The sequence below is a fragment of the Streptomyces sp. NPDC047002 genome (assembly GCF_040704505.1).
Taxonomy (GTDB): domain Bacteria; phylum Actinomycetota; class Actinomycetes; order Streptomycetales; family Streptomycetaceae; genus Streptomyces.
On record NZ_JBEYWC010000022.1, the window covers coordinates 1 to 56,329 of the forward strand.

Here is a 56,329-nt window from a genome sequence, read left to right on the forward strand (position 1 = left end):
CGCGGGGGGGCCGGGGCGGGGGCCCGCCCGCCCGGGCGGCCGGCCCCCTTCCCGTGCTTTCTCCGCCGTGTCACGCGGCGGGCGCCGCGCTCGCCACCTCGGTGATCAGGGTCTTCAGCGGCGCGTCGGCGTCCGCGGCCGCCTCGGCCGGGATCGTGGCGCCCTGGGTGAGCGCCTTGCGCACCGCCATGTAGTCGGCGGGGCGGTTCACCGCGTCCACCGCGATCAGCCGGCCCTCGCGGTAGTACAGGACCGAGAAGTGCTCGTCGTCCACGGCGCCGCGCACCACGGACGTGTCGTGCCCGGTGGACAGGCCGGCGATCTGCAGCCGCAGGTCGCCCTGGTAGGACCAGAACCACGGCACCGCCTTCGCCGGGGCCGGGCGCCCCAGCAGGGTGGCGGCAGCGGTCTGCGCCTGGGCCACCGCGTTCTGCACGGACTCGATCCGCAGGCGGCCCTCGCCGGTCAGCGGGTGCGGCTGGACCGTGCAGTCGCCGGCCGAGACCACCGCGGGGTCGCTGGTGCGGGCGGCCGCGTCGACCACGATGCCGCCGTCGCACACGAGGCCCAGCTGCTCGGCGAGTTCGGTGCGCGGGACCGCGCCGATGCCCACGAGGACCAGGTCGGCGGCGAGGAGCGTGCCGTCGGCGAGGACCACCCCTGCGGCCCTGCGCCCCGAGGCGTCGGGCTCGATCGCCGTCACCCCGGTCGAGAGCAGCACGTCGACGCCCCTGCGCCGGTGCGCCCGCGCGTAGAAGTCGGAGACCACCGGCGCCACGGCGCGGCCGAGCAGCCGGCCCGCCGCCTCCACGACGGTCACGGAGAGCCCCGCGGCGCGCGCCACGGAGGCCGCCTCCAAGCCGATGAAGCCGCCGCCGACCACCACCACGCGGGTGGCGGAGGCCAGCCGGCCGCGCAGGCCCGCCGCGTCCGCGTGGTCGCGCAGGTAGCAGACCCCTTCGAGGCCGGCGCCCGGCACGGGCAGCCTGCGCGGCCCCGCGCCCGTGGTCAGCGCCAGCCGGTCGTAGGGCAGCTCGCGGCCGGACGCGGTGGTGGCGAGGCCGGGCCGCAGGGCGGTGATGCGCTCGCCGCAGACCAGGTCGATGCCGTTCTCCGGGTAGAAGGAGGGGGCCCGGAAGGCCAGCGACTCCAGCTCGGCCGTGCCGGCCAGGAACTCCTTGGACAGCGGGGGCCGCTGGTAGGGCGCGTGGGGCTCCTCGCCGACGAGGGTGATCGCTTGGGTGTCACCCAGCTGCCGCAGCGAGACGGCCAGTTGGAGCCCGGCCTGGCTGGCGCCGACGATCAGCGTGCCGCCGCTCGTCGTGCGGCCGTCGCCGTCCTTGCGTGGCATCGGAAACCCCTCTCAGTCGGTGCTCGATGCTCTTAATGTAATACCATTGAACCATCGCAGGGAAGGAGGCTGATGTCGTACCTGTGAGTACGCGGTTACGTCCCTGAATCGTTGACTCCCTCTCCGGCCCGTTGATATAAAGGTTAGGCCAATGAAGTCAGGCTGAATGCCCGAATCAATCCCGGCCGAGCCAGCGGTCTCCGGCCAGACGGACTTCCAACTCCCCAGCAGTGCCCGGTCGATGTGGCCTGCGCGTACAAGTCCGTCCCTCCCCGGCAGGTGCCGGGGACAAGACCGCCGCACGGACCGGTGGACGCCGGTGCGCCCCGGTCCGACATCACGAGGAGAAGTGTATGAGCGAGAAGAAGGGGCGGGTCTTCCTCCGGGGGATCACGTCGGAGACCTACGGCCTCAAGGAGTTCCGCCGCAGCCAGCTGGACGCCCCGCGGGTCCGCGACGACTCGGTCGTCGTAGACGACGCGAAGGTCGCGCACTCCGGTGACTCGGAGAAGTCCCGCACCTGGTGGCGCATCGGCCCCGGCGACGACCCGTTCCTCACCCAGAGCCTCCAGGTCCACTTCGTGGAGCTGCCCCCGCGGTCCTCGAACCACGGCCACGGCCACCAGAACGAGGCCGCCTTCTACATCCTGGAGGGCGCGGGCTACGAGATCCACGACGACCAGCGCTACGAGTGGGAGAAGGACGACCTCGTCATCGTCCACACGGACTCGGTGCACCGGCACTTCAACCCGTACGACGAGACCGCGAAGTGCATCATCTTCAAGGCCAAGTCGCTCTGGATGTACCTCGGCCTGATCCAGCAGGGCCGCAGCGGCCCGATCGACAACCCCGACAAGTTCGGCGAGCGCGTCGACTGGTCGCAGCTGTGGACGCCGAACGTCGAGAAGATGCGCAAGGTCGTCAAGTCGGCCGACACCCCCTGGGAGTCCACGCCGCTCGGCAAGGTCCGCGTCATGTCGCAGCCCGGCGACGACGTCCGCACCTTCAGCGTCGACTCGTACGTCCTGGAGATCCCCGGCGGCAGCCGCTCCGGCAAGCGCTGGACGATGGCCGACGAGGTCCTCTACGTGCGCGAGGGCTCCGGCTACAGCCTCCACTGGGAGGTCGAGGCCGAGATCGCGGAGAAGTACTACGCCCGCATCGCCAACGAGCCCACCCGGCACGACTTCAAGGCCGGCGACACGGTGTACGTGCCGCACAACACGGTCGCGCAGCACTTCGCCGCCGACGGGACGCCGGTGAAGCTGATCTCCGCGCAGAACCGCCAGTTCAAGCAGCTCGGCTACCAGAACACCGTGTTCCTGGAGAACGCCCCGGAGTACGACGGCCCCGGAGGCGCCCGTTCCTGAAGCGGGCACCGGTCCACCCGACCTCATCCGTAGCCCGGATGGCGCGGGGCCCCGGCGCCCCGCGCAGAGCCGACGAGGAGACGAGATGGCACAACAGGGGCCCACTGCGGCCCAGGTCTGGTCGGACCCGGCCTTCGCCACGGCGTGGCTGGGCGGCGACCCGGACGGAGCACGGGACCTGCTGTCCCTGCCCCGCACGATCGCCGCGCAGCTGATCGCCGAGGAGAAGCCGGAGCCCGAGCTGGTCGTGGACATCGCGAGCGGCGCGGGGAAGTTCCTCTCCGTCCTGCTCACGGCCTTCCCGAAGGCCAGGGGCGTCTGGATGGACGTCTCGGAGACCATGCTCCAGCAGGCGCGCAAGGACCTCGCGGACTTCGGCGACCGGGTCACCTTCCAGGTCGGCGACATGCAGGCCCTGCGGGCCGCGGGGCTCCCCGAGGGGGCGGACGTCGTGCTCAGCTCGCGCGCCAGCCACCACCTCGACCGGGCCCAGCTGCACGCCTTCTACCAGGAGGCCGCGGGGCTGCTCGCCCCGGACGGCTGGCTCGTCAACCTGGACCACATCGGTCCCGAGGACGTCTGGGACCGCCGCTACCGGTCGGTGCGCAAGAAGTACTGGGCGCCGCGCAATCCCGCGCCCAAGCACCACCACAACTATCCGCTGACCAGTGTGGAGGACCACATCGACGGGTACCGCGCCGCGGGCCTGACCGAAGTGGACGTCGCCTGGAAGGCTTTCTACACCTGCCTGTTCGCGGGCCGACGCCCGCAGGGCTGAGCTCCACCCGGCCCGGCGTCGCGCAACCGAACGCTGCGCGACGCACGGGCCGCGCACACCCGCCGGGGCGCCGTACGTGGTCCGCGTTCCCCGGCCGCCGCGGCACACCGCACAGACACACCGCACAGACACACCGCACAGACACACCGCACAGACACACCGCACAGACACACCGCACCGAACGACCACGGCACACACACCACACGAGCACACCGCAGCGCACCACCGCGCACCCTCCGAGCACGCGAGCCCGGTACCGCAGGGCCGCGTGCTCACTCGTACGTACATGCAAGGACGCAAGCACGTGACACCCGAGACTGAACTGAGGGCCGACTCCCCACCCCGCCGCACGACCGCACTGCGCGGCCGTCACCTCCAAAGATGGCTCCACGTCAGCCTGCCCCTGCTGATCGCCTTCTCGGTGGCCCAGCTGAGCAAGTCCTCCATCGGCGTCATCGTCACCGACCACGCCTTCAGCCACCAGTTCGGCCTGGACAAGCACCCGGGCTCGGTGGGCTGGCTGACCAGCCTCTTCCTCTACGCCTACGGCATCGCGCTGTTCGGCTGGGGATTCGTACTCAAGCGGCTCGGCCCGCGGAAGTCGATGCTCATCGGCACGGCGATCTGGGTGCTCGCCCTGGCGCTCCCGCCGTTCGTCAACACCCTGGGCGAGCTCTACGGGACGCGCATCCTGCTCGCCATCGGCGAGGCGTGCTTCTACCCGGTCGCGCACACGCTGACCGCGCGGTGGTTCCCGATGCAGGAGCGGGCGCGGGCCAACGCGTCGTGGCTCTCCGGCATCTTCGTGGGCTCCGCGATCGGCAGCTCGCTGACCACCGTCATGATCAGCGGCACCGGCTGGCGCTTCACCTTCCTCACCCAGGCCGTCGTCGCCGCGGTGTTCGCCTTCCTGATCGTGCTCGTCCTCCTCCAGGACCGCCCCGAGGACGCGGAGAGCGTCAGCGCGGAAGAGGTCGAGCACATCGAGGCGGACCGGTTCGAGAACACGACCTCGGTGCCCAAGCTCGGCCCCGAGTCGCCGTTCCGCAACTACCGCTACTGGCTGACCATGCTGATGTACGTGGGGACCAACGCGCCCTTCTACGGCCTGGTCACCTGGGTGCCGCTCTACCTCCAGCAGGCCAGGCACGTGACGCTCGGCAACATCGGCATCGTGCTGACCGTCGCCAACGTGCTGTCCATCGTGGTGATGGTGCTGGTGGGCCGGGCCTCCGACCGCAAGGTCAAACGCGCCGGCTGGGCCGCCTGGGGCTTCGCCGTGGAAGGCATCGGCATCGCGGGCACCGCGCTGTTCAGCAACGCGGGCCTCGACAGCTTCTTCATCTTCCTGGGCCTCGCGGGCAACGCGTGGTGCGTGGTGACCAACTGGACACTGCTGCACAGCCTGATGCCGACCCAGCAGACGGAGTACTCGAGCAGCCTGTTCTCCTCGCTGACCAACCTGGTCGGCGCCGTGCTGCCCGCCCTGATGGGCACCCTGCTGGCCGCCACCGGTTCGTACACGGCGGGCTTCGGAGTGCTGTTCCTCTCGGTGCTGATCTCCTTCGGCTGCTGCATGGTCCTGCGGCCGCAGGGCTACTGAGGCACCAGCGCGCGAGGCGGGGCCGCGGGGCCGGGACGTCCGGCCCGCGGCTCCGTCACGCGTTCTGGGCGGGGACCTCGTCGAGCTGGGCGGGGACCTCGTCGAGGCAGAGGCGGTCGGCGGTGCGCGACAGGTGCTCGCGCATGATCCGCTCACCGGTCGCCACGTCGCCCGTCCGCACGGCCTCGACGATGGCGCGGTGCTCGTCGAGACCGCGGCGGCCCATCTCGGGCGCCGTGCTCTTGGCCTTGGCGAGCGACATCAGCAGCGGGCCGTGGAAGGACTGGATCAGCATCTCGAACGCCGTGTTGTGCGTCGCCGCCGCCAGCCGGGTGTGAAACTCGGCCGACAGGGAGACGTGGTACTCGCCGCTGTCCAGGGCCTGCTCCTGCCGGTCGCAGATGGCGCTCAGCTCGGCGATGTCCTCCTGGTCCACGCTCTCGCACAGCAGCGGGATGATGCCGACCTCCAGCACCATGCGGACCGCGGTGACCTCGGTGGCCGTGACCGAGGAGAGGGTCAGCAGGTCGACGATGCTCGCGCCCACCCGGTCGCTGGTCGGCTTGGTGACGAAGGCGCCGCCGTGCGCCCCCACCCTGATCTCCACCAGGCCGCTGGCCTCCAGCACGCGCAGGGCCTCCCGCACGGTCACCCGGCTCACCCCGAAGCGCTCGCACATCTCGCGCTCGGGGGGCAGCCGGTCGCCCGAGCTGAGCTTGCCCTCGTGGATGAGGGTCCGCACCTGGTCCACGATCAACGCGGAGATGCGGCGGTCGTTCACGGGGGTGAGCAGCCCGGCCTGGCGGCCGTCGTCCTTGGCACTCGCTCGGCGCGCCGGCATGGAGAGTCCTTTCGTCATGTATTGACCGTCCTAGTCTACCGGATTAGGGTATGACCAATGATCCCTGTGTCCCGGGCCGCTCACCGTAACTCCTGAAGCGGTTTCGGTCGCCGTCCCGGCCGCGTTTTCCGGTCACTTCCGCCGGTGGTAGGCGCCGGTCCCTGTCTCCAGTGTCCCATGGCTCAACTCCCGCATGCCGCCTGCCCGCTGAAGCGAACGTTCCGGGTGTGATACCCCTTCTCGCGGCGGTACGGACACGATTGCGCATCTCGCAAGAAAACCCTGCACGACTATTGCAATGGTCATACCCTCAGCCCAGAATGGCATTTGTTTTTCGGCGAGGCCCCACGAAAGACACCCACCGGTCGGGTTCCACGGGGCCCTCGACTGGAGGTGGCGGAATGCGCGGACGCATCGCACCGCACGCACCACGAGCCGTGATGAAAACACTCCGTTCCCCTCTGCGGACATCGGGCGCCCTGCTCATCGCGGGCGCGCTGACCGCCTGCGGGGGAGGCGCCGGCGGCGCCGCGATCACGAAGGTCGCTCCCGCACAGCAGCCGGACCAGCTCCTCGCCCAGGCGAAGAAGGAAGGCAAGCTGCTCTGGTACACGACGTTCGCCGACGACGACGTCGACGACATGATCACCGCCTTCCAGAAGACCTACCCCGGGGTGAAGGTCGAGGCGCTGCGCCTCAGCGCGGACAAGCTGCCCTCCCGCCTCGTCACCGAGCAGCGCGGCGGCAAGTTCAACGCGGACGTCATCTCCGCCGACTCCGAGCCCGTCTACCAGCTCATCAAGGTCGGCACGCTCGCGCCCTACCGGGTGCCGGAGATCCCGCCGCTGCCCAAGCAGCTGCAGAACCTCCCCGACGGCTACCGCAACGTCGTCTACATCAACACCAGCGCCATCGCCTACAACCCGCAGGCGGTCAAGTCCCAGCACCTGCCGGTCCCCGCCGAGCTCGAAGACCTCACCAAGCCCGCGTGGAAGGGCAAGTTCTCCATCGACCCCAAGGCCATCAACTGGTACGAGGGCCTCATCTCCGCCTACGGCCACGACAAGGCGCTCGACCTGGTCAAGCGGCTCGGGGACAACGAGCCCCGCCTCGTGGAGAGCCACACCCAGTCGATCACCGAGGTCCAGGGCGGCGAGCCCGCGGCCGTCGCCAACGCCTACGGCTACAAGGCGGCGGCCCTCCAGAAGAAGACCCCGACCCGGCTGGCCTTCTCCAACCCGAACCCGCTTCCCTCGGCCGCCGTCCTCGAAGAACTGGCGAAGAACGCGCCGCACCCGGCCGCCGCCAAGCTGTTCATCGACTGGATCATGTCGAAGGAGGGCCAGAAGCAGGTCGTCTCGATCACCAACCACGTCTCGCTGAGCGACCTCGAACACGACGACCCCGCCGTGTGGAACGAGAAGAAGTGGAAGCCGGCCTGGTCCACACCGGTGATCGAGCCCGACAAGTACGACATCCTGCTGCAGGAGTACGAGAAGGCCCTGCACGCCATCTGACCCCGGACGCACACCGCACCGCACGACCCGCCGCCGCATCCGGCGGCACCCGGGACAACCGCCCACCAGGCGGCACATCCGCACCACCGCGACCCCGAGCCCGCTCCCACCGGGCGGTCCGGGGCCTCCCGTACACCCTTTTACCGGTCCCCCTTCGCCTCCCCTTCCGCCCCCTCTCCCGCTTCACCTGTTTTCTTCTCCTTGCTCCCGTGGCACGACCGCAACCGTCTGCCCCGACCCTCAACCCGGCGTGACCCCACCACTTCCGGGCCTCGCCCTTCCCACTCCGAGGACGGCCAAGCAATGAGCCTCATCGACCGGTCGCGCCCCGCGCCACCTCCGACCCGCGAAGCGCCGCAGCCCGCGGGCCGCACCACGTCCCGATTCCTGGCGTGGTTCCGCAACCCGCGCAACATCCTGCTCGCCGTCGTCGCCCTCGTCGTCGCCTACCTGGCCGTCGTCCCCGCGGGCACGATGGTGATCGCCAGCCTCCAGGGCTCCTTCCTCTCGGCCGACAAGGTCACCTGGACGCTGCGCCACTACAGCGAGACCCTCGGCACCTCCGACTTCTGGTCGCTGGTGGGCAACTCCTTCGCCTACGCCGCCGCCACCGCAGTCGTCTGCACGGTCATCGGCTTCGGCCTCGCCTACCTGGTGTCCCGCACCAACACGCCGGCCAAGTTCTTCGCCCAGATCGCCGCCCTGGTGCCGCTGATCATCCCGGGCATCCTCAACACCGTCGCCTGGGCCCTGCTGTTCGCGCCGCACACCGGCGCGCTCAACGTGCTCCTGCGCGACCTGCACCTGCCGGCCTTCAACATCTACTCCCTCGCCGGCATGGTCCTCGTCCAGTCCATGCACGTCACCCCGGTCGCCTTCCTCATGGGCACCGCCGCCTTCGGCAACATGGACTCCTCGCTCGAAGAGGCCGCCCTCAGCTCCGGCGCACCGCCGTGGCGGGTCTTCCGCACCATCACCGCCCGGCTGATCAGGCCCGCCGTGATGTCGGCGGCGCTGCTGATGTTCGTCCAGACCATCTCCACCTTCGAGGTGCCGCAGCTCATCGGCGTCCCCGGGCACAAGTTCGTCTTCGTGAGCCGCATCTACAACGCGCTCCAGCAGTTCCCCACCGACTACGGCACGGTCGGCGTCATCGGCATCTTCATCCTCGCCGTCGCCAGCGTCGGCCTGTACTTCTCCCGCAAGCTCGGCGGCTCGGGCGCCGAGGCGCAGACCATCACGGGCAAGGGCTTCAGGCCCACCTCCATCGACCTCGGCAAGTGGAAGTGGCTCGGACTCGCCGCTTTCGTGGTGTTCTTCGTCGTCGCCGTCGCGCTGCCGCTGCTGATGCTCGTGTGGTCGTCGCTGCTGCCCGGCTACGAACCCCCGTCGATCGCCGCGCTGCACCGGCTCACCCTGTCCAACTACAGCGCGGTCCTGCACACCCCCGCGCTCACCAAGTCCGTCACCAACAGCCTGATCACGGCGGTGCTCGCCGGCGCCATCGTCACCGTGCTCAGCTCCCTCGTCGCCTACATCACCGTCAAGACCAAGGCGCGCGGCCGCGGCATCCTCGACGGCCTCGCGACCGTGCCCATCGCGGTGCCCAGCGTCGTGATGGGCGTCGGCATCCTGTACTGGTACCTGACGGCGCCCCTGCCGTTCCACCTGTACGGCACCCTCGCCATCCTCGTCATCGCGTTCGTCACCATCGGCCTGCCCTACGGCATGCGCTACATCGTGCCGGGCATCGCCCAGATCAAGGACGAACTGGAGGAGGCCGCCGCGGTGAGCGGCGCGTCCTGGCTGAGGACCTTCCGCCGCATCTACGTACCGCTGCTCGCGCCCTCGCTGCTGGCCGCGTTCCTCTACACCGTCATCGTCGCGTTCCGGGAGATCTCCGCCGCGATCTTCCTGTACACGGAGAACACCCAGGTGGTCTCGGTGACCATCTACACCGAGTGGGCGAACGGCAGCTACCCGATCGTGGCCGCGCTCGGCGTCTTCATCGTCGTCTTCCTGGCCGTCATCGTCGGCCTTGTCAGCCTGGTCACCCGGAAGACCGGGCTGAACCGGAACCGCCACTGAGCGCTCGAAGGGCTCGAAGGAGAGTCTCGTGATCGAAATACGCGGACTGATCAAGCGTTTCGACGGCAAAGCCGTCACCCGCAACGCCGTCGACGGCATCGACCTGACGGTGCCCGAGGGAGAGCTCGTCACCCTGCTCGGCCCCAGCGGCTGCGGAAAGACCACCACCCTGCGGCTCATCGCCGGGCTCGAACGGCCCGACGCGGGCGAGATCCGCATCGGCGGCAAGGCCGTCTACTCGTCACAGGACAACGTGTACGTGAGCGTGCACCAGCGCCCCATCGGCGTGGTGTTCCAGTCGTACGCGGTGTGGCCGCACATGACGGCCGTGCAGAACGTGATGTTCCCGCTGCGCTCGGGCCAGAAGAAGCTGCCCGTGCCGGAGGCGCGCCGCAAGGCCATGGAGGCGCTCGACCTAGTCGGCCTCGCCGACCTCGCCGACCGCCCCGCGCCCGCGCTCTCCGGCGGCCAGCAGCAGCGGATCTCCCTCGCCCGCGCCCTGACCCGCGAGCCGGAGGTGCTGCTCCTCGACGAGCCGCTCTCCAACCTCGACAAGGGGCTGCGCGACCGGGTGCGCGACGAGATCCGCGCAGTGCAGCAGCGCCTCGGCATCACCACGGTGTTCGTCACCCACGACCAGGACGAGGCGCTGGCCGTCTCCGACGAGGTCATCCTGATGGAGTTCGGCCGGATCGTGGAGCGGGGCCCCGCCCAGCAGATCTACGCCCGCCCGCGCAGCGAGTTCACCGCGCGCTTCATGGGCATCTCCAACAGCATCCCCGGCACCGTCACCGCCTGCGACGACGACCTAGTCGACATCACCCTCCCGCACGGCTCGCTGCGCTGCGTCGCGGCCGGCGACCTGGCGGAGGGCAGCCAGGTCAACGTCTTCATCCGGCCGGAGAGCCTGTCGCTCTCCCGCAAGGACGCCACGGGCAAGGGCTGGAAGGGCACCGTGGAGTTCAGCATCTACCACGGCGACTGCTGGGACTACCACGTGCGGGTCGGCGACACCCTGCTGCGCTCGCGCATCTACAAGGAGAAGGTCGGACTCTCCCACGGCGACCCGGTGTTCGTCTCGCCCGACGAGGAGACCGCCATCGCCATCCCGGCGGACGCCGCGCCCGGCGGGGCCGGCGCGGCCCCGCTCGCCGGCACGGCCACGGCGGGCTGAGCCGGGCCCGCAAAGGACCCCCGCGTGTCCGTGGCGCCGGTCGGGGCGGCACGGGCACGCGGGGCACACACGCCGCCGCGCGCGCCGGTTCAGGCGCCGCCGAGCGCGCTGAGGAACGAGCCGAAGCCGCGCGGGGCGCGGGAGTCGGCGCGGCCCGAGGTCAGCACCGGGCAGTCGTCCGTGCGCAGGACGCGGCGGCCCGCCCGGTCGAGGGCCGCGACCAGCGCGTGGTCCTCGCTGTGCGCGAGCGGCGGGAAGCCGCCCGCCGCGGTGTAGGCCCAGGCCGCCACACCGAGGTTGGCGCCGTGCACATGGGGATGGCGCCAGGCCCCGCGGCCGGGCGGCCGCTGCGCGAAGTAGTGCGCGTCGTGGCGCGCCGCCGTCACCGCGCTCAGCGGCGGGTGCGGCGCGAGCCGCACGGTGCCCACCACGCACTCCCAGCCCTGGCGCGCGTGGCGCAGCTGGTGCGCGAGCCAGCGCGGCGGCACCACCGTGTCCGCGTCCGTGGTGGCGAGCCACAGCGTGTCGCCGTACGCGGCGAGCCGGCGCAGCGCGACCCGCGCGCCGCTCGCCCGCGCCCTGCCGACATTGCGGAACGACTCCCGTACGACGAGCGCGCCCGCGTCCTGCGCGACCGCGGCGGTGCCGTCCGTGCAGGCGTCGGCGACCACCACGAGCAGCACCGGTACGCCCGCGGCCTCCGGATGGCGGGCCGCGGCCCGCAGCGAGTGCAGCGTCGCGGGCAGCGAGGCGCCCTCCTGGTGCGCGGGCACGATCACCGCGCAGGCCGCGGGCCGCCCGCTCACAGGACCGCCCTCATCGGAAGACCACCTCGAAGCCCCGCAGGTGGTGGGCGAGTTCGGCGGGCGGCAGGATCGCCGTGTCCTGATCGCCGTCCGCGGCGGGCTCGGTCTGGCTGGCGAACCGCCGTACGGCACGCCGCTTGGCCGCCGCGCTGTCGTCGTCGAGCGGCAGCCGCGCCGCGCTGCCCCACGGCACCCGCGGGTCGCCGGGGAACGACCAGTGCCACAGCCACAGCGGATAGCACCACACCGGGACCCTGGCCTCCGTGCACGCCGCGAACGCCGCGCGGCCCGCGGCCTCGTGGTCGCCGTGCAGGTCACCGGTCCACGGCGCCACGCACAGCCGGGCACCGGTCTCCCGCAGCAGCCCGGCCACGGTCTCCCGCACCCGGTCCTCGTAGTGGTCGACGGCCGTGTCGGGCACGGCGAGCCGCGCGGGCCGCAGCCCGTGGTGGCCGAGCTCGCCGAGCGCCGAGGCCAGCTCCGTCCTGCGCAGCTCGGCCGAACGGCGGTCACCCGGCCGGCGGCCGTCCGGACGGCGTACGGCAGGGCGCGCGGGCCGCGGCCCCGACCGCTCCCCGTCGCTCACCGACAGCAGGTGCACGGGCGTGTGGGAAGCGGCGAGCGCCGCCATCGTGCCGCCGAAGCCGAGGACCGCGTCGTCGGGGTGGGCCGCCACCACGAGCACGGGCCCCGGCGGCACCAGGGCCCTGGGCAGGGCGCCCAGGCCGTCCCAGGCCGCCCACCGGGACTCCGGCGTGCCCTCGGCGTCGGCGTCGTACGCCGCCGCCCTGCGGCACGCGGTGCCCTCGGCGCCCGCCGCGACGTCCGCTGTCTCCCGCAGCCCGGTGGCCGCGGGGCCGCCCGCGGCCCGCCCGGCCGCCAGGGAGCGCGCGGTCGCGCCCACCCCGCCGGGGGGCGCCGCTCCCGCGCCCGCCGTACCCGTCGTCGAGTGCTCTGCAGCGTCGGTCATCGCTCGTCCTCTCCGCCGTCGTTGCCGTGGTCGTCCCGGGCGCCGAACAGACGCCCCAGCTCGGCCAGCCCGCGTTCCACCGGGTGCAGCCGCATCAGCACCGCGAGGTCGGCGGCGGCCCGCGCGTGCCGCGCGTCGTGGCACAGCGGCGTGCCGCCCGCGCCCCGCCCCACGTGGGCGAGCACCTCCGTGCAGACCAGCTCGGCGAGCGCCTGCACGCGCAGGCCCCGCATCCGGGCCGCGCCCCGCGTGTCCAGCGGGTCCGCGTCGATGTCGCGCGCCGCGCGTTCGAGCACCGCGACGGCCGAGGACAGCAGCGTGTCGACGGCCCCGAGGTGCGCGGCAGCGAACGCGTCCTGGGTGCGCCTGCGCGCCGACGCGTACAGCGTCTCCGCCACCGCACGCGCCCCGCCGAGCAGGCATGCGGCCACCCCGGCCGCCGCGTGCTCGGACCCCGGGCGGTCCGTGTACGCGCCCACCCCGCCGACCGGCATCCCCTCGGCCGCGGTGAACGCCACGTCGCAGGCGTCGCTGCCCGCCATCCCCACCGCGCGCCTGCTCCCGGGCACCGGCCGCACCCCCGACTGGGCCAGGCGGACCGCGAACAGCCGTCTGCCGTCCACCGCGTCGGCCGAGACCAGCGCGTGCGTGCAGCAGTGCGCGCCCGCGCAGTACGGCCGCACGCCGTCGAGGAGCCACCGCCCGTCGACGCACCGCGCCCCGGGCGCGGGTCCTGGCGGCCGCGCCGCCCAGACGGCCCACCGCTCGCCCGGCCCGACCGGCGCGCCTGCGACCTCGTCGAGGATGGCCACCGCGTCGAGGTGGCCCTCGGCGAGCCGGGCCAGGGACAGGTCCGCACGGCCCAGCTCGTACAGGGTGCGCAGCCGCGCGGCGGTACGGCCCGAGCCGGGCAGCGGCACCTCGGCGAGCGGCGGGCCGACGCCGCCCGCGGGGTCGGCCGCGCAGGTCAGCGCCGCGAAGCGGGCGGCCACGGCACGCCGTGCGGCGGCCGGTTCCTGGACGTCGCCTGTGTCGTCCGCCCCCGTCTCGGGGCGCGCGGGATACGTCGCGTCGGCGGTCACCGTGGCCTCCTCGGGTGTGGGGGACCCCCGGGTGCGCGGGGGAGGGGAGCTGCGGTTCTGCGGAGGTGCTCGGAACGTCTCACGCCCCGCCCGCCCCCACCACCGGACCCACCGCCGCACCCGCCCACGACAGGCCCCCGGGATGCGGCCGCCCCGGAAGTGGGGTACGGCGGCGGGCCTCCCGGAGGAGCGTCCTGAGCCTCGAACGGTGGGCGCTCCCGCGGCGGGCGCGGGCCCCCGGGTGCGGCGCGGCCGCCGCAGCCGGAGTCCGGAGCGCGGGGACCCGCGGGCCGGGGTACGCGTCGACCGTGTCAGGCTGGGCACGCTCTCCTCCCGGACCCGGTCCCACCGGGCCCTTCGCGTACCATCCACGCGGTCGCCACCCGGCCGCGCCACCGCCCGCAACCGACCGAACCGTCCGCAACCGCCCCGTCGATCCGCCCCGTTGAGAACCCGCAACCGACCGTCCTTCCGCAGCCCGCGCGCCGCCCACCCGGCGCGGCCGGGCGCGGACCACCGCACGAGGGGACCCGGCCCGTGCCGCCGAAGCCACCGTCACCACCGCCGCCCGCGGCACCGGACGTACCGGTCGAGCTGTCGCAGGAACACCGCCTCAAGCGCGATCTCGGCTTCTGGGGCCTGACCGCGATCGGCTTCTCCAACATCATCGGCTCCGGCTGGCTGTTCGCTGCGATGTTCGCCGCGCAGACCGCGGGCCCCGCCGCCCTGCTGTCCTGGATCGCCGCGGGGGCGCTGTGCGCGCTCGTCGCGCTGGTGATGGTCGAACTCGGCGCGACCCGCCCCGAGGGCGGCGGCACCGTGCGCTGGCCGCTCTACGCGGGCGGCCGGCTCGTCGGCACCATGGTCGGCTGGTCGGTGCTGCTCTCGGTGGGCGGCACCGCGGCCGAGATCAGCGCGATCATGCAGTACGCGGCCCACTACGTCCCCGGCATCTACCGCGGCTCCTCGCTGACCTGGCCGGGCCTCGCGCTCGCCTGCGGCCTGAGCGTGCTGCTGACCGCGCTGAACTGGTTCGCGGTACGGCTGTTCGCCCGCCTGAACAACCTCGTCTCGCTGCTGAAGGTGCTCATCCCGCTGATCACGGTGGTCGCGCTGTTCGCCTCCGGCACCCACGCGGGCCGGCTCGCGGGCGGCACGCACGGCGGCTTCGCGCCCTACGGGTACGCGGCCTGCCTGACCGCGCTCGCGGGCGGCGGCATCGTCTACTCCGTCAACGGCTTCCAGGCCCCGCTCGACTTCTCCGGCGAGGCGCGCAGGCCGCGCCGTACCGTACCGGCAGCCGTGCTCACCGGGATCGGCCTCGCCGTCGTCGTGTACCTGCTGCTCCAGCTGGCGTTCCTGATCACCGTGCCCGACTCGACGCTCGCCCACGGCTGGCAGGGCGTCAGCTTCGACTCGCCCTTCGGGCAGCTCGCCCTGCTCCTCAACCTCCAGTGGCTGGCCACGCTGTTGTACGCGGACGCGGTGATCTCGCCCGGCGGCTCCGCGTACGTCGGGGTGGCCATCGACGCCCGGCACACCTACGCCCTCGCGAAGAACGGCCTGCTGCCGCGGTTCTTCCTGCGTATCGACCCGCGCTCGGGAGCGGCCCGCCGCGCCCTCGTGCTGAACCTCGCGGTGATCGTCGTCTTCCTGCTGCCGTTCGGCGGCTGGCAGAGCATCGTCAGCGTGATGGGCGACATGTACCTGCTGATCTACGCGGCCTCGGCGGTCGCCGTCGCCTCGTTCCGCGCGCACGACAGGGAGCGCGGAGCCGGGCGCAGGGACGGGCAGTTCCCGGGGATGCGGTGGATCGCGCCCCTCAGCTTCGCGGTCGCCGGGGAGTTCGTGTACTGGTCGGGCTGGCACAGCCTGCGGCTCGCGCTGCCGCTCGTCCTGGTCGGCCTGCCGGTCTTCCTGCTGCTGCGCCGCCCGCAGGACGCGCCCCCGCTCCGCGTCGAACTGCGCCAGGGCGTCTGGCTTGTCTGCCATCTGGCCGTCCTGACCCTGCTGTCCTGGCTCGGCTCCTTCGGCGGCTCGGGCAGGCTGCCCGCCCCGTACGACTCGGTGACGGTCGCGGTGGTCGCCCTCGCCGTCTTCGCCTGGGCCGTCAGGTCGGGCGCCGCGCATCTGCGTACCGCGCCACCCCGTGTCGCTGATGGGCTGAACGGGTGAGCCGGGGGAGGATGGCCCGATGCAGAATCAGCACAGGGGAGGGGTGGCGCGGTGAACAGGTACGACGAGTACGACGTCACCGACGAGCAGTGGGAGGGCCTGGCCCAGGTCGTGCCGCTGCGCAACCGCGACATGTGGCCGTCCCGGGTCGACCACCGCACCGTCCCGCAGGAGATGACGGAGGAGCAGCGCCGCTTCGTGGTGCTGCGGGTGCAGGTCTTCGGGGACGCGCGTGAAGTCGCCGAGCACCTGCTCGCGCAGATCCCGGTGCTGCTCGACCTGACCGCCGCCGACACGGACGTGGCCAAGCGCATCCTCGACTTCAGCAGCGGCGTCGTGTTCGGCCTCGGCTGCGGGATGCACCGCGTCGACCGGAACGTCTTCCTGCTCGCACCGGCCGGCACCGAGGTCGAGGGCGCGCCCGAGGCGGCGGTGCCGGGTACGTGAGCGGGGAACGGGACGCCGGGGGCGGCGACAGGGACGGAGCCGGGAAGCGGGACGGGGAGCGCCCCGCGCCGGGCGGCAGGGAGACCGCGGCGCCCGCGCCCGGCGTCCCGGAGCTGCGGCGCAGACTCACGGCGTTCGCCGCGGCGCGCGGCTGGGAGCCGTACCACACGCCGAAGAACCTGGCCGCGGCGCTGAGCGTCGAGGCGTCTGAGCTGCTGGAGATCTTCCAGTGGCTCACGCCCGAGCAGTCCGCCGGGATCATGGCGGACCCGGAGGCCGCGTTCCGCGTCGAGGACGAGGTCGCCGACGTGCTCTCGTACCTCCTCCAGCTCTGCGAGGCGCTGGACATCGACCCGCTGGTCGCGCTCGCGGCGAAGATCGAGCGGAACGAGACGCGCTTCCCGCCGGCCGCCGGGCCACACGCGGAGAGTGCCGGCGGAACGTCATCTTCCTGAGCGCTGGTCACTCTCCGGGGTGAGGGAGTTGTCCCCATCCGGACCGATCTCGCCCTTTCTTCCGGCCTGTTGTCCACAGAAGACGGGACCCCCCTGGTTCCGGGCGCCGCTTTCCCGCACTCTGGGTGATGCGACGGCGACGGGCGGTCACCCGCCGCGCGAGGCGCACGGCGCGCAGGACGAGGGGGGACGTGCACATGGACGCGGTACGGATCGCGGAGACGGGCAGGGAAGCGCTGGCGGCCTGCCGCACCACGGCCGAGGTGGTGGCGGAGGCATGGCAGGCACAGGCGCTCGCGCGGGCGCTCGGCGACCTGCTCGCCGCGCGGTGCACCGGAGAGGCCAGGACGGCTGCGGGCGAGCTCGCCGACGCGGGAGAGCGCGGCAGGGGGCCCGTCGAGCATCCCGCGCTGCGGGCCGCAGGCGGCCTCAGAGCAGCCGCGCTGACCGGCCCGGTGGACGCGTCGGCCGCGCTGGCCGCCCTGGGCGCGCTCCTCGAAGAGGCCGGTGCGGCGCTCGTCGTGGTCGCCACGGCCGCGGACGACGCGTGCGTCTACTGGCAGTGCATGGAGGCGATCGACGCCGCGGCGGAGTCCGGCGACCGGGCGGCGGCGCTCCTGCGGCTGCCGGGGATCCGGCGGCACTGCGGGCCTGGACCGCCGGCCGGCGGCCCCTGACGGCCGGCCAATGGCCGCCGGCGCGGGCGCGAGGTGCAGGATGGGGGCATGGATCTTCGCATCTTCACCGAGCCCCAGCAGGGCGCGACCTACGACACCATCCTCCGCGTCGCCAAGGCCACCGAGGACCTGGGGTTCGACGCCTTCTTCCGCTCGGACCACTACCTGCACATGGGCGGCGTGGACGGGCTGCCGGGGCCCACCGACGCCTGGATCACCCTGGCGGGCCTCGCGCGCGAGACCCGGCGGATCCGCCTCGGGACGCTGGTGACCGCGGCGACGTTCCGGCTGCCCGGCGTGCTCGCCATCCAGGTCGCCCAGGTCGACCGGATGTCCGGCGGCCGGGTCGAGCTCGGGCTGGGTGCCGGCTGGTTCGCCGAGGAGCACGCCGCGTACGGGATCCCGTTCCCCGACGACAAGTTCAGCAGGCTGGAGGAGCAGCTCGACGTGGTCACCGGGCTGTGGGCCACGGAGGTCGGCGAGAAGTTCTCCTACGACGGCGCCCACTACCGGCTGACCGACTCGCCCGCGCTGCCCAAGCCCGCCCAGGCGAAGCCGCCGGTCATCGTCGGCGGCAAGGGGCCGAAGCGCACTCCGCGGCTCGCCGCGCGGTTCGCGGACGAGTTCAACCTGCCCTTCGGCTCGGTCGAGGAGACCGAGGCGCAGTTCGGCCGGGTGCGCGCGGCGGTCGAGGAGGCCGGGCGCCCCGCATCCGACCTGGTGTACTCCAGCGCGCTGCCGATCTGCGTGGGCCGCGACGACGCGGAGGTGGCGCGCCGGGCCGCCGTCCTCGGCCGCGAGGTGGGCGAGCTCAGGGAGAACGGCCTCGCGGGCTCGCCCGCCGAGGTCGTCGACAAGATCGGCAGGTACGCGGCGGTCGGCTCGACCCGCTTCTACCTGCAGACGATGGACATGACCGACCTGGACCACCTGGAGCTGGTCGCTTCCCAGGTCGCGCCGCAGCTCGACTAGGGCGTGTCCGCGACGTCGCGTCGTCCGCCCGGAGGGCGTCGCGCGCCAGATGCGACGTCGCGGACACGACCCAGGGCCGGACAGGTCCTGGAGGCCGGGGCCCCGCCCCGGCCGGGAGGAGGTGACCGCCGTGCGGCCCGCGAGACCGCTCGCCGAAGCCCTCGCCGAGGGGCCCGTCGTGCTGGACGGCGGGCTGTCCAACCAGCTCGCCGACCAGGGCGCCGACCTGTCGGGCGAGCTGTGGTCGGCCCGGCTGCTCGCCGACGCGCCCGAGCAGGTCGCGGCCGCCCACGCCGCCTATGTGCGGGCGGGCGCGCGGGTGCTGATCACGGCGAGCTACCAGGCCACGTTCGAGGGGTTCGCGCGGCGCGGCGCCTCGCGCGCGGAGGCCGCCGCACTGTTCGCCCGCAGCGTGCGGCTGGCGCGGGCCGCGGGCGAGGGCACCGCGGACGAGGTGTGGGTGGCCGCGTCCGCCGGGCCCTACGGGGCGATGCTCGCGGACGGCAGCGAGTACCGCGGGCGGTACGGGCTCACGGTGCGCGAGCTGACCCGCTTCCACCGGCCGAGGATCGAGGCGCTCGCCGCCGCGTCACCCGACGTCCTCGCGCTGGAGACGGTGCCCGACACCGACGAGGCGGAGGCGCTGCTCGCCGCGGCACGCGGCAGCGGGGTGCCGGTGTGGCTCTCGTACACGGCGGCGGGCGGCCGCACCCGCGCGGGGCAGCCGCTCGCGGACGCGTTCGCCCTGGCGGAGGGGGACGCCCAGGTGGTCGCGGTCGGCGTCAACTGCTGCACCCCGCAGGACGCGGAGGCGGCCGTGCCGCTCGCGGCGGCCACGGGCAAGCCGGTCGTCGTCTACCCCAACAGCGGGGAGCGCTGGGACGCCCGGGCGGGCGGCTACCGCGGCCCCGCTGCGTTCGACCCGTCGCGAGCCGCCGCGTGGCGGGACGCGGGGGCCCGGCTGGCCGGCGGCTGCTGCCGGGTCGGGCCCGGCGCGATCGCCGCGCTCGCCGCCGCGCTGCACGGCGGCGGAGCGTGACCGTCGCGCGGGAGAGCGCGCGGGCCGCCGGGCCCCGGCACGGCGCCGCGCGCCGCAAGGTGCGGGGGATCACGGCGAGGTCCGAGGGGTGAAGGGCGGGCGGCGCGGTCAGGATGGAGGCATGAGCTTCCATGTCGACTCGGAGACCGGGCGGCTGCGCCGCGTGATCCTGCACCGCCCCGGCCTCGAACTGAAGCGGCTCACCCCGCAGAACGCGGACGCGCTCCTCTTCGACGACGTGCTGTGGGTGCGGCGCGCGCAGGAGGAGCACGACGGGTTCGCGGCGGTGCTGCGGGAGCGGGGCGTCGAGGTGCATCTCTTCGGCGACCTGCTGCGGGAGGCGCTGGAGGTCCCGGCGGCCAGGGAGCTGGTCCTCGACCGGGTCTTCGACGAGAGGGAGTACGGCCCGCTCGCCACGGACCAGCTCAGGGCCGCCTTCGAGGAACTGCCGGCGGCCGGCCTCGCGGAGGCGCTCGTCGGCGGCGTCACCAAGCGGGAGTACCTGGCCGCCCACGGGGAGCCCACGTCGGTGCGCTTTCACGTCATGGAGCAGGACGACTTCCTCCTCGGCCCGCTGCCCAACCACCTGTTCACCCGGGACACCTCGGCCTGGGTGTACGACGGCGTCAGCGTCAACGCGATGAGCCGCCCCGCGCGCCGGCGCGAGTCCGTGCACTTCGAGGCGATCTACCGGCACCATCCCCTGTTCGCGGGGGACGGGGCCAATCCCTTCCACCACTGGGCGCAGGGCCAGGGCCACCCCGCGACGATCGAGGGCGGCGACGTGCTGGTGCTCGGCCGGGGCGCCGTGCTGATCGGGATGAGCGAGCGCACCACGCCGCAGGCCGTGGAGATGCTGGCGCGCGGCCTGTTCGCCGCGGGTTCCGCCGCCACGATCGTCGCGCTCGACCTGCCGAAGCGCCGGGCGTTCATGCACCTCGACACGGTGATGACGATGGTCGACCACGACACGTTCACCCAGTACGAGGGCCTCGGAATGCTCCGTTCGTACACCATCGAGCCGGGCGTCGGGGACAGGGAGCTGAAGGTCACCGACCACCCGCCGGAGCACATGCACCGGGCGATCGCCGCCGCGCTCGGCCTGGACCGGGTGCGGGTGCTCACGCCCACCCAGGACGTGCACTCGGCGGCGCGCGAGCAGTGGGACGACGGGTGCAACGTGCTGGCGGTCGAGCCGGGCGTCGTGGTCGCCTACGAGCGGAACTCCACCACCAACAGCCATCTGCGCAGGCAGGGTTTCGAGGTGATCGAGATCCGCGGCAGCGAGCTGGGGCGCGGCCGGGGCGGGCCGCGCTGCATGAGCTGCCCGGTGGAGCGGGACGGCGTCTGAGCGCGCGGGCCGCCGCGTGCGCCGGCGGGCGCCGCGCGGCAGGCGGCCGGGACGCCGTACCCCCGCGGGGTCTGTATAGCCATGCGGTATGGCGTATATAGTTACGGAGTCCGTTGTCCCTTCGTCCGCCGGGCGCCGGTCCCCGACCGCCGTACCGGGCCGCAAGACCGTCCACGCACCGGCCACCCGCCCGGCCGCGCAGCCGCAGCCGACCCCTCAGGAGCAGCACCATGGCGATACACCTCCCCGGCCGCCACTTCCTCAAGGAGCTCGACTTCACGCCGGAGGAGTTCCGCGGCCTGATCGACCTCGCCGCCGAACTCAAGGCCGCCAAGAAGGCGGGCACCGAGGTGCAGCGGCTGCGCGGCAGGAACATCGCGCTCATCTTCGAGAAGGCCTCCACGCGGACCCGCTGCGCCTTCGAGGTGGCCGCCGCGGACCAGGGCGCCGCCACCACCTGCATGGACCCGGCGGGCTCGCACATCGGCAAGAAGGAGTCGGCGAAGGACACGGCCCGGGTCCTCGGCCGGATGTTCGACGGCATCCAGTACCGGGGCGACGCCCAGGCCACCGTCGAGGAGCTGGCCGCCCACGCGGGCGTGCCCGTCTTCAACGGCCTCACCGACGACTGGCACCCCACCCAGATGCTCGCCGACGCGCTCACGATGACCGAGCACTGCGATCGCCCCCTGAGCAGGACGAGCTTCGCCTACCTCGGCGACGCGCGGTTCAACATGGGCAACTCCTACCTGGTCACGGCGGCGCTGCTCGGCATGGACGTGCGGATCGTCGCGCCGCGCGCGTTCTGGCCGGCCGAGGAGGTGCTCGCCGCCGCCCGCAAGACCGCCGAGACGACCGGCGCCCGGCTGCACCTGACCGAGAACGTCGCCGAGGGCGTCGCGGGCGTCGACTTCGTCGTCACCGACGTGTGGGTGTCGATGGGCGAGCCCAAGGAGGTCTGGGACGTGCGCATCGCCGCCCTGGCCCCGTACACGGTGACGATGGACGTGCTGCGCGCCACCGGCAACCCGGACGTGAGGTTCCTGCACTGCCTGCCCGCCTTTCACGACCTGGGCACCGAGGTCGGGCGGGAGATCCACGAGCGCTACGGCCTGCGCGAGCTCGAGGTGACGGACGAGGTCTTCGAGTCCCCGCACTCGGTCGTCTTCGACGAGGCCGAGAACCGCCTGCACACCATCAAGGCCGTCCTCGTCGCCACGCTCGGCGACGCGTAGCGCGGCAGCGGCGGCCGAGGGCCGTGCCCGCGGCCGCCATACGGTCACGCCTGCGGCCGCCGCGTCCCCTGGCGCGGTACGAGCGGAGCGTTGCCGCCGTGCCCCGGCGGGCACGGCTCGGGCAGCGTGAACCACACGGCCTTGCCGCCGTCGGTCCGCCGGTGGCCGCACTCCTCGCTGAGGGTGCGGATCAGCAGCAGCCCCCTGCCGTCCTCCTGCCACGGGTCGGGCATGGCCGCGGGGCCCGGCGCGTCGAGCGCACCAGGCGGCCGGGGGTCGGCGTCGTGCACCTCGACCCGGCAGCAGCCGGACGGAAGCAGCGCCACCACCAGCCGTATCGGCTCGTCGCCCCGCGTGTGCTCGACGGCGTTGGCCACCAGCTCCGCCGTCAGCAGCTCCGCCGTGTCCGCCTCACCGCCCCGTTCGAGGCCGGCCAGCGCGGCCCGCACCAGGGCACGCGCCATCGGCACGGCGGCCGCCGTGTGCGGGAGCGCGATGTGCCAGGGGGAGAGGCGGGGACTGTCGGGCAAGGGAGCGTTCCGTTGTCGAGGACGGTGTGCGAGCGGGTCCGGCCTTCCCGGAGAGTAGGGGCGTGGTCGAGCGGGCGACAAGCCGTCCGTGGTGGGACGTGTGCCACAACTCGGACAGTGCTTTCCGCACCACACGCCGCCACCACCGGGGCCCCGACCCCCGCACACCACCGGCCCCGCCCCGCGCAGGAGGGCGTGGTGCCGCACGCCTACAGCGGCAGCCTCCGGTTGGCGAGCACCGGGATCGAGGCGCGGACCCGGTCGGCCTCCGCGGGGTCGAGGTCGAAGGTCAGCACGTCGGGGTCGCCGCCCAGGCGGGCCCGCACGGAGCCGTCGGGGGCGACGAGGAGGCTGCGCCCGACGCCGTTCGGCGCGGCGGTCGGCTCCTCGGGGTCGGCGCCGGGGGAGGGGAGCGCCTGGTCGACAGCGGCCACCCAGACCGTCGCGTCCAGCGCCCTGGCCCGCACCAGCAGCTCCCACTGCTCCGCCTTGCCGGGGCCCGCGCCCCAGGAGGCCGGGAGCAGCGAGAGCACGGCACCGGCGTCCGCGTGGGCCCGGAACAGCTCGGGGAAGCGCACGTCGTAGCAGGTGGCGAGGCCGACGCGGACGCCGGCGACGTCCAGGGTCACCACCCGGCCGCCGGGCGCGACCGTGTCGGACTCCCGGTAGCCGAAGGCGTCGTAGAGGTGGATCTTGTCGTAACTCTCTCCGCGGCCCCCGCCGCCGGGCGCGGCGACCAGCAGGGTGTTCGCCACCCGGCCGTCCGCGGTGGGCGTGAACATGCCGGCGACCACCGTCACGCCGGTCTCCTCGGCGACCGCGCGCAGCCCGCCGGCCCAGGGGCCGGTGAGCGGCTGCGCGACCGGTCCGAGCGGTACCCCGAAGCGGGCCATCGCCGCCTCGGGCAGCACCGCGAGCACCGCGCCTTCGGCCGCCGCGCGCCGCACCGCGGCGGCCGCCGCCGCCAGGTTCTCCTCGGGGTCGGGCCCCGACCGCAGCTGGCACAGGCTGATCCGCATCCGTCCACTCCTCGTCGCTCGCCGTTGTGCACCGTCGTATGTCCACCGTCGTACGGTCCCGCCGGCCGTCGGCCGCCGTCGTGCGGTGCCGTGCGCCGTCCTGCCGCGCCGGCACCGGCACCAGAGCCGCCGCCGTCAGCGGCCCCCGCCGCCCGCCGCCTGGGGCACGCCGCCGGGGGCCGGCGCACCGGCCGCGGGCCGGTCGCCGTCGCGCCCGAGCAGCACCCCGGTGACGGTCACCACCGCGGTCACCGCCACATACCCCGCGAGCGGCAGCCAGCTGCCCGACGAGCCGAGCAGCGCGGTGAACACCAGCGGCGCCACCGCGCCGCCGATCACCCCGGCCAGCGTGTACGCGAGGGACGAGCCGGTGTAGCGCAGGCGCTCGCTGAACTGCTCGGCCACGAACGCCGCCTGCGGCCCGTACAGGAGCGAGTGCACCACGAGCCCGAGCACCACCCCGACGACCAGCAGCCCCCAGGAGCCGGTGTCGGCCATCGGGAAGAACACGAACGGCCACACGCCCGCGGCCACCGCCCCCACCAGATACATCCGCCGCCTGTGCCACCGGTCGGACAGCGCCCCGGCCAGCGGGATCAGCACCAGTTGCAGCGCCGAGCCGATCAGCACCGCCGTGAGCGCCTTGCCGCGCGCCATGCCGAGCCGGTCCGTCGCGTACGTCAGCACGAACACCGTGAACAGGGCGTACAGCACGTCCGGCGCGACCCGGCCGAGCACCGCGGCCAGCAGGCCGCGCCGCTCGGTGCGCAGCACCTCCCTGACCGGGGCCTGCGGGCGTTCGCCGCTCTCCGCGAGGCGCCGGAACACCGGAGTCTCCTCCAGCCTGCTGCGGATCCACAGCCCGAACAGCACGAGCACCGACGAGAGCAGGAAGGCGATTCGCCAGCCCCAGGTCAGGAACTGGTGGTCGGTGAGCAGCGCCCCGAGCGCCGCCAGCGCGCCGTTGGCCATCAGATTGCCCGCAGGCGGCCCGATCTGTGCGGCCGAGGCCCAGAACCCGCGGTGCTCCTCGTCCGCGTGCTCGCTGGTCAGCAGCACCGCGCCGCCCCACTCGCCGCCGACGCCGACGCCCTGCGCGAACCGCAGCAGCACCAGCAGCACCGGCGCCGCCGGACCGATCGCCGCCTGCGTGGGCAGGCAGCCGATCAGCACGGTCGCGGCGCCGATCAGCGTCAGCGTCCACACGAGCACCTTCTTGCGGCCCACCACGTCCCCGAGCCGCCCGAAGACGAAGCCGCCGAGCGGGCGTGAGACATAGCCGACGGCGTACGTCGAGAACGCGAGGAGCGTGGACGTCAGCGGGTCGGACGAGGGGAAGAACAGCTTGCCGAAGACCAGCGCCGACGCGGCCGAGTAGACGGCGAAGTCGTACCACTCCAGCGAGGTGCCCGTGAGGCCCGCCACGAAGGCCCGCAGCCTGACCCCCTGCCCGCTGCCGCCGCCCTCGCGCGGCGGCGGCTCGCTCACGTCCTCCACGGGTGATCACCTCCATGCCGGCACCGGTCCCCACCGGACCGTGCCGTACCCCGAGCTCGTCCATGGTTCTGTTCCACGGCCGTAATACTTGCTGTATACAGGAGGCATGCGCAACCCCCGCCGCCCGGACGACCCGCAAGGACCGGTGCAGGGCGGCCGATCCCGCAAGGAGACACGAGACAGGTGAACCCGCTCACGTTCGAACTCCCCGACGGCTCGCGGCGCACGGTCGAGGTGCGCAGGCTCCTCAACGCCGGGTACGCGGGCCGCGCCCAGGACCAGGTCGCGGCCCATGTCGAGGAGCTCGCCGCGCTCGGCGTGCCCGCCCCCGCCGAGGTCCCCGCGCTCTACCCGGTCGCCGGCTACCTCGCCCAGCAGACCGGCGAGGTCCCCGTCCAGCACGCCCGCACCTCGGGCGAGGCCGAGTGGGCGCTCGTGGTGGACGCCGGGGGCGAGCTGCTGCTGACCGCCGCCTGCGACCACACCGACCGCGCCCTGGAGGCCCACGGCGTCGCCTGGAGCAAGAACGCGGCACCCGACGTGCTCGCCCGCCGCGCCTGGCGGCTCGCCGACGTCGCCGACCGCGTCGACTCCCTGACCTTGCGCGCCTGGGTCGCCCCCGAGGGCGGCGGCGCCGAGCAGCTCGTCCAGGACGGCACCGCGGCCGAACTGCTTGCGCCCGCCCACTGGGTGGACGTGCTGCGCGGCCGCGGCGAACTGGAGCCCGGCACCGTGCTGCTCTCCGGCACGATCCCGATGCGCCCGGGCGTGGACCAGTTCGGCGGCCGCTGGCGCGTCGAGCTCGGCGACCCGGCGACCGGCGGCACCTGCGCGCTGGCGTACGACGTGGCGCGGCTCTCCGACCCGATCGGCTGACGGGGGAGGGCCGGCGGGCCCCGCCGCGGCGCGGGCGGCGGCCCTGCGGCCCGCGCACGACCGGCGGATACGATGAGGCGCACAGCGCGCCACACCGCGCACAACGGCGCACAGGAAGGCGGGACCGGTGACCGTGCCAGGCGCTTCGGGCCGCGAGAAGGCGTACGCCTACCTCAGGGACACGGTGATCGCCGACCCCGCGATGCTGGGGCGGTTCGTCAACGAGCAGGCGGTCGCCGACAGCATCGGCGTGTCGAGGACCCCGATCAGGGAGGCGCTGCTGCTGCTCGCCGCCGAGGACCTGGTCCGCCTCATCCCCAAGAAGGGCGCCTACGTCGCCCCACTGTCCGGCCAGGAGGTCACCGAACTGATGGACCTGCGCGCCGTGCTTGAGTCGCACGCGGCGCGCGTGGTCCTCACCCAGGGCAGGGCGCCGGTCGCCGAGATGCGGCGGCTCGCCGACGAGCAGGCCCGGGTCAGCGGCCCCGGCCAGGCCGGGGACTTCATCGCGTGGGACCACCACTTCCACATGGCCCTGGTCCGCACGGCGGGCAACACCATGCTGACGAGGACGTACGAGGGGCTGCGCGCGCGCCAGGTGCGCTGCGGCATCAGCGCGGTCTTCCGCTCGGCCGGGCGGCAGGAGTCCGTCCTGCGCGAACACCGCGCCATCGCCGACGCGTTGGAGAGCGGCGACGCACAGGCCGCGGCCGCCGCGATCCGGGCCCACCTCGACGCCACCCGGGCGGCGCTGCTCGCGGGCCCCTCGGGGCCCGGCGCCGCACCGGGTCCCGAGTACCCGGGCCTCAGCCGGCCGGGTGGCGGATCTCCAGCATGACGCAGCCCGTCGCGGTGCGGTACGGGCCGTGCGGCATGCCGGGCGGCCGGGAGGCGAAGTGGCCGGGGCCGAAGGTGCGTCGGAGCGTCAGGTCCTCCAACTCCCCCTCCAGCAGATAGACCTCCTCGACGTACGCGTGCCGGATGACCCCGGCCGCGCTGGTGTCGAGGCCCGGCGCCCAGCGGGCGAGCCGGGTCAGCTCCGCCTCCGACCCGCCGCGGGCCAGCACCCGTTCCGCGACGCCGGGTGAGCCCTGTGCCGGGGTCCACTCCTGCGTGGAGGTGTCGAAGAACTCGTGTTCCGACTTCATGCGCGGGCCGCTCCTCGATGCGTCGTCGTCCTGCGGTGCGCCGTGCGGTGCCCCGGCCCGGGGTGTCCCGGTGCATGCGGCTCCCCACGCGGCGCGGTGTGCTCGGCGGCCACTCTGCCAGGGCGGCGGGCCCGGCGCCCGGCCGCCCCCGTGCAGGGCGACGGCCGGGCACCCGCGGTGTCACTCCGTCAGGTGGATGGCGAGCGCGGGGCAGACGGTCGCTGCCTGCCGGACGTCCTCCTCGGCGCCGGCGGGCGGTTCCGCCGTGAGGAGCACGGCGATGCCGTCCTCCTCCCGCTGGTCGAAGGCGTCGGGCGCGGCGAGCACGCACTGGCCTGACGCGACGCACCTGTCCTGGTCGAGGTCGATCCTCATGGGTGTTCCTCCGGTGTGCCGGTGGGGTGGGGGCGAAACGGCACGCGGGTCACCAGGTGACGGGCAGCTCGTAGACGCCGTAGACCGAGCCGTCGTGCTTGAACGGGATGTCGGCGAGGTCCGCGGCCCGCCGCAGCGTGGGCACCCTGCGGTAGAGCGTCGAGTAGACGACCTGGAGCTCCAGCCGGGCCAGCGGCTGGCCGAGGCACTGGTGCACCCCGAAGCCGAAGGCCACGTGGTGGCGGGCGTCCCTGGAGAGGTCGAGCCGGTCGGGGTCGGGGAAGGCGCCGGAGTCGCGGTTGCCGATGTCGCCTGCGAGGATCAGCCCCTCGCCCGCGCGTACCGTGCGGCCCGCCACCTCGATGTCCTCCGTCGCGACGCGGCGCCGCCCGGTGTGGGTGATGTGCAGGTAGCGCAGCAGCTCCTCGACCGCACGCGCCACCTTCTTCGGGTCGTCGGTGGCGCGCAACGCGTCGAGCTGGTCGGGGTGTTCGAGCAGCGCGAGGGTGCCGAGCGCGATCATGTTCGCGGTCGTCTCGTGGCCGGCGATCAGCAGCAGCACGCCCATCCTCGCGGCCTCGGCGCGTTCGAGCTCCCCGCCGCGCACCCGCTCGGCCAGCCCGGAGAGCAGGTCCTCCTCGGGGTGCGCGAGCTTCTCCCCGACGAGGTCGTCCAGATATGCGGTGAGCCGGCCGAGTGCGGCGGTGCGCTCCTCGACCGAGGTGGTGCGGTTGATGATCGTCTTGCTGTTGTCCTGGAAGAAGTCGTGGTCCGTGTAGGGCACGCCGAGCAGTTCGCAGATGACCAGGGAGGGCACCGGCAGGGCGAACGCCTGGACCAGGTCGGCCGGCCGGGGGCCGGCGAGCAGCTCGTCGATGAGGCCGTCCACGATCTCCTGCACGCGCGGCCGCAGTGCCTCCACCCGTTTGATGGCGAACGGCGCGGTCACCATCCGCCGCAGCCGGGCGTGTTCGGGGTCGTCCATCAGGATGAAGCCGATGTTGTTGCCCGTGACGGGCGCCTGTGCCGGGTAGCCGGGGCGGGTGACGTCGGCGCTCACCCGGGGATCGGCGAGCAGGGCGCGCTGCTCCGTGTACCGCGTCACCAGCCAGGGGGTGCTGCCGTCCCAGAGCCTGACCCGGGTGAGCGGCGACTCCTGCTGCTGCTCCCGCAGCTGGGGAGGCGGGTCGAAGGGGCAGCCCGCCGCGCGGGCCATGGGGTATTCGGGTGTCTCGGTCCGCTCCTGCTCGACCGGGTGCGATGTGGGGGGCATGGCGTCCTTTCCGCGGTGGATGGGGGAGCCCCGCCGCCCCCGGTCTGCGCGGGGCGGCGGTCGAAAAGGGGCGGGCCGTCCGGCGGTGCGGCCCGTGCGCGGGTACGGGCGCCGCGGCGCGGTCGCGGACGGTCCGGGCCGCGCGGCCCCCTGGCGGCGGCACCGGTAGGGAAGGGCATACGGGCGGGCGCCGTGTGCGGGGCGTGTACGGTCGGCGCCGCCGCTCAGCCGTCCGACGTGACCGGCGCGAGCCAGAGGCCGGTGAGCGCGTCGATGAGCCCGGTCGCGTACGCGTGCCAGCTCGTCCGCGCGGTGTGGGAGCCCTCGGCCAGGGCGCGTTCGCGCTCCGCGAGCATGTGGACCATCAGGTTGCGCGCCATGTCGGCACGCTCGAGCCGTACCGGCAGCGGGAGTTCGGGCAGGCAGCGGTTGAGCCCGTCGAGGGTCCGCCGGATCGTGGGGCCGAAGGTCTCGTCGATCATCAGCTCCCGCAGCACGGGGTCCGTCATCAGCTGCGCGCCGAAGCGGGCGTACCAGGTGGGGCTGCCCAGCTCGGCCAGGTGCTGGGTGCCGGGGCGTACGAGGACGGCCACCCAGTCGCGTACGGAACGGGAGTCGCCCGTGCGCTCCAGCATCTCCTCGCGCAGCGCCTCGATCGGCTCCGCGCGTCTGCGGACGATCGCCCGCAGCAGGTCGGTCTTGGTGCCGAAGTGGTAGCCCACCGCCGCGTTGTTGCCCTGCCCTGCCGCCTCGCTGATCTGCCGGTTGGACACGGCGAACACGCCGTGCTCGGCGAAGAGGCGCTCGGCGACCGTGAGCAGCACCTCGCCGGTGCCCGCCGCCCGCTCCGTTCTGGCCGTCCTGCCCGCCATCCTCACCACCCCGCCTGCGGGGAGCCCGCGGTCGGCGTGCCGTGCCCGTTCCGGCGCATCCCGCTCTCCCCTCGTCCCGGCTTCCGCGATCAGTGAACGCGCGGCACTCCTACAAGTCAAGCGGGTGACTTAAAACGATCGGCGGTGCGGACCTCTCCACCGCCCGCACTCCGGGCGCGCACCGGGCCGAGAGCGCCCGGCCGAGAACGCTCGCGCACGACGCGTGCACGACCCTTGACGCGTGTGATGCGCCGATGGTCGAATCAAATCAAGGGTTAGTTGGTAAGGCCATCGGAGCGCTCCACCCCGTACCACCTCGGAGAACGCCGGCCGAGTCGTTGTGTTTCTCGGCGCCGTTCACGCAGTCGCCGCCGGCTGTGTCCGCCATCCATCGAGAACGGGACACCCGATGCGAGATCAGACGTGTGCACGTGCCCGCAAGGGCCCACAACAGGGCGGTGGTCCGCCGTCCCTTCGCCGACCGGGCCGGCACCGGCTGCAGGCAGCGCTCGCGGCCCTCCTCGTCGCGGTCCTCGCCACCGCCTGCGCGAACCTGTCGAACGCCGCCGTCCACACCGCCCCTGACGGGACGAAGGAAGTCACCATCGGCAAGGCCGTGGACACCATCGGCTTCACCACCGTGGACGTCGCCCAGGCCAAGGGCTACTTCGCCAAGGAGGGCGTCACCGCCAAACAGGAGCTGCTCGGCGGCAGCAGCACCGCCTTCGCCGCGCTCCAGAGCGGCAGCGTCCAGTTCGTCACGGCGTCCTCCACCGCGCTGCTCAGCGCCAAGACCAAACGCGTACCCCTCCAGGCCGTCACCTCGCTCGACTACGGCGTCTCCCTCCAACTCGCCGCGTCCAAGAAGTGGATCGCCGCGCACCACCTCTCCCCGAAGCAGCCCCTCACCACGGTGATGCGCGGCCTGACCGGGGCCACCCTGGGCGTCGTGTCCACCACGGACCTCACCTACTACCACTACCTGATGAAGCAGGCGGGGGTGGACCAGGACCAGTTCAAGACCATCATGATCAAGACCCAGTCCGCCGCGCTCGCCGCGGTGCAGCACGGACAGGTCGACGCCATCCTCCTCTCGCCGCCCAACAGCTACTTCGCGCAGGCGCAGAACCAGGCGCAGATCGTCGCGACCCTGCACTCGGTGCCCGAGCTGCGCAGCATGACCTACGACGTGCTGGTGGTCTCCTCCCGCTTCGCCAAGGCACACCCCGACGTGGTCAGGGCCGTCGCCACCGGCCTCGCCAGAGCCGACAACACCATGGCGAAGGATCCGCGCTCCGTGCTGGACGTGGAGCGCGAGCACTACCCGAAGATGAGCGACGACGTGCTGCTGCAGAGCCTGAGGTACGTGACCTTCGCGCCCGACGGGAAGATGACCGCCGCCGGATGGCAGGGGGTGCGCGAGGAGGCGGAGGGCAGCGACGTGCCGAACACGTCGAGCGTCAACCTCAAGGAGAACCAGGGCACCTGGACCAACGACTACATCGTGACCAGCAGACTGCACCCGGCGGCCTCGCCCACCGGCTGACCCGCCCCCGGCCCCGCCGGAGCCCGGAGCCCAGTGTGCGTGGCCCGGCCCGGACCCCCGCGCCCTCCCGTACCGGCCTCTCCGTACACCCGTACACCCGTACACCGCACGCCACGCTCCCGGGCCGCGCACCGCCCGGCACCGGCTCCCCACGGCCCCCGCGAGCCGCCGGCCCGTACCGGCGCCCGCCCAACCGGCTTGCCGCCACAGCGAACAGGTGATCAGCATGCAGAGCCACCACGAAGGGCCCGGACCCGAGGGCTCCGCCACGACGGTGGAGGACCCCGTCCCCGCGGACCACGCCGTCCGCTTCGACAAGGTCTCCCTGATGTTCCGCCGCCGCCGGGACTCCACCCCGGTGGAGGCGCTGCACGAGGTGACGTTCGACGTGCCCGAGCGCGAGTTCTGCGCCATCGTCGGGCCCAGCGGATGCGGCAAGAGCACCCTGCTCAACCTGGTCGCAGGGCTCACCCCGGCGACGGGCGGGCAGGTCACGGTGCACGGCAGGCCCGTCACGGGGCTCGTCCCCGACATCGGCTACGTGACCCAGGACTCCAACCTGCTGCCCTGGCTCACCGTGGACGAGAACATCCGGCTGCCCCTCCAGATCCGCAAGACACCGGCCGAGGAGCAGGACAGGCTCGTCGACCAGTGGATCACACTCGTCGGACTCGACCAGTTCCGCACCAGCTACCCCCACCAGCTCTCCGGCGGCATGCAGAAACGCTGCTCCATCGCCCGCACCCTGGTGTACGATCCGCCGATCCTGCTGATGGACGAGCCCTTCGGCGCACTCGACGCCATGACCAAGGCCGTCATGCAGGGCACGCTCCTCGACATCTGGGACCGCCACCAGAAGACGGTGCTGTTCGTGACCCACGACCTGTCCGAGGCCCTCACCCTGGCCGACCGGGTGATCGTCATGAGCAGGCGCCCCGGCCGGGTGAAGGCCGCGGAGCCGGTGGGGATCCCCCGCCCCAGGGACGCCTTCCACATCTCGGAGCTGCGCGAGTTCGCCGAACAGCACCGCGTCCTGTGGGACATGTTCGCCGCCGAGATCTCGATGGGAGGGCTGTCGAAGTGAACGCTCAAGCAGGTCTCGCGCCCGCAGAGGACACCGCAGCGGTCTCCGTGCCCGACGACGCGCCGGCCGGCCGGCCAGGACCCGCCTGGGGCACCTGGGCCCTGCGCGTCCTCGTCTTCCTCGTGGTGCTCGCGCTGTGGCAGCTGGCCGACGACCGGCTCGTCCCCGACTACCTCATCAGCAGCCCCGTCCATGTCGCAAGGACCCTCTGGGAGTACGCCACCGGCGTCCAGCCAGGACTGTGGACCGACATCCGCGTCACCGCCGAGGAACTCGTCCTCGGGTACGCCGTGGGCGTCGTCGGCGGGCTCGTGGTCGGGCTCGTCCTCGGCTACTGGCGCCTGGGCGCCGCCGTCCTGAGCCCGCTGATCGCGGCGGTCAACGGCATCCCGAAGATCGCACTCGCCCCGCTGTTCCTCATCTGGTTCGGCATCGGTGTGCAGTCGAAGATCGCCATCGCCGCCATGACGGTGTTCTTCGTGATGTTCTACAACACCTACATGGGCGTGCTGACCATGCCCGACAACCTGGTCAACGTGCTGCGGGTGATGGGCGCACGCCGCACCACGATCATCCGCCGGGTCACACTGCCGCAGATCAGCGTCCCCGTGCTCTCCGGCATGAAGTCCTCGGTGTCCTTCGCCATGATCGGTGTGATCGTCGGCGAGTTCATCGCCTCGCAGGACGGCGTCGGGTACCTCATCAACACCGCCACCCAGAACTTCGACTCCGCGACGGTGTTCGCTGGGATCGTCGTCCTGATGCTCATGATCGCGATCGGCATGCTGCTGGTGGGCCTGCTCGAACAGTGGGCCCTGCGCTGGCAGCGGGACTGACCGCCCAGGAAGACCGGGCGGCGAGGACCGTGCCGCCCCCGCGCCGCGGCACCGCGCGCACACCCCCGGGACCCGCCACCGCGGTCGCACCACGCGAGTCCCGTTCCGCACGAACTGAGGAGAGAGCCGGCATGGCCACAGGACAGACGACGGTAGGAGTGCTGGGAGCGGGCCGGATGGGCATGCCCATCATCGGTCACCTGGTACGCCACGGCTTCACCGTGCTCGTGCACGACGTGGACCCGGACAAGGAGCCCGCGGTCGCCGAGCGCGGGGCACGCTTCACCGGCTCTCCCGCACAGATCGCGGCCCAGTGCGACACGGTGCTGGTGTGCGTCGGCTACGAGGAGCAGCTCAGGGAGCTCATGCTCGGCGCCGACGGCATGCTCGGCGCCCTCGGCGAGGGCGCCGTCGTGGCCGTCCTCAGCACCGTGTCGCCCGAGGTCATGGGCGGCCTCGCCGAGGCGGCGCAGAAGCACGGCGTGCACGTCGTGGACGCGCCGGTGTGCCGCGGCTCGTGGGCCGCAGACGCCGGCGAGCTGCTCTCCCTGCTCGGCGGCACCGAGGAGGCGGCGGCGAAGTTCACCGAGGTCGCCCGCGCCTACTCCTCGGACATCGTCAGGATCGGCGACATCGGCGCGGGACAGGTCGCCAAGGCCGTCAACAACCTCATCCTCTGGGCCTGCCTCGTCGCCGACCACGAGGGCCTCGCCCTCGCCCACCGGCACGGCGTCGACATCGAGTCGCTGCGCGAGGCGCTGAAGATGTCGAGCGCCGCCAACCACGCCCTGGACAACTGGAACAACCAGACGATGGCCTGGGCCGAGGACGACATGAAGATCGTCTCCGAGATGGCGGCGGCCAAGGGCATCGGCCTGCCCCAGGCCGCCGTCAACCGCGAGGTCTGCCGGGTGCTCAAGCCCCGCCGCTACGACCTCGACCGGTACGGCGCGTGACGCCGGGGCGCCCGGCAGGCAGCACACCCCACCACGGAGGAGAGAACTGACATGACGTCCCAACTCGAAGGCAGGCGCGCCGTGATCACCGGCGCCGGCCGCAACGTCGGGGAGGCGGTCGCCGAGCGCTTCGCCCGCGAGGGCGCCCGGGTGGCCGTCGTCGACATCGACCCGCAGGCCGCGGCCCGCGTCGCCAAGGCGCTCAACGAGGCACACCCGGGCAGCGCGGTGCCGGTCACCGCGGACGTCTCGTCGGCCGACGACGTGGGCAGGCTCGTCGAGACGGCCTGGGCGGAGCTCGGACACGTCGACACCCTGGTCAACTGCGTCGCCATCACCGACCGCCCCGCCACCGTCCTCGACCTCGCTGACGACGTGTGGCGCAAGGTGCTCGACGTCACCCTCACATCCGCCTTCCTGACCACGAAGTACCTCGCCAAGAAGATGGTGGCCGAGGGACAGGGCGGTGTCGTCCTGCACATCGGCTCCACCTCGGGGCAGTTCGCGCGCAAGAACGCGCTCGCCTACCCCACGGCGAAGGCCGCCCTGTACGCGCTCGTCCGCTCCCTCGCCGTCCAACTCGGTCCGCACGGCATCCGGGTGAACACCGTCAGCCCCAACAAGGTGGGCTCGCCCGTCGGCAGCGACGTCGAACCGGAGAACCGCGAGCGCCGCAACCTCGTCGGCCGCGCGTGCACCCCCGAGGACATCGCGGGGGCCGTCGCGTTCATGGCGGGCGCCGAGGCCGGCTTCATCACCGGCACCGACCTCCTGGTGGACGGCGGCGCGCTGATCTCGACCGGCGACTGAGCCGCCTTCCGGGGCCGCGCGCGAGCGGCCCCGGAACCCCGCCGCCACCGCCGGGCGCCGCCGCGCGGGGCCGCGCACCCCGGTCGCGCGCCCCGCCGCGGCGGCCCCGCGCACACCGCCGGCGCCACCGGCCCCGCCCCATCACACCGTGACACGCACCGTGTGTCCCGACCTCCGAGGAAAGCAGGTCCGCGGCCATGCCAGAGCGCCCTTCGACCTACCGCGTGGCGACCGACACCGGCGGCACGTTCACGGACTTCGTCGTCTTCGACGAGTCCGCGGGCACCTACCGCATCATGAAGGTCCCCTCCAGCCCCCACCAGCCCGACCAGGCACTCCTCGCCGGGCTCGCCACCCTGGAGGAACAGGGCGTGCCGCCCGACGCCATCTCCGTCTTCACCCACGGCACCACCGTCGGCACCAACGCCCTGCTGGAGGAGCGCGGCGCCCGCGTCGGACTCGCCGTCACCCGCGGATTCCGCGGTGTCTACGAGGCGATGGAGCAGTCCCGCCCCTTCGGGCCCTCCGTCTTCGACCTCGGCTACACCAAGCCCGCGCTGCTCGCCGCGGAGAGCGACACCGTCGAGATCCCCGAACGGCTCGGCGCCGACGGCACCGTGCGGGAGCCGGTCTCCGAGGAGGCCGTCGCCGAAGCGGTGCGCCGCTTCCGCGAGAGCGGCGTCGAATCGGTCGCCGTCAGCCTGCTGTTCTCCTTCATGAACGACGAGCACGAGGAACGGCTCGCCCAGGCCCTGCGCGCCGCGGACCCCGGCCTGTGGGTGACCACGTCGAGCGAACTGCTGCCGCAGATGCGGGAGTACGTACGGCTCAGCACCACCGTCATCAACGCGTACGTCTCCCCGGTGGTGGGGCGCTACGTCGGCCGGCTCTCCGCCGCGCTCGAACGGCTCGGCGTCGCCCCCGGCCGCAGGTTCACCATGCAGAGCAACGGCGGCTCCGTACCCTTCGACCGCACGCCCGACCGGGGCGTCGCGACCATCCTCTCGGGCCCGGCCGGCGGGGTCACCGCCTCCGTGGCGATCGGCCGCGCCGTCGGCATCGAGGACCTCATCACCTTCGACATGGGCGGCACCAGCTGCGACGTCGCGCTCATCCAGGGCGGCGAGCCGACGGTCTCCGACCAGAACACACTGGAGGGCCGGCACATCGCCGTGCCGATGCTCGACATCAACACCGTCAGCGCGGGCGGCGGCACGGTGGCCGTGGTCGACCGGCACGGCTCGCTGCACGTCGGGCCGCGCAGCGCGGGCGCGGTGCCGGGCCCCGCCGCGTACGGCAAGGGCGGGCGCACCGCCACCGTCACCGACGCCAACGTGGTGCTCGGCTACCTCAACCCGGTGTCGCTCCTCGACGGCGGCCTCGCCGTCGACGCGGCCGCCGCCGAGCACGTCGTCGCCGAGGTGGCGGGCCCCCTCGGCGTCGACACCGTGCGCGCCGCCGACGGCATCGTGCGGATCGTCAACGTCAAGATGGGCCAGGCGATCCGCTCCATCTCCACCGAACGCGGCTTCGACCTGCGGGACTTCACCCTTGTCGCGTTCGGCGGCGCGGGGCCCCTGCACGCCAGCCAGATCGCCCTCGACCTCGGCATCCCCCGGGTCCTCGTACCGCCATCGCCCGGCGCGACCTCGGCGCTCGGCCTGCTGATGTCGGACGTCAAGCACGACCTGGTGCGCAGCAGGCTCACCGACATCGGGGAACTGCGTGCCGAGGACGCCAACGAACTCTTCGAGCAGATGGTGCGCACCGCGGCGAAACAGCTCTCGCAGGAGGGCTTCTCCAAGGACGCGACGGCCTTCCGCTACTTCCTCGACATGCGCTACAGCGGTCAGGGCTACGAGAACCCGGTGCCCGTCGCGTCCGTGCCGCTGACCCCGGACGACCTCGCGCGCCACCGGCGCGACTTCGACGCCATCCACGAGCAGTGCCACGGCCACGCGGCCCCCGACCAGTCGGTGGAGGTCGTCAACTACCGCGTCCAGGCCATCGGGCTCGTACCGCCCGTGTCGCTGCCCACCCTCCCGGCGGCCGAAGGGCCCGTCTCCGCCGCCGTCGTCGGCACGCGCCCCGCGTACTTCCCCGACACCGCGGGCAGCGACACCGGAGCGTACGTCGACACCCCGGTCTACGCCAGGGCCGGGCTCGGCGCGGGCCACCGCATCACCGGCCCCGCGGTCGTCGAGCAGTACGACTCCACCGTCGTCGTCTTCCCCGGGCAGCAGGCCGAGGCCGACAGCCACGGCAACCTCCTGATCACCCGGGTCCGTCCGGCAGCAGAAAGGTCAAGCAGGTGAGCGAAGAGACCGCGGCACGCCCCGCAGCCGCCACGGACGAGGGAGCGGGGCAGGACGCCTCAGGACCTGCCGACGCCATCACCGTCGAGGTGATCAGGCAGAGCCTCATCGGTGTGGTCCAGGAGATGCAGAACTCCCTCTTCTGCACCGGTTACTCGACCATCATCCGCGAGTCGAAGGACGCCAGCTGCGCCATCGCCGACCTGGCGGGCCGGGTCGTCGCGCAGTACACGGTGCTCCCGCTGCACCTCGGCGCGTTCCCCGAGACCATCGAGAACATCCTGCGCGCCTACCCGGTCGACGAGATGCGCGACGGCGACGCCTTCCTCGTCAACCACCCCTACTACGGGGGCAGTCCGCACGCCACCGACATGGCGGTCGTGGCGCCGGTCGTGGTGGACGGCGAGGTCTTCGGCTTCAGCGGCAGCATCGCCCACAAGTCCGACATCGGCGGCCTGGTGCCCGGCACCAACTCCAGCCAGGCCAGGGAGATCTACCACGAGGGCCTGATGGTGCCGCCGGTGCGCTACCACCGCGGCTTCGCCCCCTCGCCCGAGGTGGAGACACTGCTGCGGGCCAACAGCCGCACCCCCCACCTCGTCCTCGGCGACCTGCGCGGGCAGGTCGGGGCGACCCACCTCGCCGCCGACCGGGTGCGCGCGCTGTGCGCCAAGTACGGCAAGGACACCCTGCACACCGCGTCCGCGCGGCTGCTCGACCTCACCGAGCAGCGGATCAGGGCCGCTGTGGCGGAGTGGCCCGACGGCCGCTACACCGGCACCCGGCTCCTGCACTCCGAGGGCATGGCCGACGGCAGGCCGGTGGCGATCCGGGTCGCCGTCACCATCGAGGGCGACCGCATCGCCTTCGACTTCACCGGCTCCGACGACCAGATGACCGGCCCCTACAACATCCGCCCGCCGCTGGTGCGCGCGGTGTGCTCGTACGCCCTCAAGTGCCTCGTCGACCCGGAGATGCCCTCCAACTCGGGCTTCTTCCAGGCCATCACGGCGTCGTTCCGCCCCGGCTCGCTCCTCGACCCGCTGCCGCCTGCGCCGGTCAACACGTACATGCCCGTCGCGGTGGCGACGGCGGAGGCGCTTTTCGACGCGTTCGGCAAGGCGCTGGCGGCCGGGCGGATCGCGGAGAGCAGCAGCGGCACCAACGGCACCTTCTCCTACCGGCTCCCCGGCGCCTCCTCCCCGAAGGTGCAGTACGAACTGCCGGCGGGCGCCATGGGCGCGCGCTGGAACAAGGACGGCGTGTCCGCGTCCAAGGTGCACGTCGCCAACGGCAGCCTCACCCCCATCGAGGTGCTGGAGACGGAGTTCCCGGTACGCGTCGAACGCTTCGAGCTGGTCACCGACTCCGGCGGCCCCGGGCGCCACCGCGGCGGCCTCGGCTACCTTCGCGAGTACCGGGTCCTCGCGCCCGCCCGCTTCACCACCCGCAACGGCCGCGAACTCACCCCGCCCGCGGGCAAGGACGGCGGGCTGGCAGGCCGCCCCTCCGTCCTCACCGTCAACCCCGGCACCGACCGCGAGGCCGCCATCACCGTCGAGAGCGGCAGCGTGACCCTCGCGCCCGGCGACGTCGTACGCGTCTGCCAGGCGGGCGGCGGCGGTTACGGGGACCCCCGCACCCGCCCCGTGGAGCAGGTCGTCGCCGACGTCCGCGAGGGTTACGTGTCACCCGAGTCCGCCCGTACCCACTACGGCGTGGTGCTCGTACGCACCCCGGCGGGCGCCTGGGAGGCCGACCCCCGGCAGACCGCGGACCTGCGCGCCCCCGCGGCCGGCTGACCGGGCCCCCGCCCCGCCGCCCACCACCGGGCGGCGGGACCGGGGCCCGGAAAACGCGTGGCCGGTCGGCGGGCGGGGTGCTGGGTTCCGCGGCCATGGCTGCCCTCCACCCGCCGATCGGCCCCTACGACCACGGCTTCCTCGACACGGGGGACGGAAACCGCGTCTACTACGAGCAGTTGGGCAACCCGCGGGGCAAGCCGGCCCTCCACGTGCACGGCGGCCCCGGCTCAGGGCGCCGCGCCGCCCGACCCGGGCCTGGGACCCCGAGCGCTACCGCGTCATCCGCTTCGACCAGCGCAACTGCGGACGCAGCACACCGCACGCCTCCGACCCGGCGGCGGACATGAGCCTCAACACCACCCACCACCTGATCGACGACATGGAGCGCCTGCGCGTCCACCTCGGCATCGAGCGCTGGCTGCTGAACGGCGGCTCGTGGGGCTCCACCCTCATCCTGGCGTACGCCCAGCGGCACCCCGAGCGGGTCAGCGAAGTGGTCATCCAGGCGGTGACGACGACCCGCGCCGCCGAGACCGAGTGGCTCTACCGCGGCGTGGGCCGCTTCCACCCCGAGGCGTGGGACAGGTTCAGGGCGGGCGTCCCCGAGGAGGAGCGGGACGGCGACCTCGTCGCCGCCTACTCCCGGCTGATGGAGCACCCCGACCCCGCGGTCCGCGCCAGGGCCGCCGACGCGTGGCTCGCCTGGGAGGACGCCGTGGTCTCCGGCGAGCCCAACGGCGTACCCGGCATGTACGGCGACCGCGAACCCCTCGCCAGGATCGCGTTCGTCCGGATCTGCGCACACTTCTTCCGCCACGGCGCATGGCTCACGGAGGACCAACTCCTGCGTGGCGCTCCGGCCTTGGCGGGCATCCCCGCGGTCCTCGTGCACGGCAGGCACGACCTGGGCAGCCCGGTGCAGACGGCCTGGGAGCTCGCGAAGCGCTGGCCCGGCGCCCGCCTGCACATCGTCGAGGACTCCGGCCACGCGGGCAGCGAGGCGGCCCGCGCGCTGGTGCGCGCGGCCCTCGACGCGTTCAAGAACCGCTGACCGCCGGGCCCGCGGCGCCGGGGGAGCGGCGCCCGCGGGCCCGGCGGTGCGGTCAGGCCGTGCGCAGCGGATGGGCGAGGAAGAACGACCAGATGATCGGCGTGGCGTCGATGGTGGTGGGCGTCGCCGAGTCCTCGTTGGGCACGGTCGCCGGCCACACGTGGCCGCCGTCCGCGATGCGGTAGTGCTCGACCACGGCGCCGCCGGCGCAGGGCGCCCAGCGCTGCCGCACGACGTTCGGCTCGACCTGCGTGGTGCGGGGCGTGGCAGCGCAGCCGTCGCGCCCCGCCCAGCCCGCGAGCCAGTCGGGCAGCGCGGGCAGCCCCTTCGCGGAGTTCCCTCCGTAGGGGATGGTGGTGTCGGCCTGCCCGTGGAAGTCGATGACCGGCACCGGCCGCGCGGGCTCGCAGGCACCGCCCTGCGGGTAGAAGGCCCCCGACACCTCGGCCGTCGCGGCGACCCGGTCCGCGAGGCGGCAGCCGACGAGCGCGGAGAACCCCCCGCCGTTGGACTTGCCCGAGGCGAACACCTGCGGGGTGCTGACGCAGAGCCGCTGCTCGGTGCGGTCGATCAGCGCCCGGGTGAAGGCGATGTCGTCCACGTCGGCCGAGTAGGGCGCGCCCTGCCAGGCGCTCTCGCCGTCCGTGCCCGTGACGCCCTGCGGATAGACGACCAGCGCGTCAAGCTCCGACATCCCGGTGAGGCGCTCCTGATAGGCGGCGGTGCGCCCGTGCCCGTGGAAGGAGAGGACGAGGGGGAGCGCACGGCCGGGGCGGTAGGACGCGGGCACATGGATCAGGTAGTCCCGCCGCACCCCGTCGACTGTCAGGGTCTCGGCGGTGGTACGGCCCGCGGGCGGCGCGTCCGCCGTGCCGCCGCACCCGGCGGACACGGGACCGGGGCCCGGGCGGGCGGCCGGAGGGGCGGACGCGGTCGCGGGGCAGGCCAGGGCCACGACGGCGGCGGTGGCGGCGGCCGCAGCGCCGAGGACGCGGGTACGCAGACGCATGGCATTCTCCGATCGGGAGCCGGCGCGCCGCACGGCAGAGCGCCGGCGCCGCCCGGGTGGGGGTTCTCCTGTCAGCAACGGTCGGGACCCTAAGCGCATCCGGGGACCGTACGACACACCCCTGCGCGACCTTTCCCCCGCGCCGGGCACCGGCCGGCCTCGCAGGACGCGCCGGGCGCCCGGCCGGCCCGCACGGCGAACACACAGGTCAGGCGGGCGAGATGGGCCGCACCTGCCCCTCGCGCGAACCGCCTGCGCCGTGGCGTGAACACAATGAACACAACACCTCCGGGTGTCACTGGCCGCCTCAGGCCGGCCCGCCGGCGATCGCCGAGCGGGCTGCGGCCGCCCGCGCCATGACGCCCTCGGCGTCCGCGACGGCTGCCAGCGGGCGGCCGCGCGGCCGCCCGTCCGTGATACCCGCGAGGTCGCGGCGCTCGCCGAGCACCCTGGGCTGCACCTCAAGATCACGCACAGGAACCTGGAGCGCCCGCGGGACGTGGGCGACGAGGCACACGCGTATCTGGGATCCGTCGTCGAGGCGTTCGACGGCGAGCGGATCGCCTGGGGGTCGAACTGCCCCGCGGCGGAGCAGCCGCTCACCGAGCTCGACGGGCTGCGGGCGGTGCTCGAGAGGCGGCGAGCGCGGCGATGCGCCACCACGTCGCGTCGGCGCGGCGCGCGCTGCTGCTGACGTGCACCGACGGGTGAACCGCATCGGGGGTTCTGCGCCGAGCGGGGCCGCAGGCGGCCGGGTCAGTGCGCGGCGGCCGGGCCGTTGGAGGCGATGCCCACGAGCCGCGCCGCCTTGAGCTCCGTCTCCTCCCACTCGCGCTCCGGGTCCGAGCCCCAGGTGATCCCCGCGCCGGTGCCGAAGTTGAGTGTCCCCACAGCGCGGTCGATCCAGAACGTACGGATGCCGACCGCGATCTCGGCGCGCCCGTGATCGGCGTCGACCCATCCGATGCCGCCGCAGTAGGGGCCGCGGGGCACGGTCTCCAGTGCGCGGATGATGCCGAGGGCGCTCTCCTTGGGCGCGCCTGTCACCGATCCCGGCGGGAAGGCCGCCGCCAGCAGCTCGGCCCAGCCGCTGCGCGGGCCGAGGACGCCGCGGACGCTCGACACCAGGTGGACGAGCCCGGGGTGCCGCTCGACGGCGCACAGCGCGGGAACACTCACACTGCCGGTCGCGCAGACGCGGCCGAGGTCGTTGCGTACCAGGTCCACGATCATGACGTTCTCGGTGCGGTCCTTCTCCAGGAGGTCGGCCTCGGTGCGGCCGGTGCCCTTGATGGGGCCCGACTGGATCACCCGGCCGTCGCGGCGCAGGAACAGCTCGGGAGAGGCCGAGACCACCTCGACGCCGTGTCCCGGCAGCCTGACCAGCGCGGCGTACGGCGCCGGGTGGCGGGCCGAGAGGCGGTGGGCCAGGGCCTCGGCGTCCGCTTCGGGCGGCAGGGGCGCGGACAGCACACGGCAGAGATTGGCCTGGTAGACCTCGCCCGCCGCGATGTGCTCACGGATGCGGCGCACACCCGCCGTGTAGGCGGAGCGGTCCAGCGAACTCGTCCACTGCGCGGGCCCGGGGCCCCGCCAGGCCGCGCCGTCCCCCGCGCGCGGGGGACGGGGGCGGACGTCGCGGAAGCGCGCGCAGGTGAGGCGCCCCTCGAAGTCGGCCACGACGGCCCAGAAGCCCTCGGAGTCGAGGGCCTCCGGGTCGTCGGTGACGTCGAGGAGGCCGTAGGCCGCCCGGTCGCGGAAGACGGCCAGCGGAGGAACGTGCTTCATGTCCTGCCCTTTTCGAGACCCGAGGGGAGTGGCCGCGCGGGCACACCGCCCCGCCGCTGCGGTCACGCGGGCACGGCCGCGCGCTCCGCTTCCCATTCTGCGGCCTCAAGCGTATGGACGAGGAGCATGGCGATGGTCATCGGCCCCACACCACCGGGCACGGGGGTGATACGACCCGCGACGCCCTCGAGTTCGGCGGCGCGTACGTCTCCTGCCAGGCCCTGCGGGGTGCGGTGGACGCCGACGACGGTGGCGCCGGCCGGGGCGTCGCCCGCCAGGTCCGCTGATGATGCGTCCCGAACGGGGCAGCGGACGGGTGCCGGCGCGCTGAGGTCGCGACGTGGCCGGCGGTTGATGTGAACTGTCCGGAAGTCCGGGCACCGTACGCCGATGAATCGGCTCCATCCGGCTTGCACGTGCAGATCGTCGAACAATCGAGGGGACGGACTTCGCCACCATGCTCTTGCTGCGCTCGCGCGAGGTCACGTCGAGGGCCTGGGCGCGGAGTTCCACAAGGCGCAGGCGAAGGCCTCGACCCGCGGCTCGCGGTGATCCCGACACCGGAACTCGGCACGGTGGCACGGGCGCTGGGCGGCGGTGGCGCCACGGTCCGCACGACGGCCGAGCTGCGGGCCGCGCTCGCCGAGTACGTACGGGCCCCGCGGCCCACCGTGATCGACGTGCGGATCACCCGCGAGGTCCTCAGCGTGCCCTACCGGCGCATTCAGTACGGCGAGGACGTGTGAGGGGACGCGGCGGCCCCCGGCGAAGGGGACGCGGCGCGGTCGACCCTGCGCAGCGCGGGGAGCGCCAGCACGCCGAGCAGCAGGCAGGGCACGCCGCCCACGACCAGTGACCACCTGCTGCCGAACTCCTGCGCCACCCAGCCGACGAGCGGGCCCCCGACGACGGTGCTGCCGCCCCAGGCCATCGACCACAGGGCCATCACCCGGCCCCGCATCGACGGCAGCGAGGCGAGCTGCATCGCCGTCTTGGACAGGGAGTTGAAGGCGATCGTGCCCAGGCCGACGAACGGGAGCGCGACGAGCTCCCACGCCAGCGTGGGCGCGAGCGCCGCGGCCAGGATGGCGAGGCCCCAGCCGATGCCGGCGACGGCGAGCGCGCCCGCCCCGCGGGTCCTGCGGCTGCCCGCGATGTACAGCCCGCCGCCGACGGCCCCCACGGCCATCAGCGAGGCCATGGCGCCGTAGGTCCCCGGGCCGCCGTGCAGGGCACGCTGCGCCACGAGGGGCAGGGTGACGGGGAACTCGTAGGCGAGCATCCCCGTCACCGTCAGCATCACCAGCGGCAGCAGCAGGGCGGGGGTGCGCCCTACGTAGCGCAAGCCCTCGCGCACCTGCCCCTTGCGGCGCGGCGGCCGGTCCGCCGGGTACATCTCGCAGTCCCGCATCAGCACGAGCGAGAGGAGGACCGCGCCGAAGGACGCGGCGTTGAGCGCGAAGCACGCGGTGAGCCCCACGGCGGCGACCAGCGCGCCGCCGACGGCGGAGCCGAGGACGCGCGCCATGTTCACCGAGACGGAGTTCAGGGTGACCGCGTTGGCCATCCGCTCGCGGGGGACGAGCTCGGGGATCAGGCTCTGCCGTGCCGGGTTGTCGAAGACGGTCAGGATGCCGAGGGCCAGGGAGAGCACGACCACCAGCGGGATGCTGACCGCGTCGAGCGCGGTGAGCACCGCGAACAGCAGCCCGACGGCCGCCGAGGACGCCTGGGTCACGTACAGCAGGCGGCGCTTGTCGTAGCGGTCGGCCGCCAGCCCGCCGAAGGGGCCGAGCAGCAGGAAGGGCAGGTAGCGGGCGCCCGTGACGATGCCGAGGTCGGCGCCGCTGCCACTGAGCCTGAGCACCAGCAGGGCGAGCGCGAGCGTCTGCATCCAGGTGCCGACCACGGAGACCGAGTAACCCCAGAAGTAGAGCCGGTAGTTGCGCACCGAGAGCGAGGAGAAGGACTGGCGGACGCCCAGGACACCAGGGGCGCGCCGCGGGGCAGGCGGAGCCGTCACGACGCCCCGCCCGCGGGCGCGGCAGGGGCGCGGGCGTCCTCGTGCCCCGTTCTCGCGGCCGCGACCGGCGGGTGCTCCGCGCCCGGCTCGAAGGCGGCGAGCCGCTGCATCAGCGCGCCCGCGGCGAGCAGTGTCCGCTGCTCCTCCTCGCTCAGCAGGGCCTGGACGGCGCGCCCCAGCCAGGTGTCGCGCTCGCGCAGCACGTCCGACACCACCGTGCGGCCCCGCTCGGTGGCGCACACCGACACCCGCCGCGCGTCGGCCGGATCCCTTCTCCTGACGATGTACGCCGCGTCCTCCAGCTCGCGCAGGGCCGCTGCGACGTTCGAACTGGTCATCTGCAGGTCCCGGGCGAGCTGCCGGGGCCCCGGCGGATCCGCGCAGCGCACCGTCGCGGCCAGGACCTGCGAGGCCGTCCTCGACACGCCGTACACCGGGCGCGCCTCGCGGCGCAGCCGCCGCTGCAGGAGCTTGATTCCCGCGCGGAACTCGCCCACCTCGGAGTCGTCCATGGTGGATATGTTACATAGCTATTCAGCATAGTGGCAATGCGCGACGCGACATCCTCCAAGTGCTCGTCTTCTCCGTGCCGTTCGCCTGCCGACTCGCCTCACTCGGCGAGCGGGTCAAGCCGGTGCTCGACATGGTCGGAACCGTGCAGAAGACACTCTTCTGGATCATCGGCAAGGTGATGCGGATCGCGCCGATGGCCGCGTTCGGCTCCATCGCCTTCACCGTGTCCGAGTACGGCCTGGGGACCCTGACCTCGCTGGGCAAGCTGATCGGTGTGGACGAACCCGCGGTGGGGCTCGTCCTGCCCACCGCCTACAGCTTCAACCACGACGGCACGTGCCTGTACTTCGCCTCCGTCAGTGTGTTCCTCGCCCAGGCGACCGGTGCGGACCTCGGCCGGCGGTGGAGCCCCCATGAGCATCGCCGACCGGCAGCGCTGCGCCTACAGCAAGCTCGCCGCCTGCGGCGCCGACGCGCCCTTCCCGACCGAGCAGCCCCGCTGCCGCCCGCAGGACACCCTGCACGCCCGGGGCGCCGACGGGCGCTTCGCGCGGCTCCTGCTGCCGCTCGAATACACCCACGGACGGACGAGGCCACCGCCCACATCAGGTCCTGCTACCCCGGCGACTGGGACGCGGAGGTCACCGACGACGCCGAGGCCGTGTGGAGCGCCGTGCGTCACCGCGCTCCCCTGCAGGCCGGACAGGCGCCGTACGGACGTCACGCAACCGGGCGCCGGGCGGTCGCTCCGAGCACACCGTCCTGCGCGGCCGCCTGCGGGCCCGTCAGGTGTGCGCGGGCGGTCCGGCGTCCGCGCCCCGGCGCGCCGCCCGCTCGCGCAGGGCCTTCTTGTCGATCTTCCCGACACCGTTCACCGGCAGGGCTTCGAGGTACTCCACGCTCTCCGGCGCGTGGATGCGGGTGAGCCGCCGCATGACGTGCTCGCGCAGCACCTGGGCTGCGGGGGCGCCGGGTCCCGGGCAGACCACGTACGCCACCGGCACCTCGCCGAGGTCGTGGTGGGGGGCGCCGACCACGGCGGCCTCGGTGATGCCGGGATGCTCGGTGAGCGCGGTCTCGATGTCGCGGGGTGCCAGGTTCTCGCCGCCGCGGATGATGACGTCCTTCAGCCGCCCCGTCACCGTGAGGTAGCCGTCGGCGTCCAGGGTGCCGAGGTCTCCGGTGTGCAGCAGGCCGTCGCGTACGGGGCCTTCGGGCCCGGCGTCCCCCACGTAGCCCGTCATGACGGTCGGCCCGCCGATGCAGATCTCGCCCTCCGCGCCGGTGGGCACGTCGCGGCCGGTGGCGGGGGAGAGGAGCCGCACCTCCTGGCCGGGGAGCACGGTTCCGACCGTGCCGCGCCTGATCGCGTGCGGCGGGTTCATCGCCGTGGTGCACGTCGCCTCCGACAGGCCGTAGGACTGCACGAGAGGGACCCCGAAAGCGGCCTCGATCTGGTCGTGCTGGGCCTCGGTCAGCGGTGCGGAGCCGCAGCGCAGCATCCGCAGCGCGGCACGCGCGGCGCCGGGGCGCAGGTGCGGCAGCATCCGCAGGTACATGGTCGGGACACCGGTCAGCACGGACGGCTCGAACCGCCGGATCTGCTCCTCCACCTCCGCGGCACGGAACCTGGGGACGAACGCGACGCTCGCCCCGGCCAGCAGGGGCGCGAGCAGCTGGTTGTTGACTCCGTTGGTGTGGTGCATCGGCATCAGGTGCAGCAGCCGGTCGCTCGGGGTGAGGCCGGTGTGCTCCGCCACGCCCCGGGCGTTGGCGCAGAGGTTGCGCCGGGTGAGCCGGATGCCCTTGGGGGCGCCCGTGCTGCCCGAGGTGAACAACAGCAGTGCGGGCGCCTCGGGTTCGGCGGTCGGCCGCGGGGCAGGCGCCTCCCGGCCCTCGGCGAGCACGGTGTCGAGCAGGTCCCACGGCGGCCCCGCGGCGGGCGGCGCGCCGGGGAAGTGGGCCGCGTCGGCGAGCAGGCGGCCGATGCCGAACTCCGCGGCGCGCCCGGCCGCCGCCTGCGGCGAGAGCCGGGGGTCGAGCACGCACACGCAGTGCCCGGCCCGCAGCGCGCCGAGCACGGCGACGGCCAGCGGGATGCCCTTGCCGGCCAACAGGCCGAAGGTGACCGCGCCTTCGGGCGCCAGGGCGCGCAGTCCTGCCGCCGCCCGCTCGACGCGGCACCCCAGGTCGCCGTAGGTCAGGGTCTCCCCGTCGTCCAGGAGCGCGACGCGGCCGTGGCGCGCGTGCCGCTCGAACGCCGCCGCGAGCTCGCTCGCCAGGTCGTCGGCTTCGCCACCAGGAAGGGGAGGGGCGGTCGTGCTCATCGCAGCCTCACCGCCGCGTCGCTCTCGAAGACGCCGTCCGGGTCGAGTTCGCGGAGTGCGCGGGCCTCCGCGTCGCTCGGGGCGGGCGTCGGGGCGGCGCCCGGTTCGAGCAGGAGCTCGAAGCCCGTGCGCTCCCTGACCTCTTCGACGGTCACGTCGGGGTGCCAGGACGACAGGCGCAGCCGCTCCCCGTCGTGGACGAGGACGGCGATGGGGGTGACGAGTCCGTGCATGCCGCCCGCCGCCGTACGGAAGTCGAGCCGCTCGACGAGGGTGCGGCGGGAATGCTCCGTGCGCCAGGTGCACGCGCGCCGGGCGGTCGGCAGCATCACGGCGCCACCGCCGCCGCCGGGGAGGCGGACCCTGGGTTCGTGCCAGTCGCCGATGCAGGACACGTTGGTGTCGCCCCTGCCGTCGATCTGCGCGGCGCCGAGGAAGCACAGGTCCATCCCGCCGCGGGCGCACAGGTCGTAGAAGTCCTCGTTGGCGAAGAGGGCGCGACTGTGCTCGGCGAGCACCGGGTCGGAGCTGGAGAGCGGCACGGACGACGGCCGCGGGTCGACCCCGGCGGCGACGTTGAGATAGGTGAAAGGGAAGTCGTAGGCCTTCTTCGCGAGCAGGCAGGCCAGCATCGGCAGCGTCGAGTTGACGCCGCTGAAGGTGGTCTCCCGCGGCCTGACGAAGCGGGCCAGATTGGTGACGAGGTAGGAGAAGGGGGACCACGGGGTCATCGGAGCGCCTCCGGTCCGCAGGAGAGGTGGGCGTCGAGAGTGGTCCCCGACACGTCGAGGTAGGCGGACACCGCGTCGTAGTCGACGCCGTACTCCGGCCAGCACGAGCCGGGCCACGCCCCGCGCGGCACCACGGAGACGGCGTCGACGAGGAAGCCCGGCACCAGGGTCAGCTCGGGCCGCTCCTCGAACCGGGCGCCGTCGACCAGGCGTTCGGCGACCACGAGGACCTTGCGGGCCGCCCTCGTCATGATGCGGTCCCAGTGGGTCGTGCCGTAGACGCGGGCGTCGCCCTCGGCCGTGACCTCGTTGGCGTGGATCACGGCGACGTCGGGGCGGATGGCGGGGATGACGTACACCGGGTCCCCCGCGCCGTACGGATCGTCCATGCGCACCCAGCCGTTCAGCTCGGCGAGGTCGGAGCCGTGCACGCCGCCCACCGGCTGGAAGGGCACGCCGAAGGCGGCGGCGCGCAGCCCTGCCGTGAGGGTGGCGCAGGCGTGCTCCTCCAGTTCGACCTCGCCGCTCTCGATGGCGCCGCGGTACCAGGGGGCGAGCCCGAAGTTCCCTTCGAGGGCGACGATCCCGGTGCGGGCCCGCTTGACGGCGCCCGCCCGGCAGAGCAGGTCGATGTCGTACCCGGGGGACTGCTTGACGATCTCCAGGCCGGTGCGCCCCGCCCTGATCAGCTCGCGCACCAGCGCGAAAGGCCCGCGGTGCAGGAAGCTCCCGCCGAGCGCGAGCGAGTCGCCGTCGCGTACGCGGCCGGCCAGTTCCTCCAGGGGGACGACCTTGCTCTGGGCCGCGCGCTCCTGGGGTGGTGGGGTGCTCACCGCGTGCCTCCTCGCGCGTAGTGGCTGATCCGGTCGCGCAGTCCCGGTTCCGCGGCGGAGCGCACCAGGTGGGCGAGGTCCTCGTCGGGCCGGCCTGCGGACAGGGCCCGGTGGAAGGCGGCGCGCGCCGAAGCGGGTACGGCGCGGGCCTCGGCCGCCGCGGACCGCGTGATGCGGTCCCAGTCGCCGGTCTGTGCGACGCCGGTCAGCAGGCCGCAGCGCTCTGCCTCCTCGGCGTCCAGCGTCCGGCCGCCCGCCTGGATGGCCCGCGCGGTGTCGGCGCCGACGCGGGCGGCGAGGCGTCCGGTCCCCAGCACGATCCCGAAGGCGAGGCCGGGCAGCCGGAAGCGGGTGCCGGGTGCGGCGATGCGCCTGTCGCAGGCGCAGAGCAGGTCGGCCCCCGCGCCGAAGACCCGTCCGTGCGCGAGCGCCATCGTGGCGAACGGCGCGGTGTGCACGGCCTGCAGCAGCTGTTCGACGCGGACGAAGCGGTGCAGCAGGTCGCCGTCCGACTGCTGCTCCAGATTCCCGAGGTCGAAGCCGGCGCTGAAGGCGGCTCCCTCGCCGCGCAGCACGAGCAGGTCGGGCGGCTGCGCGCGGGCGGCGCCGACGTCCTCGACGAGGGCCTCGACCAGGGGAGAGTCGAGGGCGTTGCGTTTGGCGGGGCGGTCCAGGGTGAGGGTGAGCACGCCGTCGTGCCGCTCGGTGCGCAGCAGTGTCATGATGCCGCCTCGGCGTCCGCCGAGAGCCTGTCGAGCACGGCTTCGGTGTGTTCCCCGAGCGCGGGAGGGGGCCGCAGCGGTCCCTCCGCCGGGCTGCCGTCGATGCGCAGCGGTGAGACGAAGGTGCGGGTCACGTCGCCCGTGGGCAGGGTCAGTTCCCTCACCCACCCCATGTGCTCGACCTGCGGGTCGGCCAGCGCCTGCGCGTAGGTGTTGATGGGGGCGCACGGCACCCCGGCCGTCCGGAACGTCGCGAGGAGGTCCGCCACCCGCCGGTCGGCGAACACCTCCTCCAGGGCCTCGCGGAGCGCCTCCTGGTGGCGTGAGCGCAGTGCGGTCGTGGCGAACCGCTCGTCCACCGCCAGGTCCTGCCGGTCGAGCGCCGTGCACAGGGCGGCGAAGAGCGCATTGTTGCCCGCGGCGACGGCGATGTGCCCGTCGGCGGCGACGAACGCCTGGTAGGGCGCGTTGCGCGGATGCGCGGAGCCCAGCTTCACGGGGTCGGTGCCGCGGCCGAAGTACTCGCTGGTCTGGAGGGCGGCCACGGCGAGCGAGCAGCCGAACATGGAGGCGTCGACATGGGCGCCGCGGCCGGTGCGCGAGCGGTCGCGAAGGGCCGAGGCGATCGCGAAGCCCGCGTAGAGCCCGGTGGTGAAGTCCGCTATCGGCACCCCGCACTTCACGGGGGCGCCGTCCGGCTCGCCGGTGACGCTCATGATCCCGGCCATGGCCTGGAGGGTCAGGTCGAAGCCGCCCTCGGACGCGCGGGGGCCCGTCTGCCCGAACGCGGATATCGAGCAGTAGACGAGCCCCGGGTTGTCCGCGCGCACCGTGGCGTGGTCGAGACCGAGCCTGGCCATCACGCCGGGGCGGTTGTTCTCCACGACCACGTCGGCCTCGCCGATGAGCCGCAGGGCTGCGGCGTTCCCCTCGGGGCTCTTGAGGTCGAGGGCCACCGACCTCTTGTTGCGGTTGAGCGACGCGAAGTTCTCGCTGTAGCCGGAGGTCAGGGGAGGCCATGCGCGCATCGAGTCGCCGGCGGCAGGGTGCTCGACCTTGATGACATCGGCGCCCATGTCGGCGAGGAGCATCCCGCAGAACGGGCCGGCCGCCACGGTGCAGAACTCGACGACCTTCACCCCGTCGAGGAATCGCGTCATCAGCCATCACCTTCCTGTTGTGTTCCGGGGGCCGGGGACGGCCCCGAGGGGTAGGCGCGACAGCCCAGCTCGCGGGAGATGTCGCGTGCCGTGGCGAGCACGGCGTCGCGGTAGCGCGACTCCTGCGGCAGGACCCGCTCGACCGGGCCCGAGACGCCCACGGCGGCGGCCGGGCGGCTGCGCGCGTCGAAGACGACGGCCGCCACCCCGGCCACGGAGATGCGCCACTCGCCGCGGTTGACCGCGCATCCCGTCCTGCGGGCGTGTGCGAGGTCGCGGCAGAGGTCGGCGGGCACGCTCAGGGTGCGTTCCGTCCAGGCGGGCAGCCCCCCTTCGACGAAGGCCGCGAGCTCGTCCTCGGGGAGCGCGGCGAGCAGGGCCTTGCCCGAGGCGACGCAGTGTGCGGGCGCCCTGCCACCGACGGAGGAGTACGCGCGTACCGGCTGCCCGCTTTCCACCTTGTCCAGATAGACGACCTCGGCGCCGTCCAGGATCGAAAGGTGCACGGTCTCGTCCGTCTGCTCGGCCAGCCGGTGGATCCAGTGCTGTGCGACCCGGCGCACGTCGACCCGTTCCATCACGGCGCTCGACAGCTCGAACAGCTTGACCGTGCACTCGTAGCCCGAGCCGTCCGCCGCCGTGCGCAGGTAGCCGGCGGCCGCGAGGGTCTGCAGCGTGCGGTGCACGTTGCTCCTCGTCAGCTCCAGCTCCCGCGCCAACTCGCTGGCTCCGCGCGGGTGCTCGCTGCGGGCGACCGCCTCCAGCACCGTGAGCCCTTTCAGAAGCGTACTGTCCATGTGTCCCAATATATAGGACGCCTTCCTGAATAACGGAACGAACGTAACCGGCGGTTGGCTCGGTCGTCAACGCCCGGCCTGTCCGCTGCCGATGTATTGACTCCGTGAGGGGCGAATGCTGGACTGTTTCAGAAATTAGGCAGCCGTCCTAAATATTAGGACATGCGGGCTTGTGGCAGTGTCGTGGGACGGGTCGGACGAGGGCGTCCCCGCACCGCCCGGCGTCCCGGGGCCGCTACGCGGCGGCCCTCCCCGGGACGCCGGGACAAGCCGTGCCACCCGGTCGGCGGCGGCCGGTTCCATCCGAGGCAGGAGGCAACGATGCCCGATGCAGTGCCAGGCCCACCGGCCTCAGCGCGCGGCAATGTCGCGCGGGCGGCCACCGGCAACATCCTGGAGATGTACGACTTCACCGTCTACGGCTTCTACGCCTCGGCGATAGCCAGGGCGGTGTTTCCCACCGGGAACGAACTGGTCTCGCTCATCCTGTCGTTCGCGACCTTCGGAGTGGGCTTTCTGATGCGCCCTCTCGGCGCGATCGTCCTCGGCGGATACATGGACCGCCGCGGGCGCCGCGCCGGTCTGCTGCTGAGTCTCGCCATCATGTCGGTCGGGGTGGTGCTCATCGCCGTCGTGCCCACCTACGCGAGCATCGGCATCGCGGCGCCGGTCGTCGTCGTGTTCGCCCGGCTGCTCCAGGGCTTCTCGGCCGGCGCGGAATCCAGCGGCGTGTCCGTCTACCTCGCCGAGATCGCGACCCGCGGGCGGCGCGGCTTCTTCGTCAGCTGGCAGTCGGCGGGCCAGCAGATCAGCGTCTGCGCGGCCGCGCTCGTCGGCATCGTGCTGTCCCTCTCGCTCAGCCAGGACCAGATCGACGCGTGGGGCTGGCGCATCCCGTTCCTGCTGGGCAGCCTCATGCTGCCGGTGATGTTCTGGATCCGCAGGTCCCTGCCCGAGACGGAGTCCTTCGCCCGCCGGGTCGGCGCGGCCGCGCCGTCGCTGCGCACCGTGTACCGCTCGCTGCTCGCCTCCTGGCCGCTCGTGCTGACGGCCGTCTCCCTCGTGACCCTGACCAGTGTCATGTTCTATCTGATCACCGCGTACACGCCCACCTTCGGCGAGCGCGAGCTCGGGCTCAGCGCGCTCAGCTCGTTCGTCGTGGCGGGCCTCGTCGGTGTGTCGAACTTCGTGTGGATTCCGCTGGCCGGGCTGCTCTCCGACCGGATCGGCCGCACCCCGCTGCTGGTCGGCGCCGCCCTCCTCGTCGCGCTGACGGCGTACCCCCTGATGCTGTGGCTCGTCAGCGCCCCCTCGCTCACCCGCACGCTCACCGTCCTGCTGATCTTCTCCCTCTTCTACGGCGCCTACCAGGGAGCCATGGTCGTCGCCCTGACCGAGCTGATGCCGGAGAAGGTCAGGGCCACCGGGTTCGCCGTCGCCTACAGCCTCGCCCAGGCCGTCTTCGGCGGCTTCACCCCCACGATCTGCACCGCGCTCATCGACGCCACCGGCGACAACAAGGCGATGCCGGGGGCCTGGCTGACCGTGTCCGCGCTGATCTCGGTGGCAGGGGCCCTCGTGGTCGCCCGCAGGCGCCTCCTCACCTCGGCGCCCCGCCCCTTCGCCGCCCACGCCGCCGTCGTCGAGCCCCTGGGCAACCGCTGACCCACCGCGCGGGCGGCTCGGGCGAGGTCGAGCACCGAGGCCGGAAGCCCGATGCCCAAGCACTGCCCGACGAGAAGCGGGGGCCCGACGAGTTCGGCGTCGTCATAGCGCGCCCGCGCCCGTGGCCCGGCATCGTCGTGCCGGACGCCGACACCGAGGCGGCCGTCGGCCGCCGACCCGTGCGCGGTATGGGGCGGCCTCGGGGTGACGCACGTCACTTCTCGTTGTTCAACGTGGGGTGGCCGGGCTCCGTATTTCTGTGCGTCAGGTCGTGGTGGAGACGCGGGTACGGACAGCGGACGATTCTCACTTGTCCGGATGGGGAGGGGCTTGATGTCGATGCGTCGTCAGTCACGCCGGGTTCCTTGCCGGAAGTGTGGGGAGCGAGTTTCGTACGGGTGATCCGGGCGGTCGCCCTGGCGGGCGGTCTCGTGTCTTTTCCGGTTCCCCGTCTTCGTTCCTCTCCCGTGTCCCCGTCCTTGCCTTTTTCGAGTCGACGGGAGTGTGTGATGCCTCGCGGTATTCCCTTGTCCATTCCTTTCCCGAGTCGTATCAGTGCGGATGCCGGGCGTGCTGACGCCCGGCATCTGGCATGGCCGTGCGGGTTCGGTTTACTCGCGGACGAGTCTGCGCGGGAGCGGCACCGTGGGGCGCGGTTCGCGGAGCTCGCGGCGCGTTTCCATCCGTCAGCGACGGGTGCGGTGCTTGACCTGGCGGTGGATCAGATGAGCTGGTTCTTCCTGTTCGATGACTTGTTCGACGGCCCTGTGGGGTGTGATCCCTACCGCGTCCTCCGGGTCGTGCGGACGGTCGAGGATGTGCTCGACCCGTCTGCGACCGGCGGGCCGCGGACGGCCGTGGCGCGTGCTTTCGCCGATCTGTGGCAGCGCAGTTGCCAGGGCATGTCGCCGGCCTGGCGGCGCAGGGCTGCCGAGCACTGGCGCATCTATCTGCGTGGTTACGTGCATGAGGCGTGGATTCGTGCGAGTGGGGCCGAACTCGGCGTGAAGGAGTATCTCGCGCTGCGGCGGGAGACGATCGGGGTGCAGCCGACCCTGGATCTGGCGGAGCGGATCGGGGGCTTCGAGGTCGCCGAGCGCATTTTCTGCTCTGCGCATCTGACGCGCATGCGGGTGATCGCGATGGAGGTCGACAGCATCCACAACGATGTGTGCTCGCTGGAGAAGGAGCAGGCCGCCGGGGACACGTTCAATCTTCTGCTGCTGCTCATGCGCAGGCGTGGCTGGTCGACGGCGCGTGCTGTGGCCGAGGCGGTCGCCATGATCGACTCGCGTACGGACCGCTATCTGGCCCTGGAAGGCGACTTGCCGGTCCTCTACGAGCGCTGGCAGGCGTCCGCGGACGAGCGCACCGCCTGTGACCTCTATGCACGGGACGCCTTGCGTACCGTGATGCGCGGCGATTACGACTGGTCGGAGTCCTCCGGACGGTACGCCCAGGCGGATTTGCCGGGCGAGTGCAGCGGTCCGGCCCCGTCTGCCGGATCGTGTCAGGGCCGGCAGGAAGGCCTGGCGTCATGAGGCGGAACACCGACGGGATCGTCGAGGCCCCTGGCCGGCTGCCGCTGCTGGGACACGCGGTGCCGCTCGCGCGCAGGCCGGTCGACTTCCTGGTCTCCCTCGCCGGCATCGACCGCATCGTCCGCGTCCGGCTGGGTTCGGTCCCCGTCAGCTACGTGGCGGATCCCGGCCTGGTCCACGAACTCCTCACGGTCCATGCCGCCTCCCTGGAGAAGGGGCGCTTCTTCGACAAGGCCCGCCCTCTGCTCGGAGACGGCCTCGTCACCTCCTCGGGCGCGCTGCACCGGCGTCAGCGGCGCCTGTGCCAGCGGGCCTTCACGGCCACAGCCCTCAACGGCTACCTGCCCGTCATGGAAGGCAACGCGCGCCGCCTGGTCGGCACCTGGAGAGCGGGCCGCCCGCTGACCATGTCCGAGGTCCTGGACGAATTCACCCTGCGGACCGTGGTGGACACCATGTTCTCCGCAGATCTGCCCTCCGCGACACTCGATGCCGTCAGGCGCCTGTTGCCGACGGTCCTCAAGGGCACCATCCGCGCCACACTCGCTCCGGGTTTCTGGTCCCGTCTGCCGACCCCAGGCAACAGGCGCTTCCGCTCCGCCAGTGCCGGCTTGCGGGCGGTCTTCGAGCGAGCCGTGCGGGAACAGAGCCCGGCGGGCGGCGCGCAGGCCGGCGGCCTGCTGCCGCTGGTGCTCGCCGACGGCGGCCACGGTGGGGAGGAGGCCATGGACCCGGCCCAGGCCTGCGACGAACTGATCACCTTCCTGGCCGCCGGGTACGAAACCACCTCCAGCGCCCTGGGCGCGCTGTTCTACGAACTCAACCGCCACCCGGCCGTCGAGGAGCGCGTCCACGAGGAACTCGACCGGGTCCTGTCGGACGGCCCGGTCACCGAGAGCGCTCTGGCACAGCTCCACTACACCCGCCAGGTCGTCACCGAAACGCTGCGCCTGCACGCGCCGCCCTGGATTTTGATGCGCAGGAACGTGACCGCGCTGCGGTTCGGAGGACACCACTTCCCGGTCGGCACGGAATTCCTGTTCAGCCCGCAGGCCCTGCACCGCGATCCGCGCTCCTACGCGGACCCGCTCTCCTTCGATCCGGACCGCTGGCGGACAGCCGGTCCCCGGGACATGCCGCCGGGCGCCTGGCTCCCGTTCGGCGCCGGCCGGCGGTCCTGCATCGGCGCCGCGTTCGCCCAGGCTGAGATGATGGTGTTCGTCGCCACCGCGTGCCGCCGCTGGCGGCTGGTCGAGCGGCCGCCGACCGTCCACGCCCCGCTCTACCGCGCCGTGG

At 73.2% G+C, this 56,329-nt stretch carries 51 protein-coding genes and 3 pseudogenes (1 of these 54 cut by a window edge); 30 read left to right on the plus strand and 24 right to left on the minus strand.

Annotated features, from left to right (window positions below; all coding sequences use genetic code 11):
• Nucleotides 1-70: 70 nt before the first annotated feature.
• Nucleotides 71-1,351, minus strand: a complete 1,281-nt coding sequence (locus AB0910_RS20460) for an FAD-dependent oxidoreductase (protein ID WP_366746014.1) — start codon at nt 1,349-1,351, stop codon at nt 71-73.
• Between the two features lie 353 nt (nt 1,352-1,704).
• On the opposite strand from AB0910_RS20460, the gene AB0910_RS20465 reads away from it, so the two are divergent.
• The 3 genes from AB0910_RS20465 to AB0910_RS20475 all read left to right on the plus strand — a co-directional run bounded on the left by AB0910_RS20465 (nt 1,705) and on the right by AB0910_RS20475 (nt 5,102).
• Nucleotides 1,705-2,721, plus strand: a complete 1,017-nt coding sequence (locus tag AB0910_RS20465) for a cupin domain-containing protein (protein ID WP_366746015.1) — start codon at nt 1,705-1,707, stop codon at nt 2,719-2,721.
• 85 nt (nt 2,722-2,806) lie between these two features.
• On the plus strand, nt 2,807-3,499 hold the full coding sequence (locus tag AB0910_RS20470) for a class I SAM-dependent methyltransferase (protein WP_366746016.1): 693 nt from the start codon (nt 2,807-2,809) through the stop codon (nt 3,497-3,499).
• 304 nt (nt 3,500-3,803) lie between these two features.
• A complete protein-coding gene (locus AB0910_RS20475; protein WP_366746017.1) occupies nt 3,804-5,102 on the plus strand; it encodes an MFS transporter in 1,299 nt (432 codons plus the stop codon).
• A 55-nt stretch (nt 5,103-5,157) separates the two neighbouring features.
• Here AB0910_RS20475 and AB0910_RS20480 read toward each other — a convergent pair whose 3' ends face one another.
• A complete protein-coding gene (locus AB0910_RS20480) occupies nt 5,158-5,961 on the minus strand; it encodes a FadR/GntR family transcriptional regulator (RefSeq protein WP_366746018.1) in 804 nt (267 codons plus the stop codon).
• A 422-nt stretch (nt 5,962-6,383) separates the two neighbouring features.
• Here AB0910_RS20480 and AB0910_RS20485 point away from each other — a divergent pair, with 422 nt between their 5' ends.
• From AB0910_RS20485 to AB0910_RS20495, 3 genes are all read left to right on the plus strand, one after another.
• Nucleotides 6,384-7,460, plus strand: a complete 1,077-nt coding sequence (locus tag AB0910_RS20485) for an extracellular solute-binding protein (RefSeq protein ID WP_366746019.1) — start codon at nt 6,384-6,386, stop codon at nt 7,458-7,460.
• 303 nt (nt 7,461-7,763) lie between these two features.
• Nucleotides 7,764-9,548 carry an iron ABC transporter permease gene (locus AB0910_RS20490; protein WP_366746020.1) on the plus strand — a complete coding sequence of 595 codons (1,785 nt, stop codon included), beginning with the start codon at nt 7,764-7,766 and terminating at the stop codon, nt 9,546-9,548.
• A 28-nt stretch (nt 9,549-9,576) separates the two neighbouring features.
• The gene (locus AB0910_RS20495; RefSeq protein ID WP_366746021.1) at nt 9,577-10,722 is read left to right on the plus strand and encodes an ABC transporter ATP-binding protein; all 1,146 of its coding nucleotides are present in this window, start codon (nt 9,577-9,579) and stop codon (nt 10,720-10,722) included.
• Nucleotides 10,723-10,811: 89 nt separating this feature from the next.
• On the opposite strand, the gene AB0910_RS20500 is transcribed toward AB0910_RS20495, so the two are convergent.
• The 3 genes from AB0910_RS20500 to AB0910_RS20510 are packed head-to-tail and all read right to left on the minus strand — an operon-like array spanning nt 10,812 to nt 13,580.
• Nucleotides 10,812-11,528: a glycosyltransferase gene (locus AB0910_RS20500; RefSeq protein WP_366746022.1), complete on the minus strand. Its 717-nt coding sequence runs from the start codon at nt 11,526-11,528 to the stop codon at nt 10,812-10,814.
• 10 nt (nt 11,529-11,538) lie between these two features.
• Nucleotides 11,539-12,498 carry a PIG-L family deacetylase gene (locus tag AB0910_RS20505; RefSeq protein WP_366746023.1) on the minus strand — a complete coding sequence of 320 codons (960 nt, stop codon included), beginning with the start codon at nt 12,496-12,498 and terminating at the stop codon, nt 11,539-11,541.
• Nucleotides 12,495-13,580: an acyl-CoA dehydrogenase gene (locus AB0910_RS20510; protein WP_366746024.1), complete on the minus strand. Its 1,086-nt coding sequence runs from the start codon at nt 13,578-13,580 to the stop codon at nt 12,495-12,497. The genes AB0910_RS20505 and AB0910_RS20510 overlap by 4 nt, the downstream gene beginning before the upstream one ends.
• Nucleotides 13,581-14,174: 594 nt before the next feature.
• On the opposite strand from AB0910_RS20510, the gene AB0910_RS20515 reads away from it, so the two are divergent.
• The 8 genes from AB0910_RS20515 (at nt 14,175) to argF (ending at nt 21,931) form a co-directional block, all read left to right on the plus strand.
• Complete coding sequence (locus tag AB0910_RS20515) at nt 14,175-15,755, plus strand: APC family permease (RefSeq protein ID WP_366746111.1); 1,581 nt, start codon at nt 14,175-14,177, stop codon at nt 15,753-15,755.
• Nucleotides 15,756-15,806: 51 nt separating this feature from the next.
• Entirely contained in the window at nt 15,807-16,202 is a 396-nt protein-coding gene (locus AB0910_RS20520; RefSeq protein WP_366746025.1) for a cell division protein SepF, read from the plus strand.
• Between the two features lie 113 nt (nt 16,203-16,315).
• Nucleotides 16,316-16,657 carry a nucleotide pyrophosphohydrolase gene (locus AB0910_RS20525; protein WP_366746112.1) on the plus strand — a complete coding sequence of 114 codons (342 nt, stop codon included), beginning with the start codon at nt 16,316-16,318 and terminating at the stop codon, nt 16,655-16,657.
• 197 nt (nt 16,658-16,854) lie between these two features.
• Nucleotides 16,855-17,334, plus strand: coding sequence for a DUF6099 family protein (locus AB0910_RS20530; RefSeq protein ID WP_366746026.1), 480 nt, complete (start codon nt 16,855-16,857; stop codon nt 17,332-17,334).
• Between the two features lie 48 nt (nt 17,335-17,382).
• On the plus strand, nt 17,383-18,306 hold the full coding sequence (locus tag AB0910_RS20535; protein WP_366746027.1) for an LLM class F420-dependent oxidoreductase: 924 nt from the start codon (nt 17,383-17,385) through the stop codon (nt 18,304-18,306).
• Between the two features lie 130 nt (nt 18,307-18,436).
• On the plus strand, nt 18,437-19,345 hold the full coding sequence (mmuM, locus tag AB0910_RS20540) for a homocysteine S-methyltransferase (RefSeq protein ID WP_366746028.1): 909 nt from the start codon (nt 18,437-18,439) through the stop codon (nt 19,343-19,345).
• Nucleotides 19,346-19,466: 121 nt separating this feature from the next.
• A complete protein-coding gene (locus tag AB0910_RS20545; protein WP_366746029.1) occupies nt 19,467-20,696 on the plus strand; it encodes an arginine deiminase in 1,230 nt (409 codons plus the stop codon).
• Nucleotides 20,697-20,926: 230 nt separating this feature from the next.
• Nucleotides 20,927-21,931: an ornithine carbamoyltransferase gene (argF, locus tag AB0910_RS20550; protein ID WP_366746030.1), complete on the plus strand. Its 1,005-nt coding sequence runs from the start codon at nt 20,927-20,929 to the stop codon at nt 21,929-21,931.
• Nucleotides 21,932-21,975: 44 nt separating this feature from the next.
• Here argF and AB0910_RS20555 read toward each other — a convergent pair whose 3' ends face one another.
• The 3 genes from AB0910_RS20555 to AB0910_RS20565 all read right to left on the minus strand — a co-directional run bounded on the left by AB0910_RS20555 (nt 21,976) and on the right by AB0910_RS20565 (nt 24,917).
• On the minus strand, nt 21,976-22,461 hold the full coding sequence (locus tag AB0910_RS20555; protein ID WP_366746031.1) for an ATP-binding protein: 486 nt from the start codon (nt 22,459-22,461) through the stop codon (nt 21,976-21,978).
• A gap of 209 nt (nt 22,462-22,670) precedes the next feature.
• Nucleotides 22,671-23,480, minus strand: a complete 810-nt coding sequence (locus tag AB0910_RS20560) for a carbon-nitrogen hydrolase family protein (RefSeq protein ID WP_366746032.1) — start codon at nt 23,478-23,480, stop codon at nt 22,671-22,673.
• Nucleotides 23,481-23,615: 135 nt separating this feature from the next.
• A complete protein-coding gene (locus AB0910_RS20565; RefSeq protein ID WP_366746113.1) occupies nt 23,616-24,917 on the minus strand; it encodes an MFS transporter in 1,302 nt (433 codons plus the stop codon).
• A gap of 243 nt (nt 24,918-25,160) precedes the next feature.
• Between AB0910_RS20565 and AB0910_RS20570 the strand changes: the two genes are divergently transcribed.
• Nucleotides 25,161-25,853 carry a DUF2848 domain-containing protein gene (locus AB0910_RS20570; RefSeq protein ID WP_366746033.1) on the plus strand — a complete coding sequence of 231 codons (693 nt, stop codon included), beginning with the start codon at nt 25,161-25,163 and terminating at the stop codon, nt 25,851-25,853.
• A gap of 133 nt (nt 25,854-25,986) precedes the next feature.
• Nucleotides 25,987-26,691 carry a GntR family transcriptional regulator gene (locus AB0910_RS20575; RefSeq protein ID WP_366746114.1) on the plus strand — a complete coding sequence of 235 codons (705 nt, stop codon included), beginning with the start codon at nt 25,987-25,989 and terminating at the stop codon, nt 26,689-26,691.
• Here the strand turns inward: AB0910_RS20575 and AB0910_RS20580 are convergent.
• The 4 genes from AB0910_RS20580 to AB0910_RS20595 all read right to left on the minus strand — a co-directional run bounded on the left by AB0910_RS20580 (nt 26,660) and on the right by AB0910_RS20595 (nt 29,521).
• Nucleotides 26,660-27,001: a cupin domain-containing protein gene (locus AB0910_RS20580; RefSeq protein ID WP_366746034.1), complete on the minus strand. Its 342-nt coding sequence runs from the start codon at nt 26,999-27,001 to the stop codon at nt 26,660-26,662. The two genes, AB0910_RS20575 and AB0910_RS20580, sit on opposite strands and share 32 nt — an antisense overlap.
• A gap of 180 nt (nt 27,002-27,181) precedes the next feature.
• A complete protein-coding gene (locus AB0910_RS20585; RefSeq protein ID WP_366746035.1) occupies nt 27,182-27,376 on the minus strand; it encodes a ferredoxin in 195 nt (64 codons plus the stop codon).
• 49 nt (nt 27,377-27,425) lie between these two features.
• Entirely contained in the window at nt 27,426-28,649 is a 1,224-nt protein-coding gene (locus tag AB0910_RS20590) for a cytochrome P450 (protein WP_366746036.1), read from the minus strand.
• A gap of 224 nt (nt 28,650-28,873) precedes the next feature.
• The gene (locus tag AB0910_RS20595; protein WP_366746037.1) at nt 28,874-29,521 is read right to left on the minus strand and encodes a TetR/AcrR family transcriptional regulator; all 648 of its coding nucleotides are present in this window, start codon (nt 29,519-29,521) and stop codon (nt 28,874-28,876) included.
• Nucleotides 29,522-29,930: 409 nt separating this feature from the next.
• Here AB0910_RS20595 and AB0910_RS20600 point away from each other — a divergent pair, with 409 nt between their 5' ends.
• The 8 genes and pseudogenes from AB0910_RS20600 (at nt 29,931) to pip (ending at nt 39,924) form a co-directional block, all read left to right on the plus strand.
• A complete protein-coding gene (locus AB0910_RS20600; RefSeq protein ID WP_366746038.1) occupies nt 29,931-31,067 on the plus strand; it encodes an ABC transporter substrate-binding protein in 1,137 nt (378 codons plus the stop codon).
• A gap of 226 nt (nt 31,068-31,293) precedes the next feature.
• Nucleotides 31,294-32,151 carry an ABC transporter ATP-binding protein gene (locus tag AB0910_RS20605; protein ID WP_366746039.1) on the plus strand — a complete coding sequence of 286 codons (858 nt, stop codon included), beginning with the start codon at nt 31,294-31,296 and terminating at the stop codon, nt 32,149-32,151.
• Nucleotides 32,148-32,987 carry an ABC transporter permease gene (locus AB0910_RS20610; RefSeq protein ID WP_366746040.1) on the plus strand — a complete coding sequence of 280 codons (840 nt, stop codon included), beginning with the start codon at nt 32,148-32,150 and terminating at the stop codon, nt 32,985-32,987. The genes AB0910_RS20605 and AB0910_RS20610 overlap by 4 nt, the downstream gene beginning before the upstream one ends.
• Nucleotides 32,988-33,016: 29 nt before the next feature.
• Nucleotides 33,017-33,943 (plus strand): NAD(P)-dependent oxidoreductase, encoded by a 927-nt coding sequence (locus AB0910_RS20615; protein ID WP_366746041.1) that lies wholly within the window; start codon nt 33,017-33,019, stop codon nt 33,941-33,943.
• Nucleotides 33,944-33,994: 51 nt separating this feature from the next.
• On the plus strand, nt 33,995-34,753 hold the full coding sequence (locus AB0910_RS20620; protein WP_366746042.1) for an SDR family oxidoreductase: 759 nt from the start codon (nt 33,995-33,997) through the stop codon (nt 34,751-34,753).
• A 197-nt stretch (nt 34,754-34,950) separates the two neighbouring features.
• Nucleotides 34,951-37,068: a hydantoinase/oxoprolinase family protein gene (locus AB0910_RS20625; protein ID WP_366746043.1), complete on the plus strand. Its 2,118-nt coding sequence runs from the start codon at nt 34,951-34,953 to the stop codon at nt 37,066-37,068.
• On the plus strand, nt 37,065-38,870 hold the full coding sequence (locus AB0910_RS20630; protein ID WP_366746044.1) for a hydantoinase B/oxoprolinase family protein: 1,806 nt from the start codon (nt 37,065-37,067) through the stop codon (nt 38,868-38,870). The genes AB0910_RS20625 and AB0910_RS20630 overlap by 4 nt, the downstream gene beginning before the upstream one ends.
• A gap of 95 nt (nt 38,871-38,965) precedes the next feature.
• Nucleotides 38,966-39,924: pseudogene (pip, locus tag AB0910_RS20635) on the plus strand (prolyl aminopeptidase).
• Nucleotides 39,925-39,976: 52 nt separating this feature from the next.
• Here the strand turns inward: pip and AB0910_RS20640 are convergent.
• Nucleotides 39,977-40,933 carry a ferulic acid esterase gene (locus AB0910_RS20640; RefSeq protein ID WP_366746045.1) on the minus strand — a complete coding sequence of 319 codons (957 nt, stop codon included), beginning with the start codon at nt 40,931-40,933 and terminating at the stop codon, nt 39,977-39,979.
• Between the two features lie 307 nt (nt 40,934-41,240).
• A complete protein-coding gene (locus AB0910_RS20645; protein ID WP_366746046.1) occupies nt 41,241-41,408 on the minus strand; it encodes a hypothetical protein in 168 nt (55 codons plus the stop codon).
• Between the two features lie 24 nt (nt 41,409-41,432).
• Between AB0910_RS20645 and AB0910_RS20650 the strand changes: the two genes are divergently transcribed.
• Nucleotides 41,433-41,627 (plus strand): hypothetical protein, encoded by a 195-nt coding sequence (locus AB0910_RS20650; protein ID WP_366746047.1) that lies wholly within the window; start codon nt 41,433-41,435, stop codon nt 41,625-41,627.
• A 62-nt stretch (nt 41,628-41,689) separates the two neighbouring features.
• On the opposite strand, the gene AB0910_RS20655 is transcribed toward AB0910_RS20650, so the two are convergent.
• Both AB0910_RS20655 and AB0910_RS20660 read right to left on the minus strand, forming a co-directional pair.
• Nucleotides 41,690-42,721 (minus strand): chorismate-binding protein, encoded by a 1,032-nt coding sequence (locus AB0910_RS20655; RefSeq protein ID WP_366746048.1) that lies wholly within the window; start codon nt 42,719-42,721, stop codon nt 41,690-41,692.
• Between the two features lie 62 nt (nt 42,722-42,783).
• A pseudogene (locus AB0910_RS20660) lies at nt 42,784-42,978 on the minus strand (bifunctional 5,10-methylene-tetrahydrofolate dehydrogenase/5,10-methylene-tetrahydrofolate cyclohydrolase); the annotation flags it as partial.
• Between the two features lie 318 nt (nt 42,979-43,296).
• Here AB0910_RS20660 and AB0910_RS20665 point away from each other — a divergent pair.
• Entirely contained in the window at nt 43,297-43,467 is a 171-nt protein-coding gene (locus tag AB0910_RS20665) for a hypothetical protein (protein ID WP_366746049.1), read from the plus strand.
• Here the strand turns inward: AB0910_RS20665 and AB0910_RS20670 are convergent.
• Both AB0910_RS20670 and AB0910_RS20675 read right to left on the minus strand, forming a co-directional pair.
• Nucleotides 43,446-44,744: an MFS transporter gene (locus tag AB0910_RS20670; protein WP_366746050.1), complete on the minus strand. Its 1,299-nt coding sequence runs from the start codon at nt 44,742-44,744 to the stop codon at nt 43,446-43,448. The genes AB0910_RS20665 and AB0910_RS20670 overlap by 22 nt on opposite strands.
• Nucleotides 44,741-45,256 (minus strand): MarR family winged helix-turn-helix transcriptional regulator, encoded by a 516-nt coding sequence (locus tag AB0910_RS20675; protein ID WP_366746051.1) that lies wholly within the window; start codon nt 45,254-45,256, stop codon nt 44,741-44,743. Before AB0910_RS20675 ends, AB0910_RS20670 begins: the two co-directional genes overlap by 4 nt.
• Nucleotides 45,257-45,306: 50 nt before the next feature.
• Between AB0910_RS20675 and AB0910_RS20680 the strand changes: the two are divergent.
• Nucleotides 45,307-45,522, plus strand: a pseudogene (locus tag AB0910_RS20680) (cation:dicarboxylase symporter family transporter); the annotation flags it as partial.
• Between the two features lie 520 nt (nt 45,523-46,042).
• Here the strand turns inward: AB0910_RS20680 and AB0910_RS20685 are convergent.
• The 6 genes from AB0910_RS20685 to AB0910_RS20710 are packed head-to-tail and all read right to left on the minus strand — an operon-like array spanning nt 46,043 to nt 51,827.
• On the minus strand, nt 46,043-47,584 hold the full coding sequence (locus AB0910_RS20685; RefSeq protein WP_366746052.1) for a class I adenylate-forming enzyme family protein: 1,542 nt from the start codon (nt 47,582-47,584) through the stop codon (nt 46,043-46,045).
• Entirely contained in the window at nt 47,581-48,315 is a 735-nt protein-coding gene (locus AB0910_RS20690) for a CoA-transferase (protein ID WP_366746053.1), read from the minus strand. The genes AB0910_RS20685 and AB0910_RS20690 overlap by 4 nt, the downstream gene beginning before the upstream one ends.
• A complete protein-coding gene (locus tag AB0910_RS20695; RefSeq protein ID WP_366746054.1) occupies nt 48,312-49,148 on the minus strand; it encodes a CoA-transferase in 837 nt (278 codons plus the stop codon). The genes AB0910_RS20690 and AB0910_RS20695 overlap by 4 nt, the downstream gene beginning before the upstream one ends.
• Nucleotides 49,145-49,870 carry an enoyl-CoA hydratase/isomerase family protein gene (locus AB0910_RS20700; RefSeq protein WP_366746055.1) on the minus strand — a complete coding sequence of 242 codons (726 nt, stop codon included), beginning with the start codon at nt 49,868-49,870 and terminating at the stop codon, nt 49,145-49,147. Before AB0910_RS20700 ends, AB0910_RS20695 begins: the two co-directional genes overlap by 4 nt.
• Nucleotides 49,867-51,030, minus strand: coding sequence for a CoA transferase (locus tag AB0910_RS20705; protein WP_366746056.1), 1,164 nt, complete (start codon nt 51,028-51,030; stop codon nt 49,867-49,869). Before AB0910_RS20705 ends, AB0910_RS20700 begins: the two co-directional genes overlap by 4 nt.
• On the minus strand, nt 51,030-51,827 hold the full coding sequence (locus AB0910_RS20710) for an IclR family transcriptional regulator (RefSeq protein ID WP_366746057.1): 798 nt from the start codon (nt 51,825-51,827) through the stop codon (nt 51,030-51,032). The genes AB0910_RS20705 and AB0910_RS20710 overlap by 1 nt, the downstream gene beginning before the upstream one ends.
• Nucleotides 51,828-52,148: 321 nt before the next feature.
• On the opposite strand from AB0910_RS20710, the gene tcuC reads away from it, so the two are divergent.
• The 3 genes from tcuC to AB0910_RS20725 form a co-directional block, all read left to right on the plus strand.
• A complete protein-coding gene (gene tcuC, locus AB0910_RS20715) occupies nt 52,149-53,492 on the plus strand; it encodes a tricarballylate/proton symporter TcuC (protein ID WP_366746058.1) in 1,344 nt (447 codons plus the stop codon).
• Between the two features lie 725 nt (nt 53,493-54,217).
• Nucleotides 54,218-55,033, plus strand: a complete 816-nt coding sequence (locus AB0910_RS20720; RefSeq protein ID WP_366746059.1) for a pentalenene synthase — start codon at nt 54,218-54,220, stop codon at nt 55,031-55,033.
• A protein-coding gene (locus AB0910_RS20725) for a cytochrome P450 (RefSeq protein ID WP_366746060.1) crosses the window boundary here: on the plus strand, nt 55,030-56,329 show its 5' portion. The gene runs 44 nt beyond the window's last position; only the first 1,300 of its 1,344 coding nucleotides appear in the window; the start codon lies at nt 55,030-55,032; its stop codon lies off the right edge, out of view. The genes AB0910_RS20720 and AB0910_RS20725 overlap by 4 nt, the downstream gene beginning before the upstream one ends.

Bases quoted from the DNA above. Each gene is read 5' to 3' on its own strand.
- AB0910_RS20460 (WP_366746014.1), bottom strand. From the start codon at position 1,351: ATGCCACGCAAGGACGGCGACGGCCGCACGACGAGCGGCGGCACGCTG.
- AB0910_RS20465 (WP_366746015.1), top strand. From the start codon at position 1,705: ATGAGCGAGAAGAAGGGGCGGGTCTTCCTCCGGGGGATCACGTCGGAG.
- AB0910_RS20470 (WP_366746016.1), top strand. From the start codon at position 2,807: ATGGCACAACAGGGGCCCACTGCGGCCCAGGTCTGGTCGGACCCGGCC.
- AB0910_RS20480 (WP_366746018.1), bottom strand. From the start codon at position 5,961: ATGACGAAAGGACTCTCCATGCCGGCGCGCCGAGCGAGTGCCAAGGAC.
- AB0910_RS20485 (WP_366746019.1), top strand. From the start codon at position 6,384: ATGAAAACACTCCGTTCCCCTCTGCGGACATCGGGCGCCCTGCTCATC.
- AB0910_RS20490 (WP_366746020.1), top strand. From the start codon at position 7,764: ATGAGCCTCATCGACCGGTCGCGCCCCGCGCCACCTCCGACCCGCGAA.
- AB0910_RS20505 (WP_366746023.1), bottom strand. From the start codon at position 12,498: ATGACCGACGCTGCAGAGCACTCGACGACGGGTACGGCGGGCGCGGGA.
- AB0910_RS20530 (WP_366746026.1), top strand. From the start codon at position 16,855: ATGGACGCGGTACGGATCGCGGAGACGGGCAGGGAAGCGCTGGCGGCC.
- AB0910_RS20535 (WP_366746027.1), top strand. From the start codon at position 17,383: ATGGATCTTCGCATCTTCACCGAGCCCCAGCAGGGCGCGACCTACGAC.
- AB0910_RS20545 (WP_366746029.1), top strand. From the start codon at position 19,467: ATGAGCTTCCATGTCGACTCGGAGACCGGGCGGCTGCGCCGCGTGATC.
- argF (WP_366746030.1), top strand. From the start codon at position 20,927: ATGGCGATACACCTCCCCGGCCGCCACTTCCTCAAGGAGCTCGACTTC.
- AB0910_RS20560 (WP_366746032.1), bottom strand. From the start codon at position 23,480: ATGCGGATCAGCCTGTGCCAGCTGCGGTCGGGGCCCGACCCCGAGGAG.
- AB0910_RS20580 (WP_366746034.1), bottom strand. From the start codon at position 27,001: ATGAAGTCGGAACACGAGTTCTTCGACACCTCCACGCAGGAGTGGACC.
- AB0910_RS20585 (WP_366746035.1), bottom strand. From the start codon at position 27,376: ATGAGGATCGACCTCGACCAGGACAGGTGCGTCGCGTCAGGCCAGTGC.
- AB0910_RS20590 (WP_366746036.1), bottom strand. From the start codon at position 28,649: ATGCCCCCCACATCGCACCCGGTCGAGCAGGAGCGGACCGAGACACCC.
- AB0910_RS20595 (WP_366746037.1), bottom strand. From the start codon at position 29,521: ATGGCGGGCAGGACGGCCAGAACGGAGCGGGCGGCGGGCACCGGCGAG.
- AB0910_RS20600 (WP_366746038.1), top strand. From the start codon at position 29,931: ATGCGAGATCAGACGTGTGCACGTGCCCGCAAGGGCCCACAACAGGGC.
- AB0910_RS20605 (WP_366746039.1), top strand. From the start codon at position 31,294: ATGCAGAGCCACCACGAAGGGCCCGGACCCGAGGGCTCCGCCACGACG.
- AB0910_RS20620 (WP_366746042.1), top strand. From the start codon at position 33,995: ATGACGTCCCAACTCGAAGGCAGGCGCGCCGTGATCACCGGCGCCGGC.
- AB0910_RS20625 (WP_366746043.1), top strand. From the start codon at position 34,951: ATGCCAGAGCGCCCTTCGACCTACCGCGTGGCGACCGACACCGGCGGC.
- AB0910_RS20640 (WP_366746045.1), bottom strand. From the start codon at position 40,933: ATGCGTCTGCGTACCCGCGTCCTCGGCGCTGCGGCCGCCGCCACCGCC.
- AB0910_RS20655 (WP_366746048.1), bottom strand. From the start codon at position 42,721: ATGAAGCACGTTCCTCCGCTGGCCGTCTTCCGCGACCGGGCGGCCTAC.
- AB0910_RS20675 (WP_366746051.1), bottom strand. From the start codon at position 45,256: ATGGACGACTCCGAGGTGGGCGAGTTCCGCGCGGGAATCAAGCTCCTG.
- AB0910_RS20685 (WP_366746052.1), bottom strand. From the start codon at position 47,584: ATGAGCACGACCGCCCCTCCCCTTCCTGGTGGCGAAGCCGACGACCTG.
- AB0910_RS20690 (WP_366746053.1), bottom strand. From the start codon at position 48,315: ATGACCCCGTGGTCCCCCTTCTCCTACCTCGTCACCAATCTGGCCCGC.
- AB0910_RS20700 (WP_366746055.1), bottom strand. From the start codon at position 49,870: ATGACACTGCTGCGCACCGAGCGGCACGACGGCGTGCTCACCCTCACC.
- AB0910_RS20705 (WP_366746056.1), bottom strand. From the start codon at position 51,030: ATGACGCGATTCCTCGACGGGGTGAAGGTCGTCGAGTTCTGCACCGTG.
- AB0910_RS20710 (WP_366746057.1), bottom strand. From the start codon at position 51,827: ATGGACAGTACGCTTCTGAAAGGGCTCACGGTGCTGGAGGCGGTCGCC.
- tcuC (WP_366746058.1), top strand. From the start codon at position 52,149: ATGCCCGATGCAGTGCCAGGCCCACCGGCCTCAGCGCGCGGCAATGTC.
- AB0910_RS20720 (WP_366746059.1), top strand. From the start codon at position 54,218: ATGAGCTGGTTCTTCCTGTTCGATGACTTGTTCGACGGCCCTGTGGGG.